This window comes from Kribbella jejuensis (assembly GCF_006715085.1).
GTDB lineage: Bacteria > Actinomycetota > Actinomycetes > Propionibacteriales > Kribbellaceae > Kribbella > Kribbella jejuensis.
In genome coordinates, this window is record NZ_VFMM01000001.1 from 3,219,447 (window position 1) to 3,277,117 (window position 57,671).

49 protein-coding genes, 1 tRNA gene and 1 pseudogene (2 of these 51 cut by a window edge) are annotated in these 57,671 nt (G+C 69.3%); 23 read left to right on the plus strand and 28 right to left on the minus strand.

Going from position 1 to position 57,671, the window contains the following annotated elements; all coding sequences use genetic code 11:
• The 4 genes in view from FB475_RS15915 to FB475_RS38110 are tightly spaced (at most 10 nt apart) and all read right to left on the minus strand, a layout consistent with a single transcriptional unit that may run on beyond the window.
• A protein-coding gene (locus tag FB475_RS15915; RefSeq protein WP_141856765.1) for an FtsW/RodA/SpoVE family cell cycle protein crosses the window boundary here: on the minus strand, window positions 1–685 show its 5' portion. It extends 713 nt beyond the left edge of the window; 685 of the gene's 1,398 nt are visible here — the first part of the coding sequence; the start codon lies at window positions 683–685; its stop codon lies beyond the left edge, outside the window.
• Window positions 682–2,082: a PP2C family protein-serine/threonine phosphatase gene (locus FB475_RS15920; RefSeq protein ID WP_141856767.1), complete on the minus strand. Its 1,401-nt coding sequence runs from the start codon at window positions 2,080–2,082 to the stop codon at window positions 682–684. Before FB475_RS15920 ends, FB475_RS15915 begins: the two co-directional genes overlap by 4 nt.
• A gap of 10 nt (window positions 2,083–2,092) precedes the next feature.
• Entirely contained in the window at window positions 2,093–2,575 is a 483-nt protein-coding gene (locus tag FB475_RS15925) for an FHA domain-containing protein FhaB/FipA (RefSeq protein WP_141856769.1), read from the minus strand.
• Window positions 2,576–2,585: 10 nt separating this feature from the next.
• Window positions 2,586–3,437: an FhaA domain-containing protein gene (locus tag FB475_RS38110; protein ID WP_141856771.1), complete on the minus strand. Its 852-nt coding sequence runs from the start codon at window positions 3,435–3,437 to the stop codon at window positions 2,586–2,588.
• 170 nt (window positions 3,438–3,607) lie between these two features.
• Here FB475_RS38110 and FB475_RS15935 point away from each other — a divergent pair.
• Both FB475_RS15935 and FB475_RS15940 read left to right on the plus strand, forming a co-directional pair.
• A tRNA-Leu gene (locus FB475_RS15935) sits at window positions 3,608–3,691 on the plus strand.
• Window positions 3,692–3,963: 272 nt separating this feature from the next.
• On the plus strand, window positions 3,964–4,938 hold the full coding sequence (locus FB475_RS15940; protein WP_141856773.1) for a helix-turn-helix domain-containing protein: 975 nt from the start codon (window positions 3,964–3,966) through the stop codon (window positions 4,936–4,938).
• On the opposite strand, the gene FB475_RS15945 is transcribed toward FB475_RS15940, so the two are convergent.
• Window positions 4,935–8,567, minus strand: a complete 3,633-nt coding sequence (locus tag FB475_RS15945) for a S8 family peptidase (RefSeq protein ID WP_141856775.1) — start codon at window positions 8,565–8,567, stop codon at window positions 4,935–4,937. The two genes, FB475_RS15940 and FB475_RS15945, sit on opposite strands and share 4 nt — an antisense overlap.
• A gap of 225 nt (window positions 8,568–8,792) precedes the next feature.
• Between FB475_RS15945 and FB475_RS15950 the strand changes: the two genes are divergently transcribed.
• Complete coding sequence (locus FB475_RS15950; RefSeq protein ID WP_141856777.1) at window positions 8,793–9,605, plus strand: PrsW family intramembrane metalloprotease; 813 nt, start codon at window positions 8,793–8,795, stop codon at window positions 9,603–9,605.
• Window positions 9,606–9,872: 267 nt separating this feature from the next.
• Window positions 9,873–10,991 carry an endonuclease gene (locus tag FB475_RS15955; RefSeq protein ID WP_185759267.1) on the plus strand — a complete coding sequence of 373 codons (1,119 nt, stop codon included), beginning with the start codon at window positions 9,873–9,875 and terminating at the stop codon, window positions 10,989–10,991.
• A gap of 3 nt (window positions 10,992–10,994) precedes the next feature.
• Here the strand turns inward: FB475_RS15955 and FB475_RS15960 are convergent, their stop codons facing one another.
• On the minus strand, window positions 10,995–13,646 hold the full coding sequence (locus FB475_RS15960) for an AAA family ATPase (RefSeq protein ID WP_141856779.1): 2,652 nt from the start codon (window positions 13,644–13,646) through the stop codon (window positions 10,995–10,997).
• A 241-nt stretch (window positions 13,647–13,887) separates the two neighbouring features.
• Here FB475_RS15960 and FB475_RS15965 point away from each other — a divergent pair, with 241 nt between their 5' ends.
• Window positions 13,888–14,922, plus strand: a complete 1,035-nt coding sequence (locus FB475_RS15965) for a hypothetical protein (RefSeq protein ID WP_141856781.1) — start codon at window positions 13,888–13,890, stop codon at window positions 14,920–14,922.
• A 69-nt stretch (window positions 14,923–14,991) separates the two neighbouring features.
• Window positions 14,992–15,807, plus strand: a complete 816-nt coding sequence (locus FB475_RS15970) for a siderophore-interacting protein (protein WP_238332170.1) — start codon at window positions 14,992–14,994, stop codon at window positions 15,805–15,807.
• Here the strand turns inward: FB475_RS15970 and FB475_RS15975 are convergent.
• Window positions 15,804–16,499: a hypothetical protein gene (locus tag FB475_RS15975; RefSeq protein WP_141856783.1), complete on the minus strand. Its 696-nt coding sequence runs from the start codon at window positions 16,497–16,499 to the stop codon at window positions 15,804–15,806. The genes FB475_RS15970 and FB475_RS15975 overlap by 4 nt on opposite strands.
• A 59-nt stretch (window positions 16,500–16,558) precedes the next feature.
• Here FB475_RS15975 and FB475_RS15980 point away from each other — a divergent pair, with 59 nt between their 5' ends.
• The 5 genes from FB475_RS15980 (at window position 16,559) to FB475_RS16000 (ending at window position 21,958) form a co-directional block, all read left to right on the plus strand.
• A complete protein-coding gene (locus FB475_RS15980; protein WP_420359215.1) occupies window positions 16,559–17,458 on the plus strand; it encodes an aminoglycoside phosphotransferase family protein in 900 nt (299 codons plus the stop codon).
• A gap of 12 nt (window positions 17,459–17,470) precedes the next feature.
• Window positions 17,471–17,929, plus strand: coding sequence for a group II truncated hemoglobin (locus FB475_RS15985; protein ID WP_141856785.1), 459 nt, complete (start codon window positions 17,471–17,473; stop codon window positions 17,927–17,929).
• Window positions 17,930–18,006: 77 nt separating this feature from the next.
• Complete coding sequence (locus tag FB475_RS15990) at window positions 18,007–19,062, plus strand: quaternary amine ABC transporter ATP-binding protein (RefSeq protein WP_141856787.1); 1,056 nt, start codon at window positions 18,007–18,009, stop codon at window positions 19,060–19,062.
• A complete protein-coding gene (locus FB475_RS15995; protein ID WP_141856789.1) occupies window positions 19,062–21,008 on the plus strand; it encodes an ABC transporter permease subunit in 1,947 nt (648 codons plus the stop codon). Before FB475_RS15990 ends, FB475_RS15995 begins: the two co-directional genes overlap by 1 nt.
• Window positions 21,005–21,958 carry an ABC transporter substrate-binding protein gene (locus tag FB475_RS16000; protein ID WP_141856791.1) on the plus strand — a complete coding sequence of 318 codons (954 nt, stop codon included), beginning with the start codon at window positions 21,005–21,007 and terminating at the stop codon, window positions 21,956–21,958. The genes FB475_RS15995 and FB475_RS16000 overlap by 4 nt, the downstream gene beginning before the upstream one ends.
• On the opposite strand, the gene FB475_RS16005 is transcribed toward FB475_RS16000, so the two are convergent.
• Window positions 21,936–24,773, minus strand: coding sequence for an ATP-binding protein (locus FB475_RS16005; RefSeq protein WP_141856793.1), 2,838 nt, complete (start codon window positions 24,771–24,773; stop codon window positions 21,936–21,938). The two genes, FB475_RS16000 and FB475_RS16005, sit on opposite strands and share 23 nt — an antisense overlap.
• Before the next feature lie 42 nt (window positions 24,774–24,815).
• Here FB475_RS16005 and FB475_RS16010 point away from each other — a divergent pair, with 42 nt between their 5' ends.
• Window positions 24,816–25,673 (plus strand): NAD(P)-dependent oxidoreductase, encoded by an 858-nt coding sequence (locus FB475_RS16010; RefSeq protein WP_141856795.1) that lies wholly within the window; start codon window positions 24,816–24,818, stop codon window positions 25,671–25,673.
• A 127-nt stretch (window positions 25,674–25,800) separates the two neighbouring features.
• Window positions 25,801–26,397, plus strand: a complete 597-nt coding sequence (locus tag FB475_RS16015; RefSeq protein ID WP_141856797.1) for a ParA family protein — start codon at window positions 25,801–25,803, stop codon at window positions 26,395–26,397.
• A 4-nt stretch (window positions 26,398–26,401) separates the two neighbouring features.
• Here FB475_RS16015 and FB475_RS16020 read toward each other — a convergent pair whose 3' ends face one another.
• Genes FB475_RS16020 through FB475_RS16035 form a run of 4 tightly spaced genes read right to left on the minus strand, consistent with a single transcriptional unit; the run spans window position 26,402 to window position 30,342 of the window.
• A complete protein-coding gene (locus tag FB475_RS16020) occupies window positions 26,402–27,595 on the minus strand; it encodes an ROK family transcriptional regulator (protein ID WP_141856799.1) in 1,194 nt (397 codons plus the stop codon).
• A gap of 9 nt (window positions 27,596–27,604) precedes the next feature.
• Window positions 27,605–28,492 carry an oxygenase MpaB family protein gene (locus tag FB475_RS16025; protein ID WP_141856801.1) on the minus strand — a complete coding sequence of 296 codons (888 nt, stop codon included), beginning with the start codon at window positions 28,490–28,492 and terminating at the stop codon, window positions 27,605–27,607.
• Window positions 28,462–29,037: a GNAT family N-acetyltransferase gene (locus tag FB475_RS16030; RefSeq protein WP_141856803.1), complete on the minus strand. Its 576-nt coding sequence runs from the start codon at window positions 29,035–29,037 to the stop codon at window positions 28,462–28,464. The genes FB475_RS16025 and FB475_RS16030 overlap by 31 nt, the downstream gene beginning before the upstream one ends.
• A 9-nt stretch (window positions 29,038–29,046) precedes the next feature.
• Window positions 29,047–30,342 carry an NsdA family TPR-like regulatory protein gene (locus tag FB475_RS16035; protein WP_141856805.1) on the minus strand — a complete coding sequence of 432 codons (1,296 nt, stop codon included), beginning with the start codon at window positions 30,340–30,342 and terminating at the stop codon, window positions 29,047–29,049.
• 228 nt (window positions 30,343–30,570) lie between these two features.
• On the opposite strand from FB475_RS16035, the gene FB475_RS36785 reads away from it, so the two are divergent.
• Window positions 30,571–30,744, plus strand: a complete 174-nt coding sequence (locus FB475_RS36785; protein ID WP_185759268.1) for a hypothetical protein — start codon at window positions 30,571–30,573, stop codon at window positions 30,742–30,744.
• Between the two features lie 356 nt (window positions 30,745–31,100).
• Here the strand turns inward: FB475_RS36785 and FB475_RS16040 are convergent, their stop codons facing one another.
• Window positions 31,101–31,508: a MarR family winged helix-turn-helix transcriptional regulator gene (locus FB475_RS16040; protein WP_202878340.1), complete on the minus strand. Its 408-nt coding sequence runs from the start codon at window positions 31,506–31,508 to the stop codon at window positions 31,101–31,103.
• A gap of 28 nt (window positions 31,509–31,536) precedes the next feature.
• On the opposite strand from FB475_RS16040, the gene FB475_RS16045 reads away from it, so the two are divergent.
• Window positions 31,537–32,001, plus strand: coding sequence for a MarR family winged helix-turn-helix transcriptional regulator (locus FB475_RS16045; RefSeq protein ID WP_141856807.1), 465 nt, complete (start codon window positions 31,537–31,539; stop codon window positions 31,999–32,001).
• A gap of 129 nt (window positions 32,002–32,130) precedes the next feature.
• Here FB475_RS16045 and FB475_RS16050 read toward each other — a convergent pair whose 3' ends face one another.
• Window positions 32,131–33,126: a GNAT family N-acetyltransferase gene (locus tag FB475_RS16050; RefSeq protein ID WP_141856809.1), complete on the minus strand. Its 996-nt coding sequence runs from the start codon at window positions 33,124–33,126 to the stop codon at window positions 32,131–32,133.
• A gap of 2 nt (window positions 33,127–33,128) precedes the next feature.
• Window positions 33,129–34,577, minus strand: coding sequence for an MDR family MFS transporter (locus tag FB475_RS16055; protein WP_141856811.1), 1,449 nt, complete (start codon window positions 34,575–34,577; stop codon window positions 33,129–33,131).
• Window positions 34,578–34,723: 146 nt separating this feature from the next.
• Between FB475_RS16055 and FB475_RS16060 the strand changes: the two genes are divergently transcribed.
• Complete coding sequence (locus tag FB475_RS16060) at window positions 34,724–35,089, plus strand: 5-carboxymethyl-2-hydroxymuconate Delta-isomerase (protein WP_141856813.1); 366 nt, start codon at window positions 34,724–34,726, stop codon at window positions 35,087–35,089.
• Window position 35,090: 1 nt separating this feature from the next.
• Here FB475_RS16060 and FB475_RS16065 read toward each other — a convergent pair whose 3' ends face one another.
• Window positions 35,091–36,209, minus strand: coding sequence for an MFS transporter (locus FB475_RS16065; protein ID WP_238332172.1), 1,119 nt, complete (start codon window positions 36,207–36,209; stop codon window positions 35,091–35,093).
• A 54-nt stretch (window positions 36,210–36,263) separates the two neighbouring features.
• On the opposite strand from FB475_RS16065, the gene FB475_RS16070 reads away from it, so the two are divergent.
• A complete protein-coding gene (locus FB475_RS16070; RefSeq protein WP_141856817.1) occupies window positions 36,264–37,067 on the plus strand; it encodes an AraC family transcriptional regulator in 804 nt (267 codons plus the stop codon).
• Here the strand turns inward: FB475_RS16070 and FB475_RS16075 are convergent.
• The 8 genes from FB475_RS16075 to FB475_RS16110 are packed head-to-tail and all read right to left on the minus strand — an operon-like array spanning window position 37,040 to window position 47,447.
• Complete coding sequence (locus FB475_RS16075; RefSeq protein ID WP_202878341.1) at window positions 37,040–37,651, minus strand: TetR/AcrR family transcriptional regulator; 612 nt, start codon at window positions 37,649–37,651, stop codon at window positions 37,040–37,042. The genes FB475_RS16070 and FB475_RS16075 overlap by 28 nt on opposite strands.
• Window positions 37,644–39,200 carry an AMP-binding protein gene (locus tag FB475_RS16080; RefSeq protein ID WP_141856819.1) on the minus strand — a complete coding sequence of 519 codons (1,557 nt, stop codon included), beginning with the start codon at window positions 39,198–39,200 and terminating at the stop codon, window positions 37,644–37,646. Before FB475_RS16080 ends, FB475_RS16075 begins: the two co-directional genes overlap by 8 nt.
• Window positions 39,201–39,211: 11 nt before the next feature.
• Window positions 39,212–40,369 carry an acyl-CoA dehydrogenase family protein gene (locus FB475_RS16085; protein ID WP_141856821.1) on the minus strand — a complete coding sequence of 386 codons (1,158 nt, stop codon included), beginning with the start codon at window positions 40,367–40,369 and terminating at the stop codon, window positions 39,212–39,214.
• Window positions 40,366–42,279 carry an acetyl/propionyl/methylcrotonyl-CoA carboxylase subunit alpha gene (locus FB475_RS16090; RefSeq protein WP_141856823.1) on the minus strand — a complete coding sequence of 638 codons (1,914 nt, stop codon included), beginning with the start codon at window positions 42,277–42,279 and terminating at the stop codon, window positions 40,366–40,368. Before FB475_RS16090 ends, FB475_RS16085 begins: the two co-directional genes overlap by 4 nt.
• A gap of 5 nt (window positions 42,280–42,284) precedes the next feature.
• Window positions 42,285–43,838, minus strand: coding sequence for an acyl-CoA carboxylase subunit beta (locus FB475_RS16095; protein ID WP_141856825.1), 1,554 nt, complete (start codon window positions 43,836–43,838; stop codon window positions 42,285–42,287).
• Window positions 43,835–44,956 carry an acyl-CoA dehydrogenase family protein gene (locus FB475_RS16100; RefSeq protein WP_202878342.1) on the minus strand — a complete coding sequence of 374 codons (1,122 nt, stop codon included), beginning with the start codon at window positions 44,954–44,956 and terminating at the stop codon, window positions 43,835–43,837. Before FB475_RS16100 ends, FB475_RS16095 begins: the two co-directional genes overlap by 4 nt.
• On the minus strand, window positions 44,953–46,662 hold the full coding sequence (locus FB475_RS16105; RefSeq protein WP_141856829.1) for an acyclic terpene utilization AtuA family protein: 1,710 nt from the start codon (window positions 46,660–46,662) through the stop codon (window positions 44,953–44,955). The genes FB475_RS16100 and FB475_RS16105 overlap by 4 nt, the downstream gene beginning before the upstream one ends.
• Entirely contained in the window at window positions 46,659–47,447 is a 789-nt protein-coding gene (locus FB475_RS16110) for a TIGR03084 family metal-binding protein (RefSeq protein ID WP_141856831.1), read from the minus strand. The genes FB475_RS16105 and FB475_RS16110 overlap by 4 nt, the downstream gene beginning before the upstream one ends.
• Before the next feature lie 481 nt (window positions 47,448–47,928).
• On the opposite strand from FB475_RS16110, the pseudogene FB475_RS38390 reads away from it, so the two are divergent.
• Window positions 47,929–48,066: pseudogene (locus tag FB475_RS38390) on the plus strand (hypothetical protein); the annotation flags it as partial.
• Between the two features lie 207 nt (window positions 48,067–48,273).
• Here the strand turns inward: FB475_RS38390 and FB475_RS16120 are convergent.
• Window positions 48,274–49,500, minus strand: a complete 1,227-nt coding sequence (locus FB475_RS16120; RefSeq protein ID WP_141856833.1) for a YncE family protein — start codon at window positions 49,498–49,500, stop codon at window positions 48,274–48,276.
• Window positions 49,497–50,276, minus strand: a complete 780-nt coding sequence (locus FB475_RS16125) for a polysaccharide deacetylase family protein (protein WP_141856835.1) — start codon at window positions 50,274–50,276, stop codon at window positions 49,497–49,499. The genes FB475_RS16120 and FB475_RS16125 overlap by 4 nt, the downstream gene beginning before the upstream one ends.
• Before the next feature lie 88 nt (window positions 50,277–50,364).
• Here FB475_RS16125 and FB475_RS16130 point away from each other — a divergent pair, with 88 nt between their 5' ends.
• The 5 genes from FB475_RS16130 (at window position 50,365) to FB475_RS16150 (ending at window position 54,697) form a co-directional block, all read left to right on the plus strand.
• Complete coding sequence (locus tag FB475_RS16130; RefSeq protein WP_141856837.1) at window positions 50,365–50,991, plus strand: hypothetical protein; 627 nt, start codon at window positions 50,365–50,367, stop codon at window positions 50,989–50,991.
• Window positions 50,992–51,062: 71 nt separating this feature from the next.
• The gene (locus tag FB475_RS16135) at window positions 51,063–51,950 is read left to right on the plus strand and encodes an N-acetylglucosamine kinase (protein ID WP_185759269.1); all 888 of its coding nucleotides are present in this window, start codon (window positions 51,063–51,065) and stop codon (window positions 51,948–51,950) included.
• The gene (locus tag FB475_RS16140; RefSeq protein ID WP_141856841.1) at window positions 51,947–52,615 is read left to right on the plus strand and encodes an N-acetylmannosamine-6-phosphate 2-epimerase; all 669 of its coding nucleotides are present in this window, start codon (window positions 51,947–51,949) and stop codon (window positions 52,613–52,615) included. Before FB475_RS16135 ends, FB475_RS16140 begins: the two co-directional genes overlap by 4 nt.
• A 233-nt stretch (window positions 52,616–52,848) precedes the next feature.
• Window positions 52,849–54,090 carry a hypothetical protein gene (locus tag FB475_RS16145; protein ID WP_141856843.1) on the plus strand — a complete coding sequence of 414 codons (1,242 nt, stop codon included), beginning with the start codon at window positions 52,849–52,851 and terminating at the stop codon, window positions 54,088–54,090.
• Window positions 54,091–54,217: 127 nt separating this feature from the next.
• Window positions 54,218–54,697 (plus strand): YbaK/EbsC family protein, encoded by a 480-nt coding sequence (locus tag FB475_RS16150; RefSeq protein WP_141856845.1) that lies wholly within the window; start codon window positions 54,218–54,220, stop codon window positions 54,695–54,697.
• A gap of 80 nt (window positions 54,698–54,777) precedes the next feature.
• Here the strand turns inward: FB475_RS16150 and FB475_RS16155 are convergent, their stop codons facing one another.
• The gene (locus FB475_RS16155; RefSeq protein ID WP_141856847.1) at window positions 54,778–56,199 is read right to left on the minus strand and encodes a ricin-type beta-trefoil lectin domain protein; all 1,422 of its coding nucleotides are present in this window, start codon (window positions 56,197–56,199) and stop codon (window positions 54,778–54,780) included.
• A gap of 70 nt (window positions 56,200–56,269) precedes the next feature.
• Window positions 56,270–57,671, minus strand: partial view of a YhgE/Pip domain-containing protein gene (locus FB475_RS16160; RefSeq protein WP_141856849.1) — the 3' portion only. It continues 662 nt past the right edge of the window; only the last 1,402 of its 2,064 coding nucleotides appear in the window; its start codon lies beyond the right edge, outside the window; it ends in the stop codon at window positions 56,270–56,272.

The following is a 57,671-nucleotide window of genomic DNA, read 5'->3' on the forward strand; positions in this document are numbered from 1 at the left end:
CGAGGTCGCGGGCCCGCGGCAGGTCCAGGCCGAGGAACCGGTGCCCGGCGAGCGTCAGCACGTCGCGTTTCACCACGAGATAGCCGGCGAAGAACACGACCAGACAGATCTTCGCGAACTCCCCTGGCTGGAACGACATGCCGGCCAGCCGGATCCAGATTCGGGCGCCGTTGAGGTTCACGCCGAGGCCGGGGATCAACGGCAGGACGAGCAGTACGAGACCGGCCAGGCCGGCGGTGTAGGTGAGTGCCTGCAGGCGACGGTGGTCCCGGATCACCAGGATCACGACCAGGAACAGTACGACGCCGACGGCGGTCCAGGTGATCTGCTGCGGCGCGGCCGGGGCCTTCGGAGCCTTGCCGCGCGCCTCCGCCAGAAGCGCCAGGCCGAGGTCGATCCGGTGGATCATCGCGACGCCGAGACCGTTCAGGAGGACGGCGCACGGCAGCAGCACCGGGTCGGCGTACGGCGCCCGGTACCGGAGCGCGAGGTGCGCGATCAGTGCGAGCAGCCCCATGCCGGCGGCGTAGTACCCGGTGCTGGCCGGGACGGAGTTCTGGACCGTGAGGCCGATGTTGACGTACGCGCCGACCGCGACCGCGACGGCGATCACGAGCAGCAGCAACTCCACCCCACGCCGGGTACGCGGGATGATCTGGATTACGGACGTCGACGCGATGCTCATCGGACCCCGTCACAGTTGTCGGGATCGACCGGCGCGCTCGGCGTCGTCGTCGGAGTCGTGACCGGAGCTGTGGACGGCTTCGGCGGGGTCTTCACCGGTGGCTTCGAAGCAGGAACCGTGGTCGATGGCTTCACCGTCGGCTTGGGTGTCGGCGTCGGGGTCGGCTTGGTCTTCGCGGCGCACTGGGCAGCAGTTTGCTCCAGCGTCGCGACGATCGATCGCGCTCCGGCCAGGTTGTCCGCCTGGATGTTGCCCTCCACCTGTTCACGGCTGTACGTCGGGAGCTTGTCAACCTGCAGCGACTGCCGCTCGTACACCTTCGACAGCGACAATCCGGGCAGGTCCGCCTCGACGCCCTTGAAGATCGCCACGTAGTCGCCGTCAGTGCCGACGTAGTACTGCTTCTGGGTCCAGCTGTAGCCGAACCAGGCGCCGCCGATGATCAGCCCGAGGATCACCACGAGTACGGCGATCCGCCGCGGCCACGGGAACCGCTTGGGCGGGCGGGGGGCGTACCGCAGCTCTTCGGGGTCGACCGAGCCGCCGTGGCCATCGCCACCGCCGTGCCCGTCAGCACCGGCGCGGACCGCGACCGTCGGCTCGGGGCGACCGGTACTGCCCTGGGCCAGCTCGGCGGCCGCGCCGACCAGCTGCGGCTGGGTGCCGCTCGCGGGCGCGGTCTCGACCACGTCCGCGACGACACAGGTGACGTTGTCGTTGGACCCGGCCTCGAGCGCGTGCGTGATCAGGTCGACGACGACGGAGTCCGGCGTACCGGAAGCCATCGAGGCGGCGATCACGTCGTCGCTCACGTAGTCGGGCAGGCCGTCGCTGCACAGCATCAGCCGGTCACCGGCCCGGACGTCGAGGATCTGCAGGTCCGGATCGGAGTCCGGGCGGCCGTCCAGGACCCGGAGGATCAGGTTCCGGTGCGGGTGGGTGAAGGCCTCCTCCTGGGAGATCCGGCCCTCGTCGACCAGCGACTGCACGAACGTGTGGTCGTGGCTCAGCTGCTGCAGTTGCCCGTCGCGCAGCCGGTACGCACGGGAGTCGCCGAGATGCGCCAGCCCGAGCTGCCGGCCGTCGAACATCAGCGCGGTGACCGTCGATCCCATGCCCTCGCGCTCGGGGTCCTCCTCGACCAGCTCGGACAGCCGCTCGTTCGCGCGGTGCACGGCGCCGGCCAGCGCCTCGATCATGTCCTCGCCGCCGATGTCGGCGGTGTCCAGCCGGCGGATCACCTGCACCGCCGCCGCGCTGGCCACCTCACCGGCGGCCGCGCCGCCCATCCCGTCGGCGAGCAGCAGCAGGTGCGGACCGGCGTACGCCGAGTCCTCGTTGTTGCGGCGGACACGGCCGACGTCGGAAAGGGTTGCGTAGTCGAGCGACAGGGTCATCGGGGCAGGCCTACTTCGCGATGTTCAGCGTCGTCCGGCCGATCCGGATCGATCCGCCGATCTCGGCCGGGACCGGGCGGGTGACCCGCTGACCGTCCAGGTACGTGCCGTTGGTGGAACCGAGGTCCTCGACCCACCACTGGCCCTCGGACTGGAACAACCGGGCGTGCCGGGTCGAGGAGTAGTCGTCGTCCAGCCGGATCTGGCAGTCCGACCCGCGGCCGATGATCACCGGCTCGTCGACCAGCGACGCACCGACCCCGGCCTGCGGCCCGTCCGCGATGGTCAGCGACCCGGGCAGGCCCTTGCGCTTCTTCACCGGCTTCGGCGGCTTCGGGGTCCGGGAGTTCTGCTGTGCGACCGCGGCCGCGGCCCGGCTGTCCACCTTGGCGCCGAACAGGTCGGACCTGATCACGGACAGCACCGCGAGGACGAACATCCACAACAGGGCCAGGAACCCCAGTTTGATCAGGGTCAGGGTCAGTTCCGACATGGAAGGACAATCACCACCCGCTGCTCGGCGGCTGGGCCATCGGCTCGTCCGCCAGACGCAGCGTCATCGTCGTGTTGCCGATCCGGACGGTGGAACCGTCGGTCAGCTCGGCCTCGGTGGACCGACGGCCGTTCACCAGCGTGCCGTTGGTGGAACCGAGGTCGACCAGCACCACGCGGATGCCGCCAGGACCCTCGGGCATCAGCCGGATCTCGGCATGCCGGCGGGAGACGCCCGGGTCGTTGATCTGGATGTCCGCGTCGGTACCGCGGCCGAGCACCACCCCGGGAGGGTTGACCGGACGGCGGCGGCCGTTCACCTCGAGCATCACCTGCGGGTGGCCGCGGCGCGGCGCCGGCTGGGCCGGCGGCTGCTGGTACTGCGGAACGACCGGCGGCGGGTTCGGCGGCACGTAGGGCTCCTGCTCGTAGGGCTGGGGCTCGAAGGGCGCGGGCTCGGGCTGCTGGTACTGGGCCGGGCGTCGCTGTGGCGTTCCGAGCGTCTCACTGACCACCCGGAACTTACCGGTCGGGAGGTCGTCCTGCTGGACCAGCTCGATGTCGATCGGCCCGGAGAAGGTGTACCGCTGGATGTCGGCGTGGTCGCGGAGCTCGTTGGCCAGCTCGTGGTTGAGGGTCCGGCCGTACGCGTTCAGCCGCTCGAAGTCGTCCGGTCCCAGCTCGATGGTGAAGTGGTTCGGCACCAGCCGGCGGTCCCGGGAGAGGATCCGCGCGGTGTTGTCGATCTCACGCTTGAGTGCCGCGGCCAGCTCGATCGGCTCGACATCACCCTTGAAAGCGCGCGCGAAGACACCGCTGACAATGCCTTCCAGGCGTCGCTCGAAGCGCTGTAGCGGTCGCACGCCTCCTCCTCCACGGTCGGTACGCCATCCGTCGTCCACCGGTCAGACGGACACACCGGGTACGACGATCGATCGTATCGGGAGGTTCGACCGAACCCGCAATGTGAAGCACCGGTCGAACCCGTGCTACTGTTCCTTCTCGTCGCCAGGAGATCATCTCAGGCGGCAGCGCGCGGGTGGCGGAATAGGCAGACGCGCACGGTTCAGGTCCGTGTGCCCGAAAGGGCGTGGGGGTTCAACTCCCCCCTCGCGCACAGACAAAGTCCCGGTCGATCCGACCGGGACTTTTGCTTTTCCCGGGGCCTTTTCCCGGGCAGATTTCCTCCTTTCGGAGGAGTTGCTCACCTGCGGGACGCGGCCCGCTCCGGGTGGGTCGGGCGGGGGAGTCTGAGGGTGGGGGCGCCGCGGTGTCTGGCGGTGCGGGTGGGGGGTGGTCGCGTACCTGATGGCACGGTTGGGTCATGGCTTGGTTGTGTCATTGGGAAAGCGCTCGCTTCCTTCTCAGGAATCCTGGTTAGGTGGGGGCATGCACGACGGTTCGTTGCTCGATCCGCATGAGGAGCACACCTACCGGCTGCTGGTGGGGCTGTCCGCTGCGCGGGCCGCGGAGCTGGCCGAGGTCGCCGAACTGCCGCCGCACGAGGCCGACGAAGTACTGCAGCGGTTGCAGGCGAAGGGGCTGGTATCGGTCCAGGGAGCCGACGAGCCGGTGTTCCGGCCGTTGCCGCCGGATGTCGCGTTCGGTACGACGCTGCTGCGCCGGCAGGAGTCGCTCGAGGCGGCGCGGCAGACCGTGGCGTCGCTGAGCGAAGAGTTCCGCGCGAGTGCGAGCCGGCGGGACGCGCATCATCTGGTCGAGGTGATCATCGGTACGACCACCCTGCGCGAACGCCTCCGCGACCTGCAGAACTCGGCCCGCGAGGAGATCCTGTGGTTCTGCCGAGCGAATCCGCTCGCGATGCAGGGCGCCGACAACACCGAGGAGTACGGCGCACTGTCGCGCGGGGTGCGCTACCGAGCGATCTACGAACGCGCGCTGATCGAGACACCCGGCGAGCTCGACTCGATCGCCGAAGGAGTCAGCTGGGGCGAGGAGGCGCGGGTGGTCCCGACCCTGCCGGTGCGGCTCGCGATCGTCGACCGGCAGACGGCGATCTGCCCACTGGTCAGGGACGACGAGGCCCGTATCGGTGAGCCGTCGGCCGCGATCATCAGCCGCGGGCAGTTGCTCGACGCGTTGCTGGCGCTGTTCGAGAGTTACTGGGAGCTGGCGACGCCGGTACGTCTGCAGACCGGTCTCGTCGAGTCCGACGGCCTGGACGACTCCGAGCGGCTGCTGCTGTCGCTGCTGGTCGGCGGCGTGCCGGACAAGTCCATCGCCAACCAGCTCGGGATCAGTCGCAGAACTGTCCAACGTCGTCTGGACCGCCTGATGGCGTTGGCCGGTGTGGACACCCGCACCGGCCTCGCCTATCAAGCGGCCAAACATGACTGGATCTAGTTGCTGACTCCGTACGCGCGGATCACGGTCTGCGTGATCTTGGCGCCGTTCGGGCACACTGCCTGCACCTTGAGCGAGACGGTGTCGTGGGCGTTCGGTACGACCGCCAAGTAGTGGCCGGAGGCACCTACTACCGCGAGCCGCCGCCAGGTCGCCCCTTCGTCGAACGAGGCCCATGCCTGCAGTGAGCGAGCCTGTGGCGACGCGAGGCCGATCACGTGGGTACGCGCGCTCACCCGGCCCGTGAGGTCAACCGGAACGGTGTAGCCGACCTGCTGCAGCGCCAGCGGCACCGCCTTGTCGTCCGGCTGCGCGCCCGAACGGAACTCCCAGGAGGTGTCCGTCCGCGTCCCCCAGTTCCATTCGCCGTCTTCGTCGATGCGGGCGGTGGAGACGTCGAGTTTGTACGCCGCGTCGGGGCTGGTGGTGATCACGTCGGCCCAGGCGTTCGGCAGTTCCGCGATGACCTGTCCGTTGCGGGACAGGGTTGCGGACGAGGACGTGGTTTCGCCTCGGGTGTAGTGGCCGGCGGCGTCGACGAAGGTGGGGATACGGAAGGACAGCCGGTCGCCCGTGCGGGTGGACGGTACGCCGGGCGCCGCGGCCGGGCGTACTATCGGGCCGAACCAGGTCTCCTCGGACTTGGTAGGACGGTAGCTCTGAGGCAGCGATGCCATCCCGCCGCTCAGCGGGTTCATCGTGTCCCACGTGTACAGGTGCGACACCCGGTGCTGCCAGAGCGAGTCGCCCGACGTCCCCCACTCCTCGCGGACCTTCGGCGTCTCGACGAAGCGCTGCGAGTCGTTCCAGGAGTACTCCTGCCACGGCCGCCACCCGAACCGCTGCTCCTTGGCCCAGTTGAACCCGCCGTTGTCGGCGTACCGCGTGGTGATCCGCGCGCTGTTCGCCGGCGTCACCTTGTAGTCGATCTTCGCCGGGATGAAGCCGGTCGAGACCTGCTGTACGTCGTACAGGTACGGACTGGAGGTGGTCAGGGTCAGGTCGATCGTGGCGCGGCCGCGTTTCGTGCGGTCGATCAGCTTCTGGCCGTCCTTGGAGGTGGTGACCATCGCGGGGATCGGTTCGCGGTCGCCCGTCGGAGTCCACACCGTCCAGGCGGACCAGTCGGGCGGGCGAATCAGGATGATGCCCGCGGCGCCTGCCTGGGCTGCCGCGGTGATCTGAGCGGTCTCGTCGTCACCGGCCATCACCACCACGGCGCCACGCACACCCTTGAGCGACGAATCCGAGTACACGAGGGGGAAGTGGCGTTTGCCTTCGAAGGCGGGAGATTGGTGCAGGAGGTTGATGTCCAGCGGGCCCGGGACGCCAGGGACAGCCGCCTGGACCATGGGGGCCACGAGCTGCCAGCGCGACGAGAACTCGAACGTACCGTCGCGCACCGGCTTCGTAGGAGTGACGTTGACCTGCTTCACCGTGCTGAAGTGCATCACGCCATGGCTGATCGAGCGGCCGTTGCCGTACACGCGGTGCACGTAGTAGCTCAGTACCGCCTGCTGCTCCGACGGCTTCGGCGTCTCGATCGTGATCGGGACCGCCTTGCGGGCGTCGATGACGACGTCCGTGTCCTTGTTCACCACGATGTTCGGGTCGGTGAACAGGCTCGCCTGCTCGTTCTGCGGGTCGTTGTTCTCGACCAGCGAGTGCAGCAGATACGTGCCTTCCTCGACCTCGGCGGTGTACGTCTGCCCGTCGCCGATCCAGCCCAGTACGTCGGACCGCGCGTTGTCGCCGTACAACGAGACGACCGGCGATCCGGTCGGCCGGCCGTCCAGCCCGATCGCCCGCAGCGTCACCTTGTGCTTCGGGCCGGACCGCAGCGCGCCGACCGCCGTGTGCGTGACCGTTCCATCGGTGCCGGTGGCAACGATCCATCCGCTGTACTGCCCGCGCCCGAGCTTCGCCGGATCGAGCGACAGACCTACGTCGGCAGTCCCGTGCGCGGGCACTGTGACCGAGGGGGTGTGGGTGAATCCCTCCGGCGATGGCTTACCGCTGTCGAGGTTGGTGATCTGCGTGGCGAGATTCAGCGTGACCGGGCTGTCGGCGTCGTTCCGGTACGTGATCGTCCGCGTGCTCGGATCAGCTGACGTCTGCAGACCGAAGTCCGCGACGCCGCTCGCGGTCACCTTCTGCGCGACAGCGCGGGTCAGGTCGACCCGACCGGCGCCCTGTTGGTAGACGGTCTGGCCGGGCTGCGTCTTCGCCTTACTGACCAGCGCGTTCTTCAGCTGGTCGGCCTTCCAGTCCGGGTGCTGCTGCGCAAGCAGGGCGGCAGCACCGGAGACGTGCGGCGTCGCCATCGACGTACCGGAGGCGGCGGTGTAGAGCTCGTCGACCGGGTCGCCCATCGCGGTACCGGCGGCGCGGGCGGCGATGATGCCCACGCCGGGCGCGGTGATCTCCGGCTTCAGGCCCGAGTCGCCGAGCCGCGGGCCGCGGCTGGAGAAGTCGGCGAGCTTGTCCTCCCGGTCCACCGCGCCGACCGTCAGCGCGGCGGCGGCGGCGCCTGGCGTACCGACCGACTCGTCCCGGCCTTCGTTGCCGGCCGCAACGACGAAGAGCGTCCCGGTCCGCGCGGTGATGTCGTCGACCGCCTGGCTGAGCGGGTCGGTGCCGTCGGTGGGGTCACCGCCGAGGCTCATGTTCACCACCTTCGCGCCCGCACCGGCGGCCCACTCCATGCCGGCGATGATCCACGAGTCGTACCCGTACCCGTCGTCGCCGAGCACCTTCCCGACCAGCAGGTCGGCCTTCGGTGCGACGCCCTTGCGGGTACCGCCGGCACCCGCGCCGGTCCCGGCGATCGTCGCCGCGACGTGGGTGCCGTGGCCGAAGTGGTCCTCGGTACCGCTCGGGCTGCCGGAGAAGTCCCGGCTCTCCTTCACCTTGCCCTGCAGGTCCGGGTGGGTCGCGTCGACACCGGTGTCCAGTACGGCGACCTCGACGCCGGAGCCCTCGTACCCGGCCTGCCACGCGTCCGGCGCGCCGATCTGCGGCACGCTCTTGTCCAGTACCGGCTTGACCTTGCCGTCCAGCCAGATCTTCGCGACCCCGGCGTTGAGCGAACGGGCACCGACGGACGGCTTCAACGAGTTCCACAGCGCCGGGAGCTGGTCCTTCGCCACCTCGATCGCGCGGCCGCCGATCGACGGCAGTTGCCGCGTGGTCGTCGTACCGGCGAGGTTCGCCGCGGCGCGGACACCGGGCGTGTCCTTGACGATCAACGGGAGGTCGTCGGCGGCTCCGTACCCGTCGGCGATCAGCTCGTCGACGTCGAACAGGTTGACGTCCAGGACGCCGCTGGAGATGTACGGTACGGCGTCGCTCGGCAGCACGCGGAGGCCGCCGTCGGCCTCGACGGTGTGGAACGAGACGCCTTCCCGTCCGGCGGCCGGGCGGACCGTGGCAGCTTTGTGGCCGCCGCCGGCGTCGGTCACCTGAACCACGTCACCGGTGATCAGCGTGATCGTGGCGGAGTCTCCGGCGGAGTCTGTGGCGACGTGGTTGGCTGGTGGGGGTGCCGCGGCGGACGGGATCACCGTCGCCGCGCCGAGGGCAAGCACCGCCGCCGTGGTCAGCGCGGCGGCACGTCGGGGGAAGGACATGGGCAGTTTCTCCTTCGGGCGGGACAGCCTTCGGACCGAGTTTGCAATCCGTTCACAGGAATCCGGCCTGTCCATCACTGCCGTCCCTGCGACATGGCGCAACCACGCCATACTGTTTGCCTCGCCTCCGGCTCGGCGGGTCATGGGGGCTGTGACTCCCGGCCTTCCCTCGTCGCTCCGGTCGCTGCGCTCCCTCCGCTCCTCAGTCCAGGCCGGGAGGCCCCCATGACCGCACAACAACTGGTCCGCAGGTGGGCATGGATCGGGACGTTCCTGATCGGGGCGGGGTTGTATCTCGCGGTGCTGGCCGTGCTGACCGACACCGGGAACCCGAACCTGTTCCCGACGATGATCCTGCTCGGCGCGCTGGTGGTGCCGTTGACGTTCGTGACGTTCGCGGCCGGCCGGTCCGGGCGCTGGCTGATCGACGGGCCGACCCTCGGCGGCTGCCTGCTGTTCGGGGGCGTGGTCGGTGTGGTAGTCGCCGGCCTGCTCGAGTACGACGCGATGCGACGGCTCGGCGCGCTGCCGATGCTCGGCGTCGGGCTGATCGAGGAGGCCGCCAAGCTGATCGTGCCGACCGTGCTGGTGGTGTTCTTCGGGCACCGGTACCGGACGTCGATCGGCCGCGGCATCGTGATCGGGATCGCGGTCGGCACCGGGTTCGCCGTCCTCGAGACGATGGGGTACGCGTTCGTCGCGCTACTGCGATCCGGCGGGAGTGTCGGCGCCGCCGAGCAGACCCTGTTCATCCGCGGCCTGCTGTCCCCCGCCGGGCACGCCGCCTGGACCGGCCTGACCTGCTGGGGACTCTGGCGCTTCGTGATCGCGCCCACCGGCCGGCACTTCGCCGGCTTCGTCGGGATGTACGCGCTGGCCGTCGCGCTGCACACGGTCTGGGACGGCATCGGCGGCCGGATCACGTACGCCGTCGTCGGTGCGATCTCGATCGGCCTGCTGCTGTACGGCCTCAAGCGCGCCCAGCGCGCCGACCTCCAGTTGGCCACCCGAGGGTATGGACAAGACGTGTCGAAATGAGTACGGTCCGTAACTGCGTCCCGCCTGACGCCACCCTGTCGTGAGGTACCGCCCGCCAGTGGTACCTCGCAGGTAGGTGGGCAGAGCAGGCCGCGGCGGTACGTCACGGCCTGATGGGGGCCCGCTTGCCCAGGTGGGGTGCTGACGGACACTCACTCCGTCGGCGCCCCACCGGTTCAACTCTTCACCTGGTGTTTGTTACGCCGCCCGGGAAGCCGGGCAGACTGACCTGCGTCCACCGGTTCCCAACCGCCCCTGGGAGTTGCCGTGCAACGACTCTTGCGTCCGACGCTGCTGATCAGCGCCGTACTCGCCCTTCTCGGCTTCGGCGTCACGCCGTCGAACGCCGCCACCACGATCACGGTCGCCACCGCTATCGGCAGACAGGACGGCTCGGCCGCCTCCGTCACCGGCTACGTCGTCGGGCAGCCGACCGCGACCAGCACCGTTGTCCGCAGCAACTTCCCGAACGACTACGCGCTGGCGCTCGCCGACACGGCGTCCCAGACCAGTACGTCGGCGATGCTCTACGTACAGATCCCGGACGCGTTCCGCGCGTCGTACGGTCTGCAGAGCAACCCGACGCTGCTCGGCAAGCAGATCACCGTCACCGGCACGCTGACGGCGTACTTCTCGCATCCCGGCCTGAAGAACGCGACGGCCTTCGCCGGCGGGGGCGGTACGTCGGACCCGGGTGATCCCGGCGACTACTACGCCACCGCGACGGGCAAGACCGGCGCCGCGCTGAAGTCCGCGTTGCACGCGATCATCTCGCAGCAGACCAAGCTCAGCTACGACCAGGTCTGGGACGCGTTGAAGGTCACCGACCAGGACCCGAACAACAGCAACAACGTGATCGAGGTCTACTCCGGCCGCTCGATCGCGAAGAGCCTCAACGGCAGTGGCGTCGACGACTGGAACCGCGAGCACGTCTGGGCCAAGTCGCACGGCGACTTCGGTACGGCGACCGGCCCGGGGACCGACCTACACCACCTGCGTCCCGAGGACGTCTCGGTGAACTCGGCCCGCGGCAACCTCGACTTCGACAACGGCGGTACGGCGGTTCCCCAGTGCACCGGTTGTACGGCGGACTCCGACTCGTTCGCGCCCCGCCCGGCGGTCCGTGGCGACGTCGCCCGGATGATCTTCTACATGGCCGTGCGGTACGAGGGCGACGACGGGTTCGCGAACCTGGAGCTCGACGACCAGGTCAACAACGGCACCGCGCCGTACATCGGCAAGCTCTCGGTGCTGAAGGCCTGGGCCGCGGCCGACCCGCCGGACGCGTTCGAGAAGAACCGCAACGAGGTCATCTACAGCCAGTTCCAGCACAACCGGAACCCGTTCATCGACCACCCGGAGTGGATCAGCTCGATCTGGCCGTAGGCCTCACCGGTACGTCTGCAGATCCCGTCCGGCCTGCCCGAGGGCCGGGCGGGTCTCCGGTGGGCGCACAGCGGCCGCCTGCTTCGCTTCGGGTAGCTGGGTGACCTGCGCGATACCGGACTGCGCGGCGGCGAGGCCGAGGCGGGTCTGCACCCACTTCTGGAAGCCCGGGTCGCCGACCTTGACCTGATGGCCGGTGCGGGTCAGCAGGCCGCGCGAGACGAGCTTCTGGGATGCGGCGTCCAGGGTCCACCGCTCCGGCCCCTCGACGCCGGCGCGGGTCGGGATCGGCATCCCGTGCGCGCCGTGCGCGGCGGTCTTCGCGAGCATGTCCTTCTCGGCGGGCGAGCAGTTGTACCAGGCGGCGTCGTACAGCACCCGGGAGCGGAGCTCGTGCCGGCCGGTCGCGGTTGCGGCGATGTCGGCGGTCAGCGTCCGGTCCGGACCGGCCAGCTCGAGCGCCTCGCCGGTCAGCGTCCGCATCCGGCTCGGGTTGCCGTTCGCCGCGGCGATCAGGTGCTCGACCGCCGCCGGGTCGTACCGGATGCCGGCCGCCTCCAGCGGGCGGGTCAACGCCGGCCGCAGCTCTTCGGTGCTCAGCGGGGTGAGCCGGCGGACGTCCCAGCGGGCCGCGTCCATGGTCTCCTTGCCGGCGTCCCCGCCCGATGCCTCGAGCAACCGGCTGGTGGCTTCCTCGCCGCCGGCCGCGATCAGGAACAGCGGCTGCTTGGCCCGGCGCAGCTCCGCCGACAACGAGGTGAGCGTGCTCAGGTCCTGTTTGTCGGCGGCGTCCAGGTTGTCGACCATCAGCAGGATCGGCTGTCCGGTCGGCGCGGCCATCTTGCCGAGCTGCGCGGCGACCTCGTTCAGCGTGGTACCGACGGAGTCCTTGGCCACCCCTTCCCAGGAGGTCTGGACGCCGACCCGCGGGCCGGGCGCGATGCCGAACCGGACCTGGGCGGTGTGCATCTGGTTCTGGGTCCGGACCGCCATCTTGGTCAGGAGCTTCTTCAGTTCCTTCACCTCGCCCGGCGGGAAGCGCTCCTCGAAGGTCTCCAGCTGATCCTGCAGCGCGCGGATCATCCGGGCCTCGATGGACTCGCGCCGGGTGGCGTCCATCCGGATCGAGATCCAGCCCTCCGCGTCGGCCAGCTGTTTGGTCCGGGTCAGCTCGTGGCTGGTCCCGGATCCGGGCGGGCCGGTGAACAGTACCGACGTACCTCTGGGCACCCGCTGGTCGAGCGAGAGCGCCCGGCCGTGCTCGTCCTTGCGGTCGACCTGGTGGACGAGTTTGTCCGCCTGGCCGAACAGCTGGTTCGCCTTCTCCCGCTTGCCGGTCGGGTGTGCCGGTGCGAGCGCGCTCTCGTGGGGTCCGCTGCCCGGCAGCAGCGGCTGGGTGGCCGGCGGCTTCGGGGTCTGGCCGAGGTAGCCGTTCAGCCAGTCCCGGAAGCCGTGGTCCGGGATCGTCACCACGGTGCCGTCGTGTTCGCGGAGCAGCCCGCGGGCGACCAGGTCCTGACGCGCCTCGTCGATCTGCTGCCAGGCCCCGGGGCCGGCGGCCTGGGTGACGGCCGGCATGTACAGCCCGTTCCGGCCCTCGGCGGCGACGCGGGTGAGCAGGTCCTTCTGGGCTCCGGTCGTACCCTTCTGGTCCCACAGGTCCTGGTACAGCTGGGCCGCGTCCGCGTTCACGCGGGCCGTCGCCCGCGCGGCGGTGAAGACCGTGATCCCGTGTTCGCCGTCCCGGTATGCGACGGCGGCGTTGCACAGGTTGCGCAGCCTGGTCGGATGCCCGTTGGCGGCCGCGAGCAGGCTCTCGATCGCGGCGTCCTCGTACGGGATCCGCGCGTCGCGCAGGATCGCGGTGATCGCCGGCCGGAGCTGTTCGTCGCTGAGTGCTCCGAGCTCGCGGACGTCGAACTGGTTCGACGTCGTGGTGGCGATACCGGACATCCGCCGGGACGCCTGCATCAGCGCGGGCGTCGACATCGAGCCGCCCGCGGCGACCAACCAGACCGGGCGGTCGAGACCCTCGATGTGGATCGCGAGCTCGTTCAGACCGGCCCGGTCCTTCTCCTTGGCCCGGTCGATGTTGTCGACGAGCAGCACGATCGGCCGGCCGTCGAGTTCGGTCAGCCTGCCGAGCTCGTCGGCGAAGTCGTTCAGCGTGGTGCCGAGCTTGTCGTACGCCGTGGTGTCCTGCTCGGTCTTGTGGATCGCCTGCACCGGCAGCGCACCGCCACCGACGCGAGTCTCGATGCCGACCCGGGTCTTCCGGCCGCTGCGGGTCAGGTCGTTGACCGTCTTGCGGAGGTTGCGGAGCGGGTCGGGACGCAGTCGCCGCAGCATCCGACCGGCGCTGGTGGCCGCGGGTGCACGCCCCGCGAAGCGGGTCTCGAGTGCGGCCAGGCTGTTCCGGACCGCGCCGGTCAGGTGGTGCTCGAGCGGCATGTCGGCGGAGGCGGACAGCCGGATCGTGGTCCAGCCGTGCTGGGCGGCCAGGTCCTCCGCGCGGTCGAGTTCGCTGCTCTTGCCCATCCCGGGTGGCCCGGTGAACAGGATCGCCTTGCTCTCCGGCAGTTCGTGACCCAGCGAGATCGGATGACCGAGCCGGTCGGTGCGCGTCACCCGGAGGCTGTCGAAGACCTGGGCCATTGGGCAAGCGTGCGGATCGTAGCCGTCGGTGACACTGTCGGTGAGTTACCTACCGGTTAACACTCGACTCCCGGAAATTGAACACGCCGTCCGGACAACCGGTCTATCGGGGCCGCCCGATCGCGCAGTCCTGAGCCGCAAGTGTTGGAGCGCCTCGGCCGGCACTGTCACCCTCGGTGCTATGCGAATCGCTCGAGGAGCCGGGGTCAGCAACTCGTTCACCATCCGAGGGACGTGAGAGATGAGAACCAACCGAGTACTCGCCGCCGCTCTGCTCGCAATACCGCTGATTGCTGCACCCGTGGCGGCGAATGCCTCCCCGGATCCAGACCTGCACATCACCTCGGTGACGCTGAACAAGACCGGCGTCGCCGTCAGCGGCCTGAACACTGTGCCGGTCACGGTGACGGTCAAGGGTTCGTACGCTCCCGGGCCGACGCAGCCCGTGAACGTGATCCTCGAGCGGACCGGAGGCAGCGGCCAGGAGCGCTGGCTGTTCTCGACGAACCTGGTCCGCAACGAGTCGGCCGGTGCGTGGAGCGGTCCGCTGAACGTCCCGTCCACGGCGAACGGCACGTTCAAGGTGACCGGCGTACAGACCGGGCCGTTCTTCCCCGGCAGCGGCAGCATGACAGACCCGACGCCGTACGCCGGCCCGTCGCTCGCGGTCACCGGGACGCACCAGCCGAAGATCACCGCCTCGGTGAACCCGAAGTTGGTGCCGTACGGCAAGCCGTACTCGATCAAGTGGGCGGTCACCGACGCGCAGACCGGTAAGCCGTACGGCAGCCGCGTCCGCGTGGTCCTCGGCATCGACAACGTCTGCGCGGAGTACTCCGGTCCCAGTTACACCAATCTCACCGCCACCGACGGAACGGTGACGAAGGCATACGCGGCCACGGACGCCAACTGGGTCAACTGTCTGCTGCTGCCTGGCAACCCCGCCTCCGTCGGCGGACTGGGCCTCTTCGTGGCGCGTCCGGTCACCAAGCCCACGGTCACCGCGGTGCCGTCGCGGACCAGCGCACCGGTCGGGACGGTCGTCCCGGTGAACGGCGGCGTCTACACGGTGCGACCCGGCTGCAAGGTGTACCTCCAGCGGTTGTACGGCGCGACGCAGTGGCGCAACGTCAGCGCCGCCATGGTCCGCTCCTCCGGGCGCTACACGGTCAACGCGCAACCGGCGTACAAGGGCACCATCCTGTATCGGGCGTGGGTCCCGGCCTGTAGTTCGATCGGCGCCGTCAGCAAGGCCTTCTCCATCCGCGGCACCTGACCGCATTGAGCGGGTGGGTTAGGCTACTTAGGTTGACCTAACCTACCCGCCCGAGAGGACCGTGGTCGCGTGCCGAGCCCCGCACCCCGTCGTAACCGTGTCTGCAAGCGCGCCGTCGTGCGGCGGACCGAGCGGATCACTCCGCACATGATCCGGGTCGTGCTGACCTCGGACGACTTCACCGGCAACGGTTTCACCGACGCGTACGTGAAGCTGCTGTTCTGCAAGGACGGCGTCGAGTACCCGGAGCCGCTGGACATGGGCGTGGTCCGGGAGACCTACCCGGCCGAGCACTGGCCGACGATGCGGACGTACACCGTACGCAACTGGGACGCCGACGCCCGCGAGCTGACCATCGACTTCGTGCATCACGGCGACGAGGGGATCGCGGGACCGTGGGCGGCGTCGGCGCAGCCGGGTGACGTCGTGTGGTTCAACGGCCCCGGAGGTGCGTACACGCCGGACGAGCAGGCCGACTGGCACCTGTTGGTCGGTGACGAGAGCGCGCTGCCGGCGATCGGCGCCGCGGTCGAGAACCTCGCGCCCGGCGCGCGGGCGACCGTCCTGGTCGAGGTGGCGGACGAGGCCGAGCAGCAGAAGTTCGGCGGCGTGGGTGATGTCGACGTGCGGTGGTTCCACCGCGGCGCCGGTGAGCGCGGTGACGGTCTGGTCGCGGCGGTCGAGGCGCTGGACTTCCCCGACGGTACGCCGCACGTGTTCGTGCACGGCGAGGCCGGGTTCGTCTTCCGGATCCGCAAGAACCTCTTCCAGGACCGCGGCCTCCCCCGCGACCGCGTCTCGCTGTCGGGCTACTGGCGCCTCGGCAAGAACGAGGACGGCTGGCAGGCCGAGAAGGCCGAGACCCGCCAGCGCCAGACGGCCTAGCCCGGCTGGTCCGCGCGGCGGACGGTCAGTACGTCGATCAGCGTGCTCGCCTGGTTGGTGGGGAGGACCCAGTCCTCGCCGTTCGCCTGCAGGATGACCGCGGGGCCCGCGGTGGCGGCGGCGTGGCTGATCGCGATCGGGAACTTGAGCCGTTCCGCGCCCGACAGCGAGAACTCGTGGCTGCCGGTGATCGCGGTCAGCGGGTAGCTGCGCGACTGCTGGTCCGAGCGCGGCACCGGGTGCGACTGGATCGTGACATCGTCCGCTCCGACCAGGACGGCGGCCAACGGGATGCCGCGGAGCCGGAAGACCAGCTCGTACGGCGTACTCGCGAGCTCCGGCACGAACGGGACGAGCAGTGCACGATCCGCCGCGCGTGCGAGTGCGAGGCCCGCGACGATCCCCAGGATCAGCCCGGGCAACGCGAGGACTGCCGGCCACCACACTCCGACCGCGAGTGGGAACAGCGTCACCATCAGCCCGGTCAGCCCGCCGAACAACCCGGCGACGCCGGTCCACCAGCGCGGTTGGTACCGGTGCCGGCGGCGTAGTACGAACCCGAGCACGAGCATGCCCAGCGGTACGACGCACCCGATCCACGCAGCCGCCGGACCGCTCGCGGCGATCACCGCGACGACCACCAGCAGCAGCACCGGAATCCCCAGGTACGCCGCCGCCACGATCCCATGCACCCGCCGAAGCCTGCTCTCCACAGGGAAAACCCAAGCACATCCCTGCGACAGCACCTACTGTGCAGGACGTGATCGAGATTCCCGCGAGGCTCATTCGGAACCACAGTGAGAAGGCGTCCGACTGGCTGGACGGTCTGCCGATGGATGTCGAGCGGTACGTCGGTGAGTGGGATCTGACCATCGACGGTGACGTGCTGAGCGGCGAGGCGTCGTTGATCGTTCCCGTCGTACGGCGCGACGGGACGCCGGCCATGCTCAAGCTGCAGTCGGTGAATGACGAGTCCGAGAGCGAAGCGCTGGCACTGCGGACCTGGAACCACGACGACGTGGTCGAGGTGCTTGAGGACGACCCGGCTACGTCAACCCTGCTGCTCGAACGCCTCCAACCGAAGACGCTCGACGACCTGCCCGACGACATCGAGGCGACGCAGATCCTCGCCGAGATCCTCACCCACCTGATGGTCGTCCCGGCCCCGCCCGGCGTCCGGCGCCTCGCGGACATCGCGGGTCAGATGCTGGCGGACGCGCCCGCGATCATCCCGCTGCTGGTGGACCCGGCCGAGCGCGCGCTGAGCCGCCGGCTGGCGGATCGGATGGCGGAGGTGCTGCCGGAGCCCGGCGACCGGCTGCTGCACTGGGACCTGCACTACTACAACGTGATGGCCGCGGACCGGCAGCCGTGGTTGGTGATCGACCCGAAGCCGCTGGCCGGCGACCCGGGATTCGAACTCATGCCCGCGGTGTGGAACCGGTGGCAGGATCTGGTCGCGACCGGTGACGTGCGGCAGGCGATCCGGAACCGGTTCGATCTGATGCTCGACGTGACCGGGATCGAGCGGGACCGGGCGCTGGCGTGGACCGCCGGCCGGATCCTGCAGAACGTGCTGTGGTTCACCGAGGACGGGGACACCCGGATCGAGGACGAGTTGAAGACGGTCGCCGATGCCCTCCTCGCGTGATTACATGATTACGTGACTACTCCCACGCTGTACGAATGGGCCGGCGGGCACGACGCGCTCCGCCGGCTGACCGAGGTGTTCTACGACAAGGTGCTCGAGGACCCGATCCTCGCGCCGGTCTTCGCGCACATGAGCGAGAACCACCGCGAGCACGTGGCGATCTGGCTCGGCGAGGTGTTCCGCGGCCCCAGCCGGTACACCGACGAGCTCGGCGGCTACCCGGCGATGCTCGCCCACCACCTGAACCTCGGCCTCACCGAGGAGCAGCGGGCGCGGTGGGCCGGCCTGATCGCCGCCAGCGCGGACCCGGCCGGTCTGCCCGGCGATCCGGAGTTCCGCTCGGCGTTCGTCGCGTACATCGAATGGGGGACGCGGATCGCGCTTGCCAACTCCCAGCCCGGTGCCACGCCGCCGCCCAAGGCGCCGGTGCCGCACTGGGGCTGGGGCGAGGCGCCGCCGTACCAGCCCTGACAGGAGTCGCGCCCCCACAGGTTGGGTAGAGTCCCGATTCACGCTGTGTCCGCCGGCGGGGATGCGAGGCTTTGTCTGTGACCGCTCAGCTCGAGTACCCCGACGTACAGGATTCCGATGCGCTGTTGTCCGTCCAGGGGCTGTGGAAAGTGTTCGGTCCGAAGCCGCAGCGGGTGCCGCATCGGGCCGAGCTGGCCGCGCTGGACCGGGCCGCGCTGTACGCCAGGACCGGCTGTACGGCGGCGGTCCGCGACCTGAGCTTCGACGTGGCGCCCGGCGAGGTGTTCGTCGTGATGGGGCTGTCCGGGTCGGGCAAGTCGACGCTGGTCCGCTGCCTGACCCGGCTGATCGAGCCGACCGCCGGACGGCTGACGTTCGAGGGTGAGGACCTGCGCGCGGCCGACGAGAAGCGGCTGCGGGCACTCCGGCGGAGCAAGTTCTCGATGGTCTTCCAGCACTTCGGCCTGCTCCCGCACCGCAAGGTGATCGACAACGTCTCGTACGGCCTGGAGATCCGCGGCGAGAGCAAGCCGGATCGCCGCCGCCGCGCCCAGGAGGTGATCGACCTGGTCGGCCTGGCCGGCAACGAGCACCTGTACCCGGAGCAGCTGTCCGGCGGCATGCAGCAGCGGGTCGGCCTGGCCCGGGCGCTCGCGAACGATCCCGACGTGCTGCTGTTCGACGAGCCGTTCTCCGCGCTCGACCCGCTGATCCGGCGGGAGATGCAGACCGAGGTGGTGCGGCTGCACCGCGAGGTCGGCAAGACGATGGTGTTCATCACCCACGACCTGTCCGAGGCGCTCAAGCTCGGCGACCGGATCCTGCTGATGCGCGACGGCGCGGCCGTCCAGCTCGGCACCGGCGACGAGTTGGTCGGTGCGCCGGCCGACGACTACGTGCGCGACTTCGTCCGCGACATCCCGCGCGCCGACGTACTGACGCTGCGCTGGATCGTCCGGGACCCGCGGCCGGACGAGCCGCTCGACGGGCCCGAGCTCGGTCCGGACGTGCTGGTCCGGGAGGCGACCCGGCTGGTCCTGGAGGCCGACCGCCCGGCGAAGGTCGTCGACAACGGCACGCTGCTCGGCGTCATCGGTGACGAGGAGATCCTCGCCGTCGTCGCGGACGCCTGATGGCCGCCATCACCAGCAATGTGGAGGTCGAGGTACGCCGGCCGCGGCGCAGCGTGGTTGTCGGCGTACTGCTCGTCGTCTGGGTCGCGGCGTACTTCGTCCTGCGCGGTATCGACACGCTTGTCCTCGGCGGCCAGGACACGACCGCGCTGCACCGTTGGCTGACCGGGCACCGCGACGACGTCGGCCAGGGCAACGTCTTCTTCGACGCGATCCGGGCGGTCGTCGACCAGTTCGTCGTCCTGCTCCAGGACGCGATCTCGCAGCCGTCGTTCGACCGCCCGGTACCGGTGATCGGCTGGCTCGGCGTAATCGCGATCGCGGCGTACTGCGCGTGGGCCTTCGGCAACTGGAAGGTCGCCGTACTGACCGCCGCCGGCCTCGGCTTCGTCGGCCTGCAGGGGTTGTGGCAGGAGAGCATGGACACCCTCGCGCTGACCATCGCGGCGGTGCTGCTGTCGCTGCTGGTCGCGATCCCGCTCGGGATCTGGGCGGGGCTGTCGAACCGTGCGTTCAAGGTCGCGACGCTGGTCCTCGATCTGATGCAGACGCTGCCGACGTTCGTGTACCTCGCGCCGCTGACGCTGTTCTTCGCGATCGGACCCGCCGCGGCGACGATCGCCACGCTGATCTACGCGGCGCCGCCCGCGGTCCGGTTGACCGCGCACGCGATCCGTTCGGTGCCGGCGGAAAGCGTCGAGGCGGCCCGTTCGCTCGGCTCGACCGGCGGGCAGACGCTGCTGAAGGTCCTGCTGCCGATGTCGCGGTCGACTGTTGTCGTCGGCATCAACCAGACGATCATGGCGGCGCTCTCGATGGTGACCGTGGCCGCCCTGATCGACGCGCCCGGCCTCGGCCAGACCGTGCTGAAAGCGCTGCAGACACTGGACGTCGGCGTCGCGTTCAACGCCGGCCTCGCGATCGTCGTACTCGCGATCGTTCTCGACCGGGTGACGACGGCGGCGGGCGACCGGCCCTGGCGTACGGCGAGCCTGAAGCGAAAGGTTCTGCTCGGCGCGGGCGCGGTCGCCGTACTGGTGGCGATCTGGTTCTCCCGGACGTACGTGTGGGCGGCGGAGTTCCCGTCGGGGGTGAACGTCGGCTCGCGGATCGCGGTCGTCACCACCGACCTGACGAACTGGGTACAGGACGTCTTCGGCGGGTTCACGTACGGCGTCCGCGACGTGGTGACCAATGCGCTGTTGAATCCGCTCGAAGGCTTGCTGACCGGGTCGCCGTGGTGGCTCGTGTCCGTCGTGGTCGTCGCACTGGCCTTCGTGCTCGGCGGGTGGCGAGGCGCCGTACCGGCGGCGGTGTGCTTGGGTCTGCTGGTGGCGACCGGGGTGTGGCACGACAGCATGGTGACGCTGGCGTCGACGTTGCTCGCGACCGTCGTGGTGGTGGCGGTCGGGCTCACGCTCGGCGTGTGGGCCGGGCGGAACCGGCGGGTCGACACCTGGATCCGTCCGGTACTGGACGCGGGACAGACGATGCCGCCGTTCGTGTACCTGGTCCCGTTCCTCGCGTTGTTCGGGACGAGCCGGTTCACCGCGATCGCGGCCGCGGTGGTGTTCGCGGTCCCGGTCACCACCAAGATCGTTGCCGACGGCATCAAGGCGGTACCGGTCGCGACCGTCGAGGCGGCGAACTCGGTCGGCTCCAGCAGTTGGCAGGTGATCAGCAAGGTGCAGCTGCCGGTGGCCCGGCGGGCGATCACGCTCGCGGTCAACCAGGGTCTGATCTACGTGCTGTCGATGGTCGTCGTCGGTGGACTCGTCGGTGCCGGCGCGCTCGGGTACGACGTGGCGGCAGGTTTCGCGCAGAGCGAGTTGTACGGCAAGGGCCTCGCGGCCGGTCTGGCGATCGTGCTGCTGGGCGTGATGCTCGACCGGGTGACGCAGGCCGCGGCCCGCCGTACCCACAACTACGAAGGAGACAAGCGGTGAAGAAACTCCGGTACGCCGGTGTGCTGACGGCGGTCGCGTTAGCGGTCGCGGGGTGCGGTGGGCAGAAGGTCGGTGCGGACAAGCCGGCCGCCGGCGGGAAGGAGTGCGGTTCGTTCAACCTGACCGTCAGCCCCTGGGTCGGGTACGAGGCGAACGCGGCCGTGGTGTCGTACGTGGCGACCAAGGACCTCGGCTGCAAGGTGACGAAGAAGAACCTGGCCGAGCAGGTCGCCTGGCAGGGCTTCGCCACCGGCGAGGTGGACGTGAACCTGGAGAACTGGGGCCACGAGGACCTGAAGAAGAAGTACATCGACACCGACAAGGTCGCGGTCGAGGCCGGCTCCACCGGTGTCAAGGGCGTGATCGGCTGGTACGTGCCGCCGTGGATGGCCGCGAAGTACCCGGACATCACCGACTGGAAGAACCTGAACAAGTACGCCGCGCTGTTCAAGACCTCGGAGTCCGGCGGCAAGGGGCAGTTGCTCGACGGCGACCCGTCGTACGTCACCAACGACGAGGCGCTGGTGAAGAACCTGTCGCTGAACTACAAGGTCGTGCAGAGCGGCAGCGAGACCGCGCTGATCCAGGCGTTCCGGGACGCGGAGAAGAACAAGAAGCCGCTGCTCGCGTACTTCTACGAGCCGCAGTGGTTCTTCAACGAAGTCAAGCTGGTCAAGATCAACCTGCCCGCCTACAAGCCCGGCTGCGACGCGATCCCTGCGAAGGTCGCCTGCGACTACCCGCCGTACGACCTGGACAAGATCGTCTCCAAGAAGTTCGCCGACTCGGGCAGCCCGGCGTACGACCTGGTCAAGAACTTCAAGTGGACCAACGAGGACCAGAACACCGTCGCCCGGATGATCGCCGTCGACAAACTCACCCCCGATCAGGCCGCCGAGAAATGGGTCGACGCCAACCAGTCCAAGGTCAACGCCTGGCTCGGGAAATAACTCTCTCCACGTCGAAGCGCTCGGCGGGCGGCAGCGGTACGCCGACCTGCTGACGCAGCGCTGATGCTTCGGCGAGCAGCGACAGGGCGCGACCGGGATCCTCGGTCGCGCCCGCCAGCCCTTCGAGGGCGAGGGCGATCGCCCGCTTGTCGCCGGTCCGCCGGCCGAGCTCGAGACCGCGCTCGTGCAGTCGCCGGGCCGCGGCGAAGTCGCCGCGCTGCTCGGCGATGTAGCCGAGCTGGTTGTTGATGAATCCGATCCCGGGCGTCCCGCCGACCTGCTCCAACCACGGGAGCCACATGCTGAAGTGCCGTTCCGCGTCGTCGAGGCGGCCCTGGCGGCGCGCGGACAGGCCGAGCCCGACCTCGGCGTACTCCTCGGCGGACTTGTTCGACTGCTCGACCGCCAGCCGCCGGGCCTGCTCGTGCAGCTCGTCGGCGCGGGCGTAGTCGCCGGTCAGCATCGCGATCCGGCCGAGTCCCGCGGTACGGAACGAGACCTCCGTCCACAGTCCGAGGTCCTCCGCGTGTCTGACCGCGTCCTCCAGGTACGCCGTCGCCGTCGGGTAGTCACCACTGATCTCGGCGGCCACGATCAACGCGTACGTCGCCTGCAGCCGTCCCCAGTCGTCGTCGAGCTCCTCGAACAGCTCCAGACTGCGGCGGCTGTCCCGCTGCATCGCGTCCAGGTCCGCGTGCACGATGTTGAGCTGTGCCCGGGTGCTCAGCGCGGCGGCCAGTCCCCAGCGGTCGTCCCGCTCGGTGAAGTGCGCGATCGCCCGGTCGATCCGCTCGCTGAGTACGCCGGGGTCGCCGTACGCCCAGCGGGTCATCGTGAGGAACCAGAGCGCGTGCGGGTCGTCGCCGACCGCCGCGAGCGCACTGTCGCCGACGGCCGCGACATCGGTGCCTTGGGCATCGGTCGCGGTCATGCCGGCCAGCCAGACGGCGGCCTGGGCGCGCAGCGCGGGCGGTTGGCCGGGGAGGTCGAGCGCGGCGGCGAGGGTACGGCGGGCCTCGCCGTAGCGGCCGCGGAGGTACCAGTACCAGGCGAGCGCGTTCGCCAGTTCGAGCGACGGCGGGAGGAGGCGGAAGTTCGCCACTTCCTGGTCGAGGCGGTGCAGCCATTCGCGCTGCCGCTCGCCGTGCAGCTCGGCCTGCTGGGCGAGCCCGAGGTAGTAGCTCGCGTGCCGCTGCCGCAGCGTCGCCTCTTCAGCGGGGTCGAGCTTTTCGAGGCTGTACGCCGCTATCGACTCCAGCAGGCGGTAGCGGCCCGCCGTTGCGACCACGAGCGACTTGTCGACGAGTGCCAACAGCACCTGCTCCGGTAGCTCACTGACCTGCGCCGCCGCTTCCAGGGAGAACGTACCGGCGTGGACGGCGAGACTCCGGAGCATCCGGCGCTCGTCGGCGGCCAGCAGATCCCAGCTCCAGTCGATGGTCGCGCGCAGCGTGCGCTGACGCTCCGGGCCGGCCTTGCCACCCGACAGCAGCCGGAACCGGTCGTCGAGTCGCTCCGCGAGCCCTTGAACGCCCAGGGAGCGCACCCGGGTCGCAGCCAGCTCCAGCGCGAGCGGGATGCCGTCGAGGCGCTCACAGATCGCGGTGACGTCCTCTGTGATGCCTGCACGCGCCTGGAACAGCTCAGCCGCGGCTGCCGGTGTCAGCGGCGGCACCTCCACCACCTGCTCCCCCGGCACCCCGAGCGCTTCACGACTGGTCGCCAGCACCTTCAGTCCTGGCGCTGACACCAGCAGGCGCTGTACGAGGTCCGCCGGCCCCAGGTGCTCGCAATTGTCCAGAATGAGCAGCAGCTCCCGGTGACGCAGCGAATCCAACAGCCGAGGCAGGAGGTCTCCCGACTCGTCACGGAGATCCAGCGCCGTAGCCAACGCTTCCAGCACGTCACCGTCTCGCAATGCCGCGAGCTCCACCAGTCGCACGCCGCCCTGCCCCAGCTCCGGAAGCACGGTGCCGATGCCGCGGCCGACCTCGAGCGCCAGCCGGGTCTTGCCGACGCCACCCGGGCCGACCAGCGTGACCAGCCGGTTGGTGGCGAGCTGCTGCTGCACAACCGCCAGCGTGTCCGCCCGTCCGACCAGCGGGTTGAGCGGCGCCGGCAGCGTTGGCGAGCGTTGCAAGGACGGGTCGTGGCGCAGGATCGCCCGGTGGAGGGCAGCCAGTTCCGGGCCGGCGTCGGCGCCGAGTTCCTCGGACAACGCTGCGCGGAGGTCGGCGTACGCGCGGAGCGCCTCGTGCTGCCGACCGGCGCGGTAGAGCGCCTTGAGGTGGACCGCGTGCAGCCGTTCGTCGAGCGGGCGTTGCGGAAGGAGCGCGGTGGTTCGCTGGAGTACGTCGTCGGTGTGTTCGAGCGCCGTCAGGTACAGGCCCTCGAGGTGCTCACGTGGTGCGCGGGCGAACTCGTGATCCAGGACGTCGGCGTACGGCTGCCCGCGCCAGAGTTCGAGCGCCTGCCGGAGCCGGCCGGCTCGCATGTACCTCTCGAAGAGGTTGCTGTCGACAACCTCCGTGGCCAGCAGGTACCCGGCCGGACCGTGCTGCACGAGCGCCCGCGAGCCGGGCTCCGCACGATCCAGCGCCGACCTCAGCTGGGACACCCGCGCCTGCAACGTCCCGGTCGCGTTGCGCGGCGGACGCGACCCCCAGAGGTCCTCGATCAGCCGGTCGGCGCTGACCGGCGTACCCAGGTTCGCCAGCAGGTCCAGGAGCAGGAGCCGGACCTTGGTGTCGGGTACGGCGACCGGTACGCCGGTGTCCGTCCGCACGAGCAGCGGACCGAGCACCCCGAAGTACATACCCGTAGTAAACCCGTAGCGCGTTCTCCGAGCATCGGCTGCATGAGTTCACGAGAAGCAGTGACAGTGATCGGCCTCGGCGCGATGGGGTCCACGATGGCCCGGACGTACGTCGCCGCCGGGCATCCCACCACCGTCTGGAACCGGACGCCCGGCAAGGCGGACGGACTAGGAGCCGTACCGGCAACCACCGCTGCCGACGCGGTGGCGGCCGGCACGGTCGTGGTGATCAGCCAGGTCGACTACCCGGCGATGTTCGACTCGCTCGCCGATGCGGATCTGCGCGGACGCGTGCTGGTCAACCTCAGCTCGGACAGCCCGGAGCGGCTGCGCGAGGCCGCCGCCTGGGTCGCCGAACGCGGAGGCACGCTGGTGACCGGCGGCATCATGGTCCCGCCGCCGGGGATCGGGAAGCCCGGTGCCTACGCCTTCTACGCCGGACCCGTGGAGGCGATCGAGGCCCACCGCGCCGCCCTGGAGGTCCTGGGCCGCGTCGACCACGTCGGCACGGACCCCGGCCTGGCGATGCTCTACTACCAGGCCATGCTGAACATCTTCTGGACCACGTTGATCAGCTACTTCTACTCCGCCGCCTTGGTCGGAAACGCCGAGCACTTGCGTCCGTACGTCGCGACGATGCTCACCGACCTGACCCAGGACGGCCCGATGGGCTTCCTGCGGATCCTGACCCGCGAGCTCGAGTCGGGCGAGTACCCAGGGGCCGACAACAACCTCCACATGCAGGCGGTCGGCGCGGAGCACGTCGTACAGGCTTTCACGGACGCAGGGCTCGACGTGACGGTGCCTTCTGCCGTGGCCGAGCTGTTCGCGCGGGCCGACGCTGCCGGCTTCGGCGGCAACGGCCTGAGCGCTCTGGCGGAAATGGTCCGGAAGCCGTAGCCGGCTGCTGTCCCGGCTTGAAGTGGGGTTGAGCTTGTGCACACGGGCCGGGGGCAACTATCACGATGTGGGCGAGCAACGCCGACGACACGCCGGATTTCGGACAAAACCGGGTAAGTTCGTGCCCATGATCATCGTGACAGCTGCACTGAAGGGCGGGGTCGGTAAGACAACCACGTCGGTGTACTTGGCCGCGCTGGCATCTTCCAACCGTCGAACCTCGACTCTGATCGACGCGGATCCGCAGGGCAGTGCGGCGGACTGGATCACGGAGTCCACCGACGACCAACTGAACCGGATCGAGATCTCGGAGGCGCCGACCGAGCGGCTCCTGAACAAGGCGCTGGACAAGGTGCCGCCGGAGGGCATCGGCATCGTCGACATGCCGCCGTCGCACGAGCGGCTGCTCAACAAGGCGCTCGAACGGGCTCGGATCGTGGTCATCCCGACCCGCGTCGGCGGCGTCGAGACGCCGCGGGTGAAGGCCGTGATGGAGCTCGTCCCGGACGACGTGCCGGCCGGCCTGGTGATCTGTTCGGCACGCACCTACACCCGCTCGTACCAGGACGCGATGCAGCAGTACGCGGCCGAGAACATCCCGGTCTGGGGCACCATCCCGGAGCGCGTCTCGATCACCGCCGGCCCGACCGGCCCACTCGCGGCCGACGGCCTCGAGTCCTACAAGAAGGTCTGGCGCAAGATCCTGGCGGCGGCCCGCACGTAGCACGTCAGCGCTGGAGCGGCGGTTCGCCTCGGACGTACGAGCGGATCACGGTGGCCGCCGCACCGCGCGCCCAGTCGTCGAACGTGTGCGACCGGAGCGTCAGCCGGCAGTCCCCGGCGGCGCCGAACGCGTGCTCGGCGAACGTGCGGCGCAGGCGTTCCTCGTACAGGTCGTACTCCGCGACGCCTTCGCCGGCGATCATCACCAGCTCCGGCCCGACCAGGTTCACCATCGCGGCCAGCGCGGCGCCGATCACCTCGCCCGCGCGGTCGAACGCCTCCCGGGCCTGCTGGTTCCCCTCGTGCGCCAGCTCGATCGCCCCGGCGAGATCCAGGTCGGTACGCCCGGTCTTCTCCCGGGTCCGCGTCAGGATCGCGTCCGACGACGCGACCGTTTCCACGCAGCCTCGCCGGCCACAGGTACACACCAAGTCGCCCGGCGCCAACGGCAGGTGGCCGAGCTCGCCCGATACGCCGTACGCGCCGGAGACCACCTCGCCGTTGATGTAGAGCCCGCAGCCGATCCCGGAGCCGATCGTCACCACGGCGAACGAGTCCGCGTTCACCCCGGCGCCGAACCAGTGCTCCGCGACGGTCAGCGCGCGGACGTCGTTCGACACCACGATCGGTACCCGGATCCGCTTGCCGAGCAACTCCGCGACCGGGACACCGCGCCAGCCCATCAGCGGCGAGTCCCGGACCACGCCGTTGGCGGCGTCGACGTCACCGGAGATCGCGATCCCGATCCCGATCAGCGGGCCGGCCACGGCGGTACCGGACTTGAGCGTGGTGATCAGCGCCTTCACGTGGTCCGCGAGCCGCTCGATCACCGCCGCCGGATCGGTGCTCTCCAGGTCGTCGTGCCGCACGTTCAGGATCCCGGCGGTGAAGTCCGTGGTGACGCCGATCAGGCTCGTCGGCGTGACCTTGACGCCGATCACCGACACGCTGCTCGGGACCACGGTCAGCGGGCTCACCGGCCGCCCGATGCCGAGCTGACCGTCGCCGTCGGCCGGCGCGTCGGTGACGAACCCGGTCTCGATCAGCGGCGCGACCGCCTTCGTCACCGCGGCCTGCGACAGCCCGGTCCGGCGCGCGATCTCCACCCGCGGGATCGGCCCCTGCGTCAGGATCCTGGTCAGCACCTCGATCCCGGCCGGCGTGGCCAGGGGGAGCGGACGATGAGGACGCAGCGGCACGAGAACAACTTAGAGGACATCCGGGCTCAGTGTCGGCGACGCCAGCGCCCAGCGGATCGTCTTCGTCAGCCCGTCGCCGGCCGCCCGTACGACGGTCTGCTCGGCCAGCGGGAGGTACGGGAGCCGTAGCGGCAGCCTGGTCCACCACGGCAGCAGTCCGACCGCAGCGGCCGTCAGCACGCCGTACGCGGGTCGTGCGGCCCACGGCACCGGCGGGTGGATCAGGATGAAGCGGGCCGCTTGCCGTGCTTCCGTCGTACCGCGTAGCTCAGGCCGGTACTCCTGGAGGAGCCGCTGCACCTCGGCGAGGGTCGTCGGCGGGTCGATGACGCCCAGTTTCTCCGCCACGAGCGCCGCGTCCTCGACGTACTGGTCCTGCTCCTCGGGAGTCAGCGGGTTCGCCCCGTACCGCTGGTGTGCCGCGAGGAAGCTGTCGACCTCCGCCACGTGCACCCACTTCAGCAGGTGCGGATCGGACGCCCGGTACTTCACACCGTCCGGGCTGGTACCTCGTACGCGCTCGTGCACCGCCTGGACGTGGGCGATCGCCTCCTCGGCCTGCGGGATCGCGCCGTACGTCGTGATCGCCAGGAAGTAGCTGGTACGCCGTAGCCGTCCCCAGGGATCGCCCCGGTATCCGGAATGCGCCGCGACCGCAGCCATCGCCTGTGGGTGCAGTGACTGCAGCAGGAGCGCCCGCAGGCCGCCGGCGAACATGGACGCGTCACCGTGCACCCGGCGGATCGGGCGGTCGTGCGCGAACCAGCGCGGACCGGGGGTGTTGTGGACGCGGTCTCGTTCGGCATTCGGGTCCGGTCCTGCGACCTTCGTCAGGATCATCCTGGCAAGGCTGTCCCGCAGTGGGTTCAGCTGGGCGGAGAGGGTGGTGGCGGCCATGCCCCCAGTGTTGCTCGGTCGGCGTACTCGTGATCGAGCAGCGAGTAGAGCCGGGAATCGCGCCAGGCGCCGTTCGTGAACACGTGATCGCGGAGCTGGCCCTCGTAGGTGAAACCGATCCGCTTCACCACCGCGATCGAGGCCTCGTTCTCCGGGCCGATCGCGGCCGTCACCCGGTGCCGGCCGAGCGTGCCGAAGGCGAACCGGAGCAGCGCCCGGGCCGCGTCGGTCGCGTACCCGTGGCCCCAGTGGTCGGCGCCGATCGCGTACCCGAGCTTGGCCGCCGTGGACCCGCTCGGCGCGATCCGGCCGAACCCGATCACCCGATCGTCGTTCGGCCGGGTGATCGCCAGCATGTAGTCGGGCCGGTCCTCCAGCGCGGACCGCTGGACGATGCCGGCCAGGTTCTGCTCGGCCTTCGTCCGGTCGTAGCTGTCGAAGGCCATCCAGCTGGTCACCCGGTCGTCGCCGGCGATGGCCAGGTAGTCGTCGAGGTCGGAAATCCGGAATTCGCGCAATACAGTCAGCTGTCCGCTGAGCTCCATTCGCGCAGGCTACCGGGGAAAGGACTGCATCGGCGTCCGGGTGAAGGACTCGATCTCCTCCTGCAGCTCCCGGGCGTCGTCCGCGCGACCGGACTGGCGCAGCGCCTGGTGGACCCGGCGGGCCGAGTGCACGACACCGTTGATCCGGCGCTCGGTCGGCAGCGTCAGCACCGGGGCCAGCGCGTCCGCGGCGCCGTCCAGCTCACCGCTCGCGATCCGGGTGATCGCCATCGCGGCGTGGCTGCCGGCCGCGTCGCCGAACGCCCACTCCGGGTGGCTCTCGTCGGTGTACGCGTCGACGGCCTGGGTGGAGTACCGCTGCGCCTGCTCGACCTCACCGGGCAGCTGCGCCAGCGCGTCGGCGGCGTAGTACAGCTGGCGGTTGCGGCCGAACGTGCACAGGCCGCCCATGGCGTCGAGGTCGTCGTTCTGCACCGAGTTCCACGCCTCTTCGGCGCGCTCCAGCGCGGCCCGGGTGGCCTCCGGATTGCCGAGCGCGGCCCAGGCGCGGGCCTCGCTGACCGGCAGCCAGACGCTGGTGGTGCTGTTCGCCTGCTCTGCGTACCCGGCGCCGAGCTGGGCGTAGCGGACGGAGTCGTGCGGGTTGCCGGCCCAGTAGGAGACCAGCGACTGCAGGCCGCGGACCCAGGCGCGCAGGCCGTGGTGGTCGGCGTTGTCGGCGCACATGAACGCGGTCCGCGCCTGGGTCAGGGCGGCGTGCGGGTTGCCGAGGTCGTGGGAGGCCTTCGCGAGCAGACCGCCGGTGACACCGGCCAGGAAGTACAGCTGGCGGTGGTGCTCCGGGCGCTGGCGGCTCTCCAGCAGGCCGAACACCAGGTCCTGGGTCTCGACCAGCTGGCCGAGGATCTCCGGCAGCGGGCGCTGGGGGTACGCCTGGGCGGCGTGACGTACGTCGTCGTACACCTGTTCCATGGCCTCGCTTCCGAGACCGGACTGGGCCGCAAGGGCGAACGCCCTTGCTCGGCTGGCAGCCATGTCGAGAACCTCCATCTCGTTACCTGTCGTGATCCGTCCACTCGCGGCAGGTGCCGGCACCACCTGCGCGGCCTGCTCGGCGACGTACGGCGCGAGGAGTTCCTCGACCGGCTTGCCGAACATGCGTTGCAGGGTGCGCCGGGTCTGAGGAGTGGTCCCTGCGCGCTCGCCCGATGCGAGGCGACGCAGGTGCCGCTCGGTGATGGTTCCACCCAGCTCGACGAACTCGGCGACGATCTCGGAGTAGGTCTGGTTCCGGCGCTGGATCAGGTGCGCCAGGACCGTCTTTGGCGCGTACCTACCCGCCATCGTTCCTCCCGTTCACGTCAGTCAGACGTTGTCTCGACTTGTGCCCCACGACAAGGTGCTGTCCCCCAGATGTCCGCGAGAGGACCTGAAGAGGTCCGGCAAAGGTCCGGTCCAGGTCCTAGAGCGGTCACGTTGGGCTCGTGCACCATTACTGCCATGACAACCAGTAAGTCCAACTGGTTGCAAGGCCTGAGAGTTACGGGGTGAGAGGTTGTGACCATCGCGGAAATGACGTCGAGGCAGCACCGGCGCAGGGTGCGGGTCTGGTTCGGCGAGCACGTGATCGCGCAGTACGTCGCGGAGGCGCCACTGGCAGCCCGCTACGAACAGGCGATGCGGCGCCGTTTCGCCGGTCTCAAGGTCACCAACGACCTGCTCGGGCCACTCGACGCAACCGACTGAAACACCCGATTTTCCGGGTCCTCCTCAGACCCGGTGAGCTGCACCCTGGGGTCTCCTCACGTCCAGGGGGCAGCGCTTGGAAGGTCCGGGACACTCCTCAGTCCTCGGACGAAACCCGAGGTGCGGTCCGGAGCACTCCTCAGCTCCGGACCGCACCGCCCACCTGACCCGGCTGGGCGTGGCGGTTGACCCCTGTATCGCCGCCGCCCAGCCGTTCCAACCACCTCCTGGCCGACACCTCGGGCCAGGCAGGGCCGAGTGTCCTGGGCGGTAGGACACCGGAGGCTCCCGACACCTCACCGGGAACCTCCCCCTTGAGGTGGCCGGCTCCGAGTGTGACCGCCGCGCCTGGGCGGTCACACTCGGAGCCTCCAGACCAGGTTGTTCGCCATCCGGCGGAGCACGTCGACGGTGGCCACGTACTCCTCGTCGGTGATGCCCGCCGTGATCCTGCGGCGCTGCGCCTGGACCTTGACCGTCAGGTCCTCCAGGGCGTGCGACCCGGCCGCGGTCAACTCGTCGCCGGTCAGCCACTCGCGCTCGACCAGCGGATTCGTCACCGCGGCGAGCGCGGCCGGGTCGCCGTGCAGGAACGGCGCCAGCGCTTCCGCGATGGTCTGGTCGCCGGCGGCCGCGTTCAGCGCCTGCCACTGGCGACGGGTCAGCCCGTCGTCGGCGAGCAGCCGCTCGAACGACGACTCGAGCAGGCGGTCGACCTCTTTCAGCCACCAACCGATAGGCTTGTTGTCATCTGACATATACATGTCGATGAGCATATAGTTGGAGCTGGACATGGACAAGGACGAACCTGACCGTCGAGCGGCGGCGGACGCCGATCCGGTGGCCGCGGTGGAGGCGGCGATGATCGCGATCCGGCGACGGCAGACCCGCCGTACTTTCGCGGTCCAGTCCGGCCACGGACCGGACCCGGTCCAGGAGGTCCTGGACGCGATCGAGGCCGCCGCACCGGATCCGATCGGCGTGAACGGCGTCGCGACGGCACTCGGCGTGGACCAGCCCCGCGCGAGCAAGCTCACCGCCGCGGCGGTGGCCGCAGGCCTGGTACGTCGTGAAGCGGACCAGACCGACGGGCGCCGTACCAACCTCGTCCTCACCCCGGCGGGTCAGGCGCAGCTCGACACGGTTCACACCTACCGGCAGGCCCAGTTCGCCACCGCGATGAACGGCTGGACCCCCGACGAGCAGACGGTTTTCGCAGACCTTCTGACCCGCTTCGTGGCCGCACTGGACCGCTGACCGCGCTCTCCGGAACATTTCCGGCGCTCCGTGCGGACTTCTTTCCGGAAACCACCCAGGTATCCGCTTCGGGCCCCGCGCTCGACGTGGAGCACAGTGAATAACTTGTTCAAGCCCCCGTGATGGGGTTCAGCGCCTCGCGAGGTAGACGGCGAACGGTGCGTCGGGGCGAACCTCGGTGCCGTCGGCGGACCAGCCCTCGGCGTGGATCTCGCCAGCGTAGTGCATGCCGAGGCGTTGCATGACGGCCTGGGATGCCGTGTTCGCCTGCTCTGTGAAGGCGACGACCGCGGAGGCGTTCAGCGTGGTGAAGGCATAGTCGAGGCCGGCTCGGCCGAGTTCCGTGGCGAGGCCGCGACCGCGAGCCGACTCGGTCAGCGCCCAGCCGAGCTCGAGACCGGTCCATTCGGGTCCGACGAGTGCGGCGATCGCGTCAGCCGTCGGCGTACCGGCGGGCATCCGGGACAGTCCGCCGCGGCCGGCCAACTCGCCGTTCGCACGCTCGTACGCGATCCACTTGCCGACTCCGTCGCGGTCCCACCTGGTCTGATGCTCGGTGACGCGCGCGGCCTGCTGCTCGGGGGAAGTGTCGTACCAGCGGGCGATCCAGGGGTCGGTGAAGAGGCGGTGGATGTCCGGTGCATGTCCGGGTAGGACACCGTTGGGTCCGGTGATGGGTTCGAGGCGGAGGTGGTTGGTGAAGCGGGTGCGGACTGCGTGTGCGACCAGGTCCCGGAGGCGGCGGTCGCCGTCGGGGCGGTTGACCAGCAGCAGGTCCAGGTCGTCCGGGCCGACCCAGGTGGACGCGTCGTGCTTGCCGGCTTCCAGCCGCGGCCGGCTGAGGTCGCCGTCGACGGTGATCAGGTAGTCGACCTCCCGCCGTACCCGGCCTTCCCATTCCCACTCCCAGTCCGCGACCGTCCAGACGATCTCGCGGACTTTCCAGCCGGTCTCTTCCTCCACCTCACGCGCAAGCGCCTGCTCAGGCGTCTCCCCCGGCTCGAGGTGGCCGCCGACGATGTCCCAGATCCCCGGCAACAACCGGCGCTCAGCAGTACGCCGCTGCACGTACACCCGCTGCTGCTCGTCCCGGATCAGCGCACCCACACAGTCGACTGCGCGCATAGCTATCGGAGAGGACGCTCGGTGATGCGGTTGGGCATGAAGGCGACGGCTAGGACGAGTACGACCGCGGCCGCGGCGGCGCCGTAGTACACGTCGTGGACGGCGGGGGCGAGGACACTGGCAGGGACCTTCTCCAGGTCGGCGTGGTCACCGCCGAGGCGGGATGCGACGACACCGTTCGCTACGGCGCCGAACAGCGCGACGCCGACTGCGCTGCCGACCGAGCGGGAGAACATGTTCGCGCCGGTCACCACACCGCGGGTCTGCCAGTCGACCGACGACTGGGCGGCAACGACCGATGGCGACGCGGAGAATCCGAGCCCGATGCCGATCACGAAGCACGCCAGCGCCAGGTGCAGCACGGCGCTCCTCGAGGTGACCGTGAGCAGGATGCCGGCGCCGAGTACGACGATCAGCGCGCCCATCAGCATCGTCGTCCGGAACCCGACCCGCTGGTAGATTCGCCCGGCGAACGACGCCGCGATCGGCCAGCCGAGCGTCATCGCGGCGAGCGTGAACCCGGCGATCAACGCCGACGTACCGAGCACGCTCTGCGCGTACAGCGGCACGTACGTCGACAGCCCGATCATCAACAGCCCGATCAGCAACGCGGCCGAGTTCGCCGAGTTCAGCACCCGCTTGCCGAGTACCCACAGCGGCAGGACCGGCTCCGCGGCCCGGCGTTCGACCAGTACGAACGCGGTCAGCAGGACCGCGGACGCCGCCAGGATCACGATGCTCGTCGGCGCGGCCCAGTCCCACATGACACCGCCCTCGAGCAGCCCGAGCAGCAGCAGCGAGCCACCCGCCGCGAGCAGGATCGCCCCGGCGTAGTCGATCGTGTGACCCTGCTTGTCCGCGACCTTCTCCTCGAACCGGCGGACCAGGACCCACGCGGCCGCGAGCCCGAGCGGGATGTTCACGAAGAAGATCCAGCGCCAGGAGATGTAGTCGGAGAACACACCGCCGAGAGTCGGGCCGACGAACGACGAGATGCCCCAGACGCTGGCGATGTAGCCCTGCACCTTGGCCCGCTCGGCGACCGTGTAGATGTCGCCGACGATCGTCATCCCGATCGGCTGGATCGCGCCCGCGCCGAGGCCCTGGATCAGCCGGAACGCGATCAGCGCCGGCATGCTCCACGCGAACCCGCACAGGATCGACCCGAGCAGGAACAGCCCGACCCCGAGCAGCATCATCGGCTTCCGCCCGCGCTGGTCGGCCAGCTTGCCGTAGATCGGTACCGACACCGCCTGGGCGAGCAGGTAGATCGAGAACAGCCACGGGAACTGGGTGAACCCGCCGAGGTCCGCGACCACCGACGGCACGGCGGTGGCGAGGATCGTCGCGTCGATCGCCACGAGCCCCACACTCAGCATCACCGCGAGCAGGATCGGGCCCCGTTCCGACCTGAGCCCCACACTCGTCCGGTCGATCCGCTCAGTAGTCATATCACCGACCAATCTATGTGACCCGACAGCTATTCCCTGAGCCACAGACCGCCTTCTGGACGTCACCTACGCACGACGAGACAGACCCGCCACGTGCAAGGCCGCCGGTTAGGGTGCTGCTGTACGTCCGGAGAACAGGAGCGCTCATGCCGCAGATCACCGTCGACTACTCCCACCCGTCGGAGGATGCGTTCGACTTCGACGGGTTCACTCGGGCGTTGCACGAGGCTGTGGTGGAGATTGCGGCGGCCAAGCCCGAGGCGTGCAAGACGATGATCCGGCAGGACAACCTCTCCGCCTACGGGTACGCCGACAGGCTGGACGGGGCGCATGCTCTGGTGCGGGTGTCGATCGGTCTGCTGCCCGGCCGTACCGAAGAGGTGAAGGGGCGGCTGACCGAGGCCACGCTGGAACTGCTCGGCAAGTACATCGCGCCGCAGGACGGCGTCACGCTGCACGCCTCCGCCGAGGTGCGCGAACTGGACGCCTCGTACCGGAAGTTCGACCGGTAGTTCAGAGGGGCTCGTCGAGCGCGTAGCCGATCAGGCTGGAGCACAGCGCCAGGGCGATGAGCGTACTGAGCGCGAGCCGCAGCGACGTGTGCTCCGCGATCGTGCCCAGGACCGGCGTCGCGACGCCGCCGATGCTGACCGCCAGCCCAAGCGTCATGCCGCCCGCGGTACCGACGCGGCCGGGGAGGAAGTCCTGGCCGAGCGTGACGTGCAGTGAGAACGGGATCGACATCGTGGTCGCGGTCAGCGCGAGGAAGCCGAAGAACGCCGGACCGGGGACAAAGACCAGGCAGGCGATCGCAGGGACGGCGACGGCGTACGACGTACGCAGCGTGCGGATCCGCCCGTACCGGGTGGCGAGGCGGCCGCCGAGGAGCGTGCCGAGTGCGCCGGACGCGAAGAGCACGAACAGCGCGATGCCGCCGGTCGTCGTACCGCCGCCCACGCGTTGCCCGGCGTACAGGGCGATGAAGGTGCCGAGGCCGACCGAGACGATCGAGCGGCAGATCAGGATCACCGATAGGCGCAGGAACGACGGCCAGTCGTCGGTGCCGTCGGCATGCCGGCGTACGGCGGGGAAGGTCGCCCGGGAGCGGATCGCCCAGGAGGTGATCGTGGCGCCGGCCAGCGCCGGTACGACCAGGACCGGGGTGTAGGACAGGCCGCCGGCGGCGATCAGCGGGGTGACGAGTACGGGCGCCATCGCGAAGCCGACGTTGCCGCCGACGGAGAACCAGCTCATCCCGACGTGACTCCCGCCGCTGACCAGACGCGCCATCCGCGCGGCCTCCGGGTGGTACGCCGCCACGCCGAGCCCGGACAGCGCCGCCGCCAGCCACATCAGCCAGTACTGCTCTCCGACGCCGATCAACGCGATCCCGAGACCCGCGGTCGTCATCGCGACCGGGATCAGCCAGGTGAGCGGACGGCGGTCTGTCAGTACGCCGAACACCGGCTGCACGACGGACGACAGCAGCGTCGCGGCGAGCGTGATGCCCGACACCGCGACGTACCCGAGACCGCGCTCCGCGACCAGGAACGGGACGAGCGCCGGGACGCTCCCCTGGTAGATGTCCACACACGCGTGGCCTGCCGCCATCAGCCCGATTGATCTCCGCACGTGATGATCGTCGCGGCGAAGCACGTTGTCCGGCTTCCGATAAAATGCCATTCAATGCCGGAAACCCGCCAACCAGGCCAGCGCCCCGCCACCACCGGCCACCAGCCGATCCAGGCCGGCGGCGGTATCGATCCCCACTGGCACGACCGCCACCAGATCGTCTACGCCGGCCGAGGCGTCCTCTCCGTCACCACCAACGCCGGCACCTGGGTGACGCCGGCGACCCGAGCCCTGTGGATCCCGGCCGGCACCCTCCACCAACACCGCGCCTACGGCGAAACCACTCTCCACTCCATCGGCCTGGCCGAAAACCCCCTCAACCTGAGCACTCCCACGGCCCTCGTAGTGAGCCCCCTCCTCCGAGAGTTGATCCTCGCCTACACGTCCGGCGAGGAAGCAAACCGCACCACCGGGCGAGGGGACGGCGGGCCGGGCCTGGCAGGCGGGGGATCAGTTTCGGACGAACCGGCGGAGCGGGAGCGGTTGCGCGGGGTGTTGCTGGATCAGTTGCGGGGGTCGGATCAGCGGCCGACCTACCTGCCTAGTGCGCGAGACCCTCGGCTTGTGGGTGTTTGCGAGTTGTTGCGGGAGGAGCCGGCGGACCCCCGGACGTTGGTGGAGTTGGGGCGAGTGGTGGGGGCGAGTGAGCGGACGTTGAGTCGCCTGTGCAGGAGCGAGTTGGGGATGACGTTTCCGCAGTGGCGGACTCAGTTGCGGTTGCATGCGGCGTTGATCGGGCTGGCGGAGGGGCAGTCGGTGACCCGGGTGGCACATGCGTGCGGGTGGGCGTCAACGAGTGCGTTCATCGACACGTTCAAGCAGGCGTTCGGTCACACGCCGGGTGCGCGCAACGCCTGATCGAGGATGCGGCTCCACTGGCGGACGATGCCGCGCCGCCGCGTACTGTCGTCGGTCAACAGGTCAGCGAGGCCCAGCCCCCGCGCCATGTCGAGCACCCCTTGCACCGTCTCGCGCACCCCAGGCGTCCGCTCGCTCACGTCCAGCACCTCCAGCAACGCCCGATGCGCCTGCCGCCCCACATGCGCCTCCAACCGCACGATCTGCCGGCGCAACGCCTCTTCCGTCGACGCCGCCACCCACAAGTGCAGCGCCGCCTTGAACAACGGCCCGGTATAGACGTCGGCCAGCATCGCCACGATCGCCTCGGTCCGCCTCGCGCCGCTCGGCAACCGCGACGCCTGCGCGCGGATCTCCGCCAACCGCACCTCGGTCATGTACTCGACCGCGGCAGCGAACAGATCCGCCCGGGTCGGAAAGTGATGCTGCGCCGCGCCCCGCGACACCCCGGCCCGCGCCGCGACCACCGAAACCGTTGTCGCGGCGTACCCGACCTCGGCGAGCGACTCGACCGATGCCTCCAGCAACCGTTGCCGCGTCGCCCGCGACCGGTCCTGCTGCGGCTCCTTCAACACCTCACTCACGCGCGGCCTCACGCGCCCGCAGTTCGCGCCGCAGGATCTTCCCGGACGCCGCCTTCGGCACCGCGTCGATGAACTCCACCTGCCGGATCTTCTTGTACGGCGCCACCCGCGCGGCCACGTAGTCCATCACGTCCTGCTCGGTCAGCGACACCCCCGGCATCGGCACCACGAACGCCTTCGGCACTTCGTTGCCGTCCGCATCGACCCCGATCACTGCCGCGTCGGCGATCCGGTCGTCGGTGAGCAGCACGGCCTCCAGTTCCGCGGGCGGCACCTGGTAGCCGTGGTACTTGATCAGCTCCTTCACCCGATCCACGACGTACAGGTAACCGCGATCGTCCATCCGCCCGATGTCACCGGTGTGCAGCCAGCCGTCCGCATCGATCGTCGCGTCCGTCTCCGCCTGCCGCCCGAGGTAGCCCTTCATCACCTGCGGTCCGCGGATCCAGATCTCGCCCTCGTCCGTATCGTTGCCATCGGCACCTACCAGTCGCATCTCCGTCGACGGGAACAGCTTCCCGACCGCACCCGGCGGCGGTTCCGGGTCGTCCTGCGGTACGGCGTGCGTACCGGGTGACAACTCGGTCATCCCGTACGCCTGCAGTACCGCGTGCAACCCGAGCCGCTTCGCGCACGCCTCGGCCAACTCACCGTCCAACGGCGCCGCCGCCGACGTCACGTATTTCAGATGGGACAGGTCCACGCCGTCCACAGCCGGGTGCTTGGCCAGCGCCAGCACGACCGGCGGCGCCACGAACGCCCGCGTGATCCGCTGCTGATCCAGCGTCGTCAGGAACTGCTGCAGCTCGAACTTCGGCAGTACGACGACCGTCGCACCGAGCCGCAGCGGCAGGTTCATCAACACCGACAGCCCGTAGATGTGGAAGAACGGCAGGATCGCGATGATCCGCTCCTCCTGTCCGAGCGTGATCATCACCTCGGCCTGCGAGATGTTCGTCGCGATGTTGCGATGGGTCAGCATCACGCCCTTCGCCGCGCCGGTGGTCCCGCTCGAGTACGGCAGTACGGCGAGATCTTCCGCTGGATCGATCTCCACCACAGGCTCGGGGGCGGTCGACGCGAACAGCTCCTGGACCGAGCGATAGCCGTCGGCCTGGTCGCAGACGAAGATCTCCGATACGCCGGTCTCCTCGACCGCCGCGGCCGCGGCCGGCAGGAACAGCGAAATCGTCACCAGCAACTTCGCCTTCGAGTCGATCAGCTGCTTGTGCAGCTCGTCCGCGGTGTAGAGCGCGTTCACCGTGGTCACGGTCGCGCCGGCGCGGGTCGCGCCGTAGAACACGACCGGGTACAGGATCGTGTTCGGGCTGTACAGCGCGATCACGTCGCCGTGCCGGATGCCTAGCTCCGCGAGACCGGCCGCGACCCGACGGGTCAGGCGATCCAATTCCGCATAGCTGAGTGACTTGCCGGTGACACCGTCGACCATCGCCGGCCGGTCGCCGTACTCCTGCGCTCTGCCCAGGACGGCGTCGTGGATCGGTACGTCGAGCACTTCGACCGGCGGGAACTGACTGGTGATGGCCATGGCCCCACTCCTTAGTACGACTTGGGCAGTCCGAGGCTGTGTTGGGCGACGAAGTTCAGGATCATTTCCCGGCTCACCGGAGCGATCCGGGTCGCGCGGGCGGCGGCGACCAGCGCGGCGACGCCGTACTCGACCGTCATACCGTTCCCGCCGAGCGATTGCACGGCCTGGTCGGTGGCCCGTACGGCGACCTCACCGGCGGCGTACTTCGCCATGTTCGCGGCCTCGCCGGCGCCCAGGTCGTCGCCGGCGTCGTACAGCGCGGCGGCCTTCTGCATCATCAGCCGGGCAAGTTCGAGCTCGATCTTGATCTGCGCGAGCGGATGCGCCAGGCCTTGGTGCGCGCCGATCGGTTGCTTCCACACCTGGCGTTCCTTGACGTACGCCGTTGCCTTGCCGAGCGCATGCCGCGCAATACCGAGCGCGAACGCCGACGCCATGATCCGCTCCGGGTTCAGGCCCGCGAACAGTTGCATGAGCGCCGCGTCCTCGGATCCGACGAGCGCTTCGCGCCGCAGTTGTACGTCGTCCAGGAACAGGGCGTACTGCTTGTCCGGGCTGATCAGATCCATCTCGATCTGCCGGAACTCCACGCCCGGTGCGTCGGTCGGGACGATGAACAGCGCGGGTTTGAGCTTGCCGGTGCGAGCGTCTTCGGTGCGGCCGACCACGAGGACGGCCTTCGCGACATCGAGGCCGGAGATGAACACCTTCTGCCCGGTGAGCGACCAGCCGTGGTCCATGCGGCGGGCGGTGGTGGTGATCTGGTGCGAATTCGAGCCGGCGTCGGGTTCGGTGATCGCGAACGCCATGATCGTCGTACCGTCCGCGAGACCCGGCAGCCACCGCTGCTTCTGGTCGTCGGTGCCGAAGCGGGAGATGACCGTGCCGCAGATGGAGGGCGAGACCACCATCATCAGCAGCGGGCAGCCGGCCGCGCCGAGTTCCTCCAGCACGATCGACAGGTCGGCCATCCCGCCGCCACCACCGCCGTACTGCTCGGGAAGATTCACCCCGAGGAACCCGAGCTTGCCCGCCTCGAGCCACAACTCGGTGGTGTGCCCACCGGTCCGAGCCTGCCGGTTGAACCACTCGTAGCCGTACTTCTTCCCGAGCTCACCGACGACCTTGCGCAACTCCCGGCGCTCTTCGGATTCGACGAAGTTCATGCTTCCTCCCCGACCACGGCCAGTACGGCGCCGACCTCGACCTGTTGTCCCGCTGCCACCTTCAGCTCGCCGACCACCCCGTCCGCCGGGGCGGCGATCGCATGCTCCATCTTCATCGCCTCCAGCCAGAGCAGCGGCTGCCCTTCCTGCACCACGTCGCCGACCTGCACACCGACCCGGATGACGGTCCCCGGCATTGGCGCCACCAACGACCCAATGGCAACCTGCGCCGCCGGATCGACGAACCGTTCCACCGGCGTGAACGCGACACTCCCCAGGGGCGAGTCCACACAAACAAGCCCGGCCGAGCTCCCGCCGTACGCCGCCACCGCGAACGCCCGGCGTACACCGTCCACCTCGAGCACTACCTGCCCACAGTCCAGGGAAATCAGCGCAGTGTTGCCGTCAACAACCAATCCGTCCCGCGTCAGCCGGTACTCGACCTCGACGACCTGATCGCCGTACCGGTAACTCTTCCGCTGCGGCTGCGACACCAGGTTCCGCCACCCGCTCGGCACCCGCACCGGAGTACGTCGTCCAGCCGCATCGGCGAGCGCGGCCGCCAGCGCGGACACTCGCACCACCGCGTCGTCGACCGCTCCACCCACACCGTGCTCCTCGAAGAAGCCGGTATCGGTGTCCCCCGCGAGAAACGCCGGATGCCGAAGAATCCACACCAACAACTCACGATTGGTCCCGGGCCCGTGCAGTCGCGCCTGCTGAAGAGCAACGGCCAACCGCCGCGCAACCGCCGCCCGATCCGCACCAGACGCAATAACCTTCGCCAACATCGCGTCGTAGTACGGCGAAACCTCGGACCCGTCCGCCACTCCCGAATCCACCCGAACGTCCGCGGGCAGTTCGAAGCGGTGGAGGGTGCCGGTCTGGGGCTGCCAGTCGTGCAGCGGATCCTCGGCGTACAGCCGGACCTCGATCGCATGGCCGACCGTGGGAGGTGGTTCGGGTGGGAGCCGTTCCCCGGCGGCCACGGCGAACTGCAACTGGACCAGGTCGAGGCCCGTGGTCTCCTCGGTGACCGGGTGTTCCACCTGGAGACGGGTGTTCATCTCGAGGAAGTAGAACGCACCGTTCTCGTCGGCGAGGAACTCGACGGTTCCGGCGCCGACGTATCCGATCGCCGCCGCCGCCTTCCGCGCCGCGTCGAACAAGGCAGGCCGCATCGACGGGATGCGTTCGACCAGCGGCGACGGGGCCTCCTCGACGACCTTCTGGTGGCGGCGCTGGATCGAGCACTCGCGCTCACCGACCGCCCAGATCGTCCCGTGCTGGTCCGCCATCACCTGTACTTCGATGTGCCGCCCACGCGCGAGATACCGCTCGCAGAACACGGTCCCGTCGCCGAAGGCCGACAACGCCTCCGCCGACGCGGCGTCAATCTCCGCGGCAAGATCCGCGAGCCGCGTCACGACCCGCATCCCGCGCCCACCACCACCGGCGGACGCCTTCACCAGTACGGGCAGATCGTCCGCCGACACCTCTGCCGGCGTCAGTTCGGCCAGCACCGGTACCCCGGCCGCCGCCATCAGCTTCTTCGCCTCGATCTTCGACCCCATCGACGAGATCGCATCCACCGGCGGTCCGATCCAGGTCAACCCCGCATCGATCACCGCCTGCGCGAACGCAGCATTCTCGGACAGAAAGCCGTACCCCGGATGGACGGCGTCCGCCCCGGCTCGCAACGCCGCCTCGACGATCAGCTCGCTCCGCAGGTAGGTCTCACCCGGCGCATTCCCCGGCAGATGTACGCCGGCATCCGCCTCGTCGACGTACGGCATCCACGCATCAGCTGTCGAGTACACCGCGACTGTGGACAACCCGAGCGCCCGAGCAGTACGGAAGATCCGGCGAGCGATCTCGCCCCGGTTCGCGACCAGTACCGAAGAGATCATCCGCATCACATCCGGAAGACGCCGAAGGTCGAGGTGCCTTCGACCGGGGCGGAGTGGATGGCGGACAGGCAGATGCCCAGGACCGTCCGGGTGTCGCGGGGGTCGATGACGCCGTCGTCGTACAAGCGTCCGGACAGGAACATCGGCAGCGACTCCGCTTCGATCTGACCCTCGACGTACGCGCGCATCTGCCGGTCACCGTCCTCGTCGTACGGCATGCCCTTCGCCTCCGCGGCTGCCCGCGCGACGATCGACAGCACACCGGCCAGCTGCTGCGGCCCCATCACCGCCGACTTCGCGGACGGCCACGCGAACAGGAACCTCGGATCGAACGCCCGACCGCACATCCCGTAGTGCCCGGCGCCGTACGAGGCTCCCATCAGGATCGAGATGTGCGGAACACGCGAGTTCGAGACCGCGTTGATCATCTGCGCGCCGTGTTTGATGATTCCACCCTGCTCGTACTCCTGCCCGACCATGTATCCGGTCGTGTTGTGCAGGAAGATCAGCGGCGTGTTCGCGCGGTTTGCGAGCTGGATGAACTGCGCCGCCTTCTGCGACTCCTCGCTGAACAGCACGCCGCGCGCGTTCGCCAGGATCCCCACCGGGTACCCGTGCACCGACGCCCAGCCGGTCGCCAGCGACGAACCGTACAGCGGCTTGAACTCGTCGAACACCGACCCGTCCACCACGCGAGCGATCACGTCCCGCGGATCGAACGGGATCTTGAGGTCACCCGGCACGATGTCGAGCAGGTCGTCGGCGGGCAGCAACGGTTCGTCGTACGACGGTTGCGGCGGCGGACCGAGCTTGCGCCAGTTGAGCCGGGACACGATCTGCCGGCCGAGCCGGATCGCGTCCTGCTCGTCGACGGCGAAGTAGTCGGCCAGCCCGGACTTCCGCGCGTGCATCGACGCCCCGCCGAGCGACTCGTCGTCCGCGTCCTCGCCAGTCGCCATCTTCACCAGCGGCGGGCCCGCGAGGAACACCTTGGCACCGCCGTCGACCATCACGACGTAGTCGCTCATCCCGGGGATGTACGCGCCGCCTGCGGTCGAGTTGCCGAACACCAGCGCGATGGTCGGGATCCCTTCGGCGGACAGCCGGGTCAGGTTCCGGAACATCGCGCCGCCGGGGATGAAGATCTCCTTCTGCGTCGGCAGGTCCGCGCCGCCGGACTCCACCAGGCTGATCACCGGCAGCCGGTTCGCCCGCGCGATCTCATCGGCCCGCAAGGCTTTCTTCAGCGTCCAAGGGTTGGAGGCGCCGCCTTTGACGGTGGGGTCGTTCGCGGTGATCAGGCACTCGACGCCCTCGACGACGCCGATCCCGGTCACCAGACTGGCGCCGACCGCGAAGTCGGAACCCCAGCCGGCCAGCGGCGAGAGCTCGAGGAAGTACGAGTCCGGGTCGAGTAGTAGCTCGATCCGCTCCCGGGCGAGCAGTTTGCCGCGCTGATGATGCCGCTCGACGTACTTCGGTCCACCGCCCGCGAGCGCCTTCTCGTGCTCGGCATCGAGCGCGGCGAGCTTCTCCAACATCTGCTGGCGATTACTCATGCCGTGTACCCCAGTCGTCTGGAGGCGAGACCGGTCAGGATCTCGGTGGTGCCGCCGCCGATGGCGAGGATCTTCTGGTCGCGGTACTGGCGTTCCACTTCGGCCTCGCGCATGTACCCGAGGCCGCCGTGCAACTGCAGCGCCTGATCACAGACCCACTGCCCCGCCTCGACCGCGGTGTTCTTCGCGAAACAGGTCTCCGCGACGACGTCCTCACCGGCGTCCGCCCGCCGCGCCACCTCGTGGACGTACACGCGCGCCACGGAAATCCGCCGCGCCATTTCGGTCAACGTGTGCTGCACCGTCTGCCGGGAGATCAACGGCCGCCCGAACGTCTCCCGCTCCCGGCACCACGCAACCGTGAGATCAAGGGCCCGCTGCGCCCCTGCATAAGCCTGCACGGCCAGCGTCAACCGCTCGGCCACGAAGTTGACCGCCAGCTGCACAAACCCGGTCCCCGGCGCGCCCACCAGGTTGCTCGCCGGCACCCGTACGTCGGTGAAGGACAGCTCCGCGGTGTCGGAGCACAACCATCCCATCTTCTCCAGCCGCCTCGAAACCACGAAGCCGGCCGCACCCTTCTCGATCACCAGGAGGCTGATCCCGTGCGGTCCAGCGCCATCAGTACGGACTGCCGTGGTAACAAAATCCGCCCGGCACCCCGACGTGATGAACGTCTTCGCACCGTTCACCACAAACACATCGCCCTCGCGGCGGGCCGTCGTACGAAGAGATGCGACGTCGGAGCCGCCGCCAGGTTCGGTGATCGCCAGTGCGCCGATCAGCTCACCGTCCAACGTTGGCCGAACCCACCGCTCGAGGTGCTGCTCGTTGCCTTCAGCAATGATGTGGGGTAGTGCGATCCCGCAGGTGAGCAGGGAAGCAACGAGGCCTCCGGAGCCGCCGGTGTAGTGCATCTCTTCGACCACCGCGATCGCGTCGAGCAGCGATCCACCGCCACCACCGACCGCCTCCGGAAACCCGACGCCCAGCAACCCGAGCGCGCCGGCCTTCTTGTGCAGCTCCCGCGGCAGTTCACCGTCCCGCTCCCACTGGTCGAGGTGCGGCAGCACCTCGGCGCGCATGAATCGTCGAACCGACTCGCGGAAGTCGTTCACAACAGCACCTCCGGTACGTCGACGTACCGTGACCGCAGCCATTCCCCGAGCGCCTTCGCCTGCGGGTCGAACCGCGCCTGCGCCGCGACCCCCTCACCGAGCAGACCCTCGACCACGAAGTTGACCGCGAACAGATTCGGCAGCAGGTACCGCGTCACGGCCAACGGTTGCGTCTCCGGCAGCAACTCCTTGAACAGCTCCACCGTGAGCGTGTGCGCGAGCCACCGCCACGACTTGTCGTCCCGTACCCACACGCCGACGTTCGCGTCACCGCCCTTGTCGCCCGACCGCGCACCGGCGATCCGGCCGAGCGGGACCTCGCGCGTTCGCGGCGGTCCGCTCGACAGCTGCAGCAACGGCAGCGGTTCCTCGATGTCGTCGACGGGTTCGAGCGGCAGTGTCTCGGGCGCCGGCTCGATCACGGTACGCGAGCCGTCCGGCAGTACGACGACATGCTCGACGTCGTGGATGTCGACGTACCCGGCCTGGAACACGCCGTACGGCGAACCCTCACCAGGTGGCGCGGTGACGTGGAAGCCGGGGTAGCTCGCCAGCGCCAGCTCGACCGCCGCGCTGCTGAACGCGCGTCCGACGACCTTCGGATCGAGGTCCTTCACCGCGCAGCGGAGGAAAACGCTGGCCTCCTCCTCGGTCTCGGCGTTCGGCTTCTCGGTCCAGGCGAGCGACCACTTCAGCTCCGCGGGCCGCTTCGGCAGCGCGTCCTCCAGTTGCTGCTGGACGAGTTCGGCCTTCTGCTCGAGTTGCAGGCCGGTCAGGACGAAGTCGACCTCGTTGCGGAAACCGCCGACGCTGTTCAGCGAGACCTTGTACGTCGGCGGCGGCGCCTCACCGCGGACGCCGGAGATCCGGACCCGATCCGGACCGTCGGCGCTGAGCTCGATCGTGTCGAGCCGGGTGGTGACGTCCGGACCGGCGTACCGGGCGCCGGTGATCTCGTACAGCAGCTGCGCCTTGACCGTGTCGATCGTGACCGCGCCGCCGGTGCCGTCGTGCTTGGTGATCACGCTGCTGCCGTCCGCGTGGATCTCCGCGATCGGGAACCCGGGTCGGCCGAAGTCGCGGATCTCGGTGAAGAACGCGTAGTTCCCGCCGGTGGCCTGGCACCCGCACTCGATCACATGCCCGGCCGCGACCGCACCGGCGAGTTCGTCGTACTGCGTCCGCCGCCACCCGTGATGCGCCGCGGCCGGCCCGACGATCACCGAAGCGTCGGTCACCCGCCCGGTGACCACCACATCAGCCCCGGCATCCAGCGCCGCCGCGATGCCCCACGCGCCCAGGTAAGCGTTGGCAGTCATCGGCTGACCCAGCCCCAGCTCTTCGGTCCTGGGCAGGAGGTCATCGCCCTCGACGTACGCAACCTTCGGATGCAACCCGAGCTTCTCCGCCAGCTCCTCGATCGCCGCGGCCAGCCCGGCAGGATTCAACCCACCCGCATTGCTGACGATCTTCACGCCTCGGTCGAGTGCCTCCCCCAGCCCGGTCTCGAGCTGCTTGAGGAACGTCCTCGCATAGCCCAGCTCAGGGTCCTTCAGCCGATCGCGCCCGAGGATCAGCATCGTCAACTCGGCCAGGTAGTCGCCCGTCAACACATCCAACGGCCCGCCGGTCAGCATCTCCTGCACAGCACTGAACCGGTCACCGTAGAACCCAGACGCATTCCCGATCCGGATCGGTGCCTTCATGCGAACTGCCCCGGCTCCCGGCCCTTCCCCGGCATCCCGGCGAAGGCCTGGATGATGCTGAGCCATTCCTCGGCGTCAGCCCCGTCCGCCTCGACCGACAGGTCGTCGCGGTGCCGCCGCTGCGTCGCCAGCAGACAGAAGTCGAGCGCCGGAGCCGTCACCCGCTGAGCCGCGTCCTCCGGCCCGAAGACCCATGCATCACCGTCAGGTCCGGTGAGTTCGACGCGGAACGCCTCCACCGGCGGGGTCCGATTGCTGAGCACGTACGCGAAGTCCCGCGTGCGCACCGCCAGGTGGGCGACGTGGCGCAGCCGGTTGCTCGGTTGGCGGCGTACGCCGAGCGCGTCGAACACGTCCTGTCCGTGCGCCCACGTCTCCATCAACCGCGCGGTCGCCATCGACGTCGGGCTCATCGGCGGTCCGTACCACAGCACCTTCTCGCCCGCCGGCACCTTCTTCAGTGCCTCGGCGAGCTCCGCGCGCGTCTCCCGCCAGTACGTCAGCAACTCGTCCGGCGGCAGCGCGGCAGTCTCCGCCGCCCCGTCGTCGACGTACGTCGCCGGACTGGCCGCGGCGACCTGCAACGAAGCCTTGAATGCCTCAGGATCCGTCGCCGCGAGCTGCGCCGCCTCGTCCGTCCAGGCCAGGTGAGCGATCTGATGTGCGATCGTCCAGCCTTCGGCCGGAGTCGGGGTGGACCACTCGTCCGCGGCCAGCCCACCGACCAACCGGTCCAGCTCGGCACTCTCGGCCCACAGATCCGCCAGCACTTCGTCCAGTTGCACGCTGCACTCCCTCGCCGGGATCGATGCAGCCGAGCTTCCCACTCCCGGCAAAAAGAATCAAGCGTGCTTGTTTTCCGTTTCGCAGCTGCCACCGACGGCCAGGCGACCGTCGGCGACACCCGCTCTCAGTGCTTGCTGCGGCGGACCATCCGAACGAGCCGGGTCCAGGCGTCGCGGACCCCGGAACGGGGAACCCGGACGGGTAGTGGCTGCGAGAGCCCATCGACGGCGGACGGCGGCGTGCCTGGCGTAGACGGTTCGGGCGTGTCTCGACGATTGATGGCCGACATGACATCTCCTCAAGAGGGCCGGTACGGCTGGCAGCCTCAAGGTGGGGTGTCATCGATTCCGGGACTGCTGCCCACAGTACGCCGGTTGTCACCAGAAAGCGCTTGCATGAGGCCGGCAATAACTGAGACTGGTCTGTTCAACGGTGATCTAAGGGGTTCCGGAGTGTTCCAGTAGCTGCAACCCAGGTGCAATGCATGCTTCGCTGCCGGGGAAGGCCGCCGGGATCCGGGCGTTGCTGCTGAGTCTGATCGACACGTTGCCCGAGGGCGCCGCGCTGCCGCCGGAGCGGGAGCTGGCGGCGCGCTGGAACGTCGCCCGGATGACGCTGCGGCGTGCCGTCGACGAGCTGGTGATCGAGGAGCTGCTGGTACGGCGACACGACAGCGACACGTACACGACCCGGCCGAAGGTGGCGCGTTGGCTCGGGATGATCGGGTTCTCCGAGGACATCCGGCGGCGCGGGATCCGGCCGGGCAGCACGATGCTGGAGTTCCGGCACCACAAGGCCGAGCCTTCGCGTCGGCGCCAAGGGTGTCTAGCGGAAGACCCCGGTGTGGCCGAGCGAGTACCGGCCGGGCTGTGGAAAGACCGCCAGGCCGTGTGGGCCTTTGCCGACCGGGATCCGGGCGAGCAGCTTGCCGTCGCTGAAGCGGATCGCGTACACGACCGCGTTGTACCGTCCAGACACCCACAGCACCTGGCCGTCCGGCGAGATCCCGCCCATGTCCGGGCTTCCGCCGCCCGGGATCTTGATCTTGCGGACCACCTTCCCGGTGACGAAGTCGAGCATCGAGATCGACCCCTCGCCGCGGTTCGTGATGATCAGGTACCGCGAGTTCCGCGTGACGTACAGCCCGTGCGCGCCGAGGCCGGTCGGGATGAACTTCAGGATCCGCACCGGCGGCTGCGCGGACAGGACCCAGAGGCCGTTGGTCATCATGTCCGCGACGTAGTAGAACCGTCCGTCCGGCGACAGCTTCACGTCCTGTGGCATCGGCGCGTGCATCCCGCGCTGTCCAGGCAAGCGCAGCACCTGCAGAACCTTCTCCGCGGCGGTGTCCACGAGCAGCAGTTGCCCGGAGAACTCGCAGGACACCAGGAACGACGTACCGTCGGCTGAGAAGTCCGCGTGGTTCACTCCGGCGCACGGCACCGGTAAGACCTTCTGTACGGCCATCGTGTGCGGGTCACGGAAGACCAGTTGCTTGTCGTTGGACGCCATCACGACCGCGTGTTTGCCGTCCGGGGTGAAGTACAGGTTGTACGGGTCGTGGACGGCGACCGGCCGGCCGGGGAGCCCGGTGAGCGGGTTGATCGGCGTCAGCGTGTTGCCGAGGTCGTTGTTGACCCACAGTGTCTTCAGGTCCCACGACGGTACGACGTGTTGCGGCTCGCGCGCCGTCCGGAAGGTGCGGATCACCTTGTACGTGCGCGGGTCGATCTCGGTCACGGTGTTGCTGCCGCTGTTCGGGACGTAGATGCGGTACGGGTCCCGGCGGACGGCCGCGGCGAGCCGGCCCGGGCGGTCGGCGGCCCAGACGTCCTTGGGCGACAGCGGTGCCGGCATGCCGGGAAGCAGGTGGGGTGTGGCGGTCGGCGTGCCCTGGGAAGCCGGCGGTGGAGCTTGGGTAGAGCTGGGTGGTGCGGAGCTCGGTGGTGCGGAGCCGAGCGGCGTGCCGGCGGTCGTGGTCTGGCCGGCATTGGCCGAGCAGGCGCTGACGGCCAGAGCCAAGACCATGCCTAGGGCAACGATCCGCTTCATTGCAGGAGTTCGCTCAAGGTGACCGGGGCCAGCCGCTTCGTGTGCAGGCCGGACAGGATCTCCGGGAGCGCGGCGATCGTCACCGGGTGGCCGAGATGCAGGCTGACGATCGATCCGGGCCGGATGCCGTCGAGGACCGCCTTCACCACCGTGGCCGCGGGCGGGTCCTGCCAGTCGAGACCGTCGACGTCGTACGACACACAAGTAGCGTATCCGGACGCGGCGGCCGCCGATCTGATCAGTGGGGTGGTCTGCTGGGTCCCGGAGGCGCGGAACCAGCGGCCCGGGCTCCTCGCCGTACGACGAAGTACCGCCGCGCAGTCGTGGACCTCGCGCCGGGCCTCGGCGGCACCGAGCCGCCGCATCGGTTTGTGGTGCATCGTGTGGTTGCCGAGATCGTGACCGCCCTGGAGTACCCGGCCGGCCATCTCGGGATGTGCCACCAGCCAGGTGCCGACGGCGAGGACGCTCGCCTTGGCGCCCGCGTGCTCGACCAGGTCGAGGAGTTTGGTGGCGAGCGCCGGATCGCCGTTGCCGTGGAAGGTCAGGGCGACCTGCTGCACTGTTCGCGGACCGTGGCCGATTTCGACGGCTTCGGTCGGCGGCTTCGGCTTCGCGACAGGCCCAGGGGACGTCGCCGCCGGGGTGGTCGGCGAGGCGGCCTTGCTCGACGGACTAGGTGGTGGAGCGCTGGACTGGTGGTTGGTCGAGCAGCCGGCCGCGGCGCCGGTACCTATCGCCAGCAGGGCCGATTTCAGGACAGTACGGCGCTCCATACCGGCGAACGTACGGAGCCGTCGCTGAGCGGACCCTGAGCAGCAGGGTGGTTGCGGAACGGAACCGGCCGGTCACTAAGGTGGTCCGGTGGACCTCGCGAGCCCGATCAGCACAGTGGTGCCGTCACTCGACGGACCGGTGCTGCTCGTCCTGGCCGCAACCGAGGAAGGCCTGTCCGGTCGCCAGATCCACAAGCTCGCCGGTTCGGGCAGCGTTGCCGGCGTCCGGCTCGTCCTGCAACGACTCGCGACGACCGGCCTGGTGCACGCCGAAGACGTCGGGAACTCGTTGCTCTATCGCCTCAACCGCAGCCACCTGCTCGCGCCGATCGTCGAACAGTTGGCGAACCTCCGCAGTACGTTGCTCGGCCGCCTCGCCGAGGAGATCAGCAGCTGGGGCATCGCTGCGGTGCATGCCAGCGTGTACGGCGCGATCGCCCGTGGCGACGGTGATCTCGACAGTGACGTGGACCTGCTGCTGATCCGCCCGGACGACTGCACTCTGGAGGATCCGCGATGGACGGCACAGGTGGACCGCCTGATGCAGTCCGTGGTGGACCTCACCGGCAACGCCGCGCACGTCTTCGAACTCAGCCAGTCCGAACTCGCCGGCCACCTCGGCACCGAGGCCATCCTCAACGACTGGGCAGAGCCGAGCATCCGGCTGGTCGGCGTACCGCTCGACCACCTCGCGGTGCCACAGCCAGTGGGGTGAGAGCGGTGGTCGACCCGAAGTGCTTTACCGGCCGTGAATAGTCGGCAAGACTGATGACGATGGACCACCGCGTGACACAGATCGCCGTCGACGGCGGACAGTCCGCTCTCCGCCTTCGAGTACTCCCGTCCGGCAAGACCGGCACCGGGCCGGGCTACACCCACGGCCCGGAGGCCCTCAGCAAGCTCCTCGCCGCGATCGGCACGGCCGCCGCTGAGGCCGAGTTGGACGGGCCGGTCGACGTGGTCGCGCTCGGGCTCACGGGTTATCCCCAGGCGCCGGGTGCGGCGGAGCGGCTGGCGGCGGACGTCAGCCAGTTGCTCGATGCGGACGAAGTACGGCTGACCCAGGACATGGTCACCGCGCACGCCGGTGCGCTCCCCGACGGATACGGCGTGGTCGTTGCCGCAGGCACCGGTCTGGTCTGCCTCGCGGTCGATCGGGACGGTACCTGGCGCAAGCTCGACGGCCACGGGTACCTGTTCGGCGACGCGGGCAGCGCGTTCGCGATCGGACGCGCCGGGCTGGTCGCCGTCCAGCGGGCCCGGGACGGCCGCGGCCCTGCGACCAAGCTGGCCGAGACGTCGCTCGATCCGGTCACGCTCTACCGTTCGTCGACGTTGGTGGACGACGTCGCGCGGTTCGCCCCCGAAGTACTCCGGTGCGCCACCGAAGGCGATCCGGTCGCGCACGAGGTGCTCGTCAAGGCCGCCACCGACATCGCGGACACGATCGAGGCCGCGGTCGCGCAGCTCGCCGGCGAAGGACCCGTACCGGTCGCATGCGTCGGCGGACTGTTCACCGGCGCCGGCGAGCAACTCCTGGCGCCGGTCCGGGCAGCCCTGCCCGCACGTGCCCAGCTGACTCCCGCGGCCGGCAACTCGCTCGACGGCGCCGAACGTCTCGCCACCGGACCCCTCGGCACGTACGCCGACCTGATCGTGACGTACCGCCGATGAGAACCCTGGCCCCCGGCAGCCTGGTCGTGTCCTGCCAGCCGGGTCCAGGCAGCCCGTTCCGCGGCCCGGTGGCCATGGCACTGATGGCGCAGGCCGCCGAGGCGGGCGGCGCGGGCGCGATCCGGGCGAACGGCCCGGAGGACGTCGCGGCCATCCGTGCGGTGACCGACCTGCCGATCATCGGGATCCACAAACTCGGCGACCCGGCGGGCGTGTTCATCACCCCGACGTACGAGGCTGCGGCCGGGGTGGTCGCGGCCGGGGCGGACCTGATCGCGCTGGACGGGACCTTGCGCCCGCGGCCGGACGGACAACCACTCGCACACCAGATCGCCCGGGTCCACACCGAGCTCGGCGTACAAGTGATGGCCGACGTGGATACCCTCGAGGCCGGCCAGGCCGCTCGGGACGCGGGCGCGGACCTCGTCGCGACGACGCTGTCCGGCTATACCAAGAGCCGTACGCCGATCGAGCCGGACGTCGAACTGGTCCGGCGCCTCACCGCGAAGCTCGACCGCCCGGTTGTCGCCGAGGGCCGGATCCGGACCCCGGACGACGTCCGTGCTGTCTTCGATGCCGGCGCGTACGCCGTTGTCGTCGGTCACGCGATCACCGACCCGATGGACCTGACCGCCCGGCTGGTCGGCGCGATCCCGGCTCGTTAGTCGGCCTGGCCGACCTTCGCCATCGATCTTCCGTTCGGACGCCGACTGGCGTATCCATGAGCCATGATCAGGGCGAGCGCCGTGGGACTTGCGGCTGGGTGTTCTCATGGGGGTGTGACCTCTCGCCTCGCGCTGCCGCTCGCCGCGCCGACCGCCTCTTTAATTTCGGTCCTGACCGTATCTGATGGAATTCATCGGCAGATCACCGCCGGAACGACCGCGGGAGCGCGCACGTGACCGAACTCCTCCTGGCCGCGAAATCCCTGGACGTGACCCCACCGCCCGGCCACCGCTTGGACGGGTACGCCGCCCGTGCGGGCCTTTCTACGGGTACCGCGGATCCGTTGAAGGCCACGGTGATCTGGCTGTCGAGCGACAACGATCCGGGTGTGATGTGGCTGACATTGGACGCCATTGCTGTCGGTCGTGAACTTACTTGTGAACTGGCCGCCGCAGCCGGTGCCGCGGCCGGGATCCCGCCGTCGCACGTGGTGGTGTCGGCGTCGCACACGCACTCGGGTCCTTCGGGGTGGAGCGGCGAGATCCACCCGGTAATCCCTGCGGCGCGGGAGTTCGATCTGGTTGATCCGCTGGTCGGCGCCGTCGGTTCCGTACAGCTCGAGCGTCGCCCGGTGACCGCGTCGTGGCGCTCGATCGAGGTGGTCGGCGTCGGTACCAACCGGCATCACCGCAACGGCCCGCACGACAACACCGCCGGGATCCTTGCGCTGCATTCGTTGTCCGGCTCGCTCGAAGCGGTGTTGCTCGACTTCGCCTGTCACCCGACGACGTACGGGCCGGAGAACATGCAGTACTCCGCGGACTGGCCGGGCGCCGCCCGCGAGGCGCTCGCCCCGGCGGTCGTCGGGTTCCTCCAAGGCGCGGCGGGCGACGTCAGCCCACGCTTCACCCGCCAGGGTCGAGGCGCTCCGGAGGTCACGCGTCTCGGTTCGTTGCTCGCCGGTCGCGTGCGTGAAGCCCTCGCGCACCCCGGCCTCGAGCTACCCCAGTCACCGCCGGCCATCCGCCGTACGACGCTGACCCTTCCGATCCGCGACCTGCCAACCGCGGCCGAAGCCGAAAGGCTCGTGTGCGTTGCCGCGAACCACCTGAACGGCACCGACGACCCGTCCGGCCGGATCGCCCAAACCCGCCTGGACGGCGCCCGCGGCCAGGCCCTGATGGCAGGCGCCGCGCTGCCCCCCACGTACGACCTCCCGATCAGTGCCGTCACCATGGGCGACGTCTGCTGGATCAACCTGCCAGTAGAACTCTTCGCCATCCACGGAGCCCGCCTCCAAGCGGACAGCACCTACCCCGTCACCCGAGTAATCGGCTACACAGACGGCTACTACGGCTACGTAGTGGACCCCCCAGCCGCCGAAGCCGGCACCTACGAAGCCCTGATCACCTTCTTCGACCAACCCACCACCAACCACCTCCTGACCCAAACCACCACCTTCGTAAACACCTGACCCTCCCCCGCCGCTGTAGGCCGTCTACAAGCTTGTTGAAGTAGCTGGGACTTGGCTTCAGGGGTCGGGGCGGTCAGGGTTGGTGTGGTGATTGCTGATGACAACCAATGGGCAGTGGGCTGGTGATATGTCGACCTATGAACAGCTGATCGGGCTGCTCGACGGGGCTGGTGTGGGGTACAAGTTGATCGATCATGCGCCGGACGGGACCACCGAAACGGTGAGTGCGCTGCGCGGGCATCCGGTTGCGCAGGGGGCGAAGTGCATCATTCTGATCGTCAAGCCGAACAAGCGGACGACGAAGTACGTGCTCGCTGTCGTCCCCGGGGACTGTCGCGTTGACCTCGACGCCATCAAACAGCTGTACGGAGCGCGGTACGTCGGGTTTGCCGACGCTGCGACGGCGGAGCGGCTGGCGCGAACCATCCCGGGCACGGTGCTTCCGTTCAGCCTCGATCCGGAGCTCGATCTCATCGCCGACCCGGCCGTCGTCGCGCAACCGGAGATCTACTTCAACGCCGCTCGCCTCGACCGCTCCGTGATGATGTCCGGCGCCGACTACGCCGCGATCGCGAAGCCGCGGATCGAACCGATCACGCCGCGGTGACCTAGCGGCGTTGGTTCGGCGGGGCGGCGCGGATGCAGGGGATCAGCGCGCCGCCCCACCGGTCTATGGGGTCCGCCAGGTCAGGAGCGGGTCCACTTCTGATCGTCAGAGCCGTTGCAGCTGGCGGTAACCACCGCGGCACCGTTGCCGGTACCGGCTGCAGTCAGGCAGAGCGCAGGGTCGGCGACACTCGTCACGGTCTGGTCGGCGTTGAGCTCCCACGCCTGGTTGGTCGCGCCGGTGCAGTTCTCGATCGTGACCGACGTACCGGACGTCATGCACTTGTCGGCGTACACCGTGAGCTGCTTGGACGCGGTGTAGTTCCACGACTGGTTGCCGCCGTTGTTGCAGTCCCACAGGTCCAGCGCCGTACCAGGTGCTGTCGAGAACCCAGGTACGTCGGCACACCGTCCACTGGCGACTCCACGCAGCGGCTCACCCGGCGGGGACGGCGGGAGGGTGTTGGTGGGCTCGTCCTTCAGCAGACCCCAGCCCCACCACAGCTGGTCCAGCCCGCTGCGGCTGTTCACCTGCAGGTCGGCCGGGCCTACCTGGGTCGTCATCGAGTACGAGTCACCGGTCCGCAGCCCAGGCCAGTACACGATGCCCATGTGGTTCTCACGGGCGACCTGCGTAAGCGCTCCGAGGTACGACGTGTACACGTTGCCCTCGTGGTTGCCGTAGTTCAGCCCGATCGTCATGGGCGAGCCGGCCTCGTCGATGATCGTCCGCGACCCGTACGACCCGATCCGCGGGCGCAGGTTCGCCAGCCACGCCGCCTCGGTCGTGTCGGAGGCCCAGAAGCCGTAGAAGTGCAGTGACAGCAGGGTGCCCTTCAGCTCCGGTGCGGCCCCGACCCCGGTCACGTTGTCGTTGTAGCCGGTGCCGGAGATGACGATGCGGCTACGCGGTACGTCGCTGTGCCGGGCGATCCAGCCCGACGTCAGCGCGACCCAGTCGGGCAGCGAGTACCCGAACGGCTCGTTCATCGGCTCGAAGTACACGTGCGGGTTCTTGGCGTAGGCCTTCACCACGGTGTCCCACATCGCGCCGTACGCCGCTGGGTCGTCGACCCGCCCGTCCTTGGCGTTGTCGGCCTCCCAGTAGCTGAGGATGACGTTGAACCCGCGCCCGACCGCCGCGTCGATCGCGCCGCGGTACGAACGCCACCAGGTCGTTCCCACGCTCGACGGGTTGATCGGCAGCCGCACGGTGTTCGCCTTGAGCTCCTTGCGGAACTCGCCGACGATCCCGTCCGCCTTGCGGTACGTCGTCGCGTAGTCGTCCGCCGTACTGAGTCCGGACGGTACGACCGCGTCGTGGGCGTAGTTGTCGCGCGGATCGGCCCAGTTCACACCGCGGAAGGCGCTGGTGTCGGCGGGCAGCGGCGCGGCCGACACCGCCGTGGCGGTGACGGCCCCCGAACTGGTGGCTGTGAGGGCTGCGACGGCGGCCGCGACCGAGAGCGTCGCGGCGGCGAGGCGCCGGGCTGGTGATCTCATGCTGCCGATGTTCACGCAAACATTTCGCTCCGTCAATGCCTCGCCGGCGACTACCGTCCGCGACGAACGGCTACAGCACCAGCTCCGGCTGCAGCTTCTTCGCCGGCCAGACCCGCTGTTTGCGGGCCGCCAGGGTGGACGCGGCGAGCGCGACTGCGAACCACGCGCCGAGCGCGAGCAGGTCCCGTCCGAGCGAGGCGCCGGGCCCGCCGTACATCAGGTGCCGGACGCCGTCGATCGCGTAGCTCATCGGCAGCGCATGGTGGAAGAAGTACAGCGGCTGAGGGATCGTCTGCCACGGGAACGTGCCGCCCGCGCTGACCAGCTGGACCACCATCAGCACCAGTCCGAGGAACTTGCCCACGGCACCGAACCAGGCCGACAACGCGTGCAGGATCGCGACGAACGTGAACGACGTCAGGATCAGGAAACCCACCGTCAGCCAGGGATGTGCGGCATTGATGCCGAGGCCGAGGACGACGGCGACGAACACCAACGTCGCCTGGATCGCGCCGAAGAGGGCCGGAGGCAACCAACCGCCGAGAGCGACCCGGAAGGGCGACTGCAGGGCGGCGAGCGCCCGTGGCGACAGCGGCCGCACCAGCAAGAACAGCACGTACGCACCGATCCAGCACGCCAGGCTGAGGAAGAACGGAGCCAGACCGGCGCCGTAGCTGTCTGCGGTGGCCTGCGAGACGTTCTGCAGCGTCACAGGCGCGCCCAGCGTTTCAGCGACAGCCTTGCGCTGAGCAGCGGTCGGGTTGGGGATCTGCTTCGCGCCGTTCTGCAGGCCGGTGTTCAGCTGCGTCGCACCGGTCTTCAGCTGACCCACACCGGTCGCAAGGTTGTTCACACCGGTCAGCAGCTGCCCCTGGCCGGTCACGGCCTGCTTCTCGCCGGCTGCAAGCTTCTGAGCGCCTGTCTGTAGCGTCCCGAGCCCGTTCTGGAGCTGGTTGGCGCCTGCGCTGAGCTGCTGCGCACCACTGGAGGCGCTGCTGATTCCACGGGTCAGAGCCGGCGTGGCCTTGGCCAGCTGTGACGCGCCGTTCGACACCTTCCGCGCACCGCTCGCGAGCTGATTGAGCTGCTTGGACGTCGACTGGATCTTCGTGTTGGCCTGTACGACGGGAGCCCGCAGCTTCGCCGTCTCCTGCAGGACCACGCGGATCTGGTGCTGGCTGAGGCCCTGTGCCCTGAGCCGTTGCGCCAACTGTGAGTCGAACGTCTTGAGGTCCTTCACCAGCGTGCCGGACGCTGTGGCGACCTGCCTGCCGACACCGGCGATCTTCTCGTTGCCGTCGGCGACCTGATCAGCCCCGTCGGCCAACTGCTTCGTCTGTCTCGGGAGGGAAGCCGTCTTGTCCTTCAGCGTGCCCAGACCGTTGTCGAGCTGTGCGGCACCGGACGCCAGCGACGATGCGCCCTCCGACGCCTGGGTCGCACCGCTCGCAAGCTGCGTAGCGCCGGCCGAG

Bases quoted from the DNA above. Each gene is read 5' to 3' on its own strand.
- FB475_RS15920 (WP_141856767.1), bottom strand. From the start codon at position 2,082: ATGACCCTGTCGCTCGACTACGCAACCCTTTCCGACGTCGGCCGTGTC.
- FB475_RS15925 (WP_141856769.1), bottom strand. From the start codon at position 2,575: ATGTCGGAACTGACCCTGACCCTGATCAAACTGGGGTTCCTGGCCCTG.
- FB475_RS15940 (WP_141856773.1), top strand. From the start codon at position 3,964: ATGCACGACGGTTCGTTGCTCGATCCGCATGAGGAGCACACCTACCGG.
- FB475_RS15945 (WP_141856775.1), bottom strand. From the start codon at position 8,567: ATGTCCTTCCCCCGACGTGCCGCCGCGCTGACCACGGCGGCGGTGCTT.
- FB475_RS15950 (WP_141856777.1), top strand. From the start codon at position 8,793: ATGACCGCACAACAACTGGTCCGCAGGTGGGCATGGATCGGGACGTTC.
- FB475_RS15960 (WP_141856779.1), bottom strand. From the start codon at position 13,646: ATGGCCCAGGTCTTCGACAGCCTCCGGGTGACGCGCACCGACCGGCTC.
- FB475_RS15965 (WP_141856781.1), top strand. From the start codon at position 13,888: ATGAGAACCAACCGAGTACTCGCCGCCGCTCTGCTCGCAATACCGCTG.
- FB475_RS15995 (WP_141856789.1), top strand. From the start codon at position 19,062: ATGGCCGCCATCACCAGCAATGTGGAGGTCGAGGTACGCCGGCCGCGG.
- FB475_RS16005 (WP_141856793.1), bottom strand. From the start codon at position 24,773: ATGTACTTCGGGGTGCTCGGTCCGCTGCTCGTGCGGACGGACACCGGC.
- FB475_RS16010 (WP_141856795.1), top strand. From the start codon at position 24,816: ATGAGTTCACGAGAAGCAGTGACAGTGATCGGCCTCGGCGCGATGGGG.
- FB475_RS16015 (WP_141856797.1), top strand. From the start codon at position 25,801: ATGATCATCGTGACAGCTGCACTGAAGGGCGGGGTCGGTAAGACAACC.
- FB475_RS16025 (WP_141856801.1), bottom strand. From the start codon at position 28,492: ATGGCCGCCACCACCCTCTCCGCCCAGCTGAACCCACTGCGGGACAGC.
- FB475_RS16030 (WP_141856803.1), bottom strand. From the start codon at position 29,037: ATGGAGCTCAGCGGACAGCTGACTGTATTGCGCGAATTCCGGATTTCC.
- FB475_RS16035 (WP_141856805.1), bottom strand. From the start codon at position 30,342: ATGGCGGGTAGGTACGCGCCAAAGACGGTCCTGGCGCACCTGATCCAG.
- FB475_RS36785 (WP_185759268.1), top strand. From the start codon at position 30,571: ATGACGTCGAGGCAGCACCGGCGCAGGGTGCGGGTCTGGTTCGGCGAG.
- FB475_RS16040 (WP_202878340.1), bottom strand. From the start codon at position 31,508: ATGTATATGTCAGATGACAACAAGCCTATCGGTTGGTGGCTGAAAGAG.
- FB475_RS16045 (WP_141856807.1), top strand. From the start codon at position 31,537: ATGGACAAGGACGAACCTGACCGTCGAGCGGCGGCGGACGCCGATCCG.
- FB475_RS16050 (WP_141856809.1), bottom strand. From the start codon at position 33,126: ATGCGCGCAGTCGACTGTGTGGGTGCGCTGATCCGGGACGAGCAGCAG.
- FB475_RS16055 (WP_141856811.1), bottom strand. From the start codon at position 34,577: ATGACTACTGAGCGGATCGACCGGACGAGTGTGGGGCTCAGGTCGGAA.
- FB475_RS16060 (WP_141856813.1), top strand. From the start codon at position 34,724: ATGCCGCAGATCACCGTCGACTACTCCCACCCGTCGGAGGATGCGTTC.
- FB475_RS16070 (WP_141856817.1), top strand. From the start codon at position 36,264: ATGCCGGAAACCCGCCAACCAGGCCAGCGCCCCGCCACCACCGGCCAC.
- FB475_RS16080 (WP_141856819.1), bottom strand. From the start codon at position 39,200: ATGGCCATCACCAGTCAGTTCCCGCCGGTCGAAGTGCTCGACGTACCG.
- FB475_RS16085 (WP_141856821.1), bottom strand. From the start codon at position 40,369: ATGAACTTCGTCGAATCCGAAGAGCGCCGGGAGTTGCGCAAGGTCGTC.
- FB475_RS16090 (WP_141856823.1), bottom strand. From the start codon at position 42,279: ATGATCTCTTCGGTACTGGTCGCGAACCGGGGCGAGATCGCTCGCCGG.
- FB475_RS16095 (WP_141856825.1), bottom strand. From the start codon at position 43,838: ATGAGTAATCGCCAGCAGATGTTGGAGAAGCTCGCCGCGCTCGATGCC.
- FB475_RS16105 (WP_141856829.1), bottom strand. From the start codon at position 46,662: ATGAAGGCACCGATCCGGATCGGGAATGCGTCTGGGTTCTACGGTGAC.
- FB475_RS16120 (WP_141856833.1), bottom strand. From the start codon at position 49,500: ATGAAGCGGATCGTTGCCCTAGGCATGGTCTTGGCTCTGGCCGTCAGC.
- FB475_RS16125 (WP_141856835.1), bottom strand. From the start codon at position 50,276: ATGGAGCGCCGTACTGTCCTGAAATCGGCCCTGCTGGCGATAGGTACC.
- FB475_RS16140 (WP_141856841.1), top strand. From the start codon at position 51,947: ATGAGAACCCTGGCCCCCGGCAGCCTGGTCGTGTCCTGCCAGCCGGGT.
- FB475_RS16150 (WP_141856845.1), top strand. From the start codon at position 54,218: ATGTCGACCTATGAACAGCTGATCGGGCTGCTCGACGGGGCTGGTGTG.
- FB475_RS16155 (WP_141856847.1), bottom strand. From the start codon at position 56,199: ATGAGATCACCAGCCCGGCGCCTCGCCGCCGCGACGCTCTCGGTCGCG.